The following is a 56,018-nucleotide window of genomic DNA, read 5'->3' on the forward strand; positions in this document are numbered from 1 at the left end:
CATTCGGCGTGCTCAGGTCGGGAAAAATATTTGATCCGGCCTTGCACGCCGCTTGACGGGGATAACAGTATCTACGTGAACATGAAAAAGCCGCACGGTGCAGAGATGCACCGCGCGGCTTTTTTTGATATGAGGAGCGAACGTAGATCGGATTAGGCGGGGCCGCCGAGGCCGAAGGCCGTAATCCGACTTTCACCCCATTACTTCATGGCTTACTTCTTGGTATAGGTATTCAACCAATCGAGTACCGTGTGATGCCACAGCAGCGAGTTTGCCGGCTTCAGCACCCAGTGGTTTTCGTCCGGGAAGACCAGCAGCTTGCTCGGGATGCCCTGGCGCTGCAGCGCCGTGAAGGTGCCCAGGCCTTGCGCGGTCGGGATGCGGAAGTCCAGGTCGCCCTGGACCACCAGCATCGGCGTCTTCCAGTTTTTCACGAAGTTGACGGGATTGAACTGCTCGTGCTTGGCCGGTGCGTCGTAGTACGGGCCGCCGTTTTCCCATTCCGTGAACCACAGTTCTTCCGTCGCGTAAGCCATGCCGCGGTTGTCGAACACGCCGTCGTGGTTGACCAGGCACTTGAAGCCGTCCGGCCAGTTACCGGCGATCCAGTTCATCATGTAGCCGCCGTACGAGGCGCCCAGCGCGCAGCTGCGCTCGCGGTCCAGCCATGGGAACTTCTTGGTGGCCGCTTCCAGGCCCATCTGCAAGTCGACCAGCGGCTTGCCGCCCCAGTCGCCGCTGATGGAGTCCGTGAACTTCTGGCCATAGCCGGTCGAACCGTGGAAGTCGATGAAGACGGTGGCGTAGCCGGCGCCCGCATACACTTGCGGATTCCAGCGGTAGCTCCAGCTGTTGCCAAAGCTGCCTTGCGGGCCGCCGTGAACGAGGAAAGCGACTGGATACTTTTCGCCGGCCTTGGCATTCCATGGTTTCATGACGTGGCCGTAGACGGTCTCGCCATTCGCGCCGGCGAACGAGAACTGTTCATATTCGCCGAAACGCACGTCGGCCAGGGCTGCCGCGTTCTGTTTCGTCAGCTGCTGCATCGGCGCGTTTTCCGACTTGGCGTCGAGTTTGCGCGTGTACAGCTGCGCGCCCGAGGCCAGGTTGGCCTGCGCCAGCACGATGGTGTTGCCGCGCACGTCGAAGTCGCCCACGGCACCCTTGCCCGTCAGTGCATTGACCTTGCCGCTGGCCGCGTCGATGTGGAACAGACGGTGCTGGCCCACGTCATCGGCGGCGACGAGGAAAGCCTTGCTGTCCGGCGTCCAGCGGAAGTCGGCCACGGAGCGGTCCCAATCGTCGGCCACGGTGCGCTTCTTGCCCGTGGCGACATCCATCAGCACCAAATGAAAACGGTCCGCTTCGAAGCCCGGCTTGGTCATGGCGACATAGGCGAGGGTGCGGCCATCGGGAGAGTAGGTGGCCTTCGCATCCCAGGCAGGATTGTCGGCCGTGAGGTTGCGCGGCGCCTGTCCGCCGGCGGCGGGAATCGTGTAGACGTCGAAGTTGGTCGACCACGATTCCGTGCGGCCGGCCACGCGCACGGAGAAGGCCACCGTCTTGCCGTCCGGGCTGAAGTGGTATTCGCCGTTGTCGCCGAACGGTTTCGATGGCGCGTCGCCGTCGAGGGCGCCGCTCAGGCTGACGGGCGCGGCGCTGACCTTGCCGGTCGAATCGATCGGCGCCGAGTACAGTGCGTTGCGGCGGCCATCGGCCCAGGTATCCCAGTGGCGCACGAACATCTGGTCGTAGACCATGCCGCTTGCCTTGTTCTTGGCTTTTTCATCGAGGCGCTTTTTCGTGCAGGCGATGTCCGCGCAATCGAGGAAGACGCCCATGCTGAAGGCCAGGCGGTCGCCCTGCGGCGACAAGCGGTAGGTGTCCACGTCCAGCGCCAGGTCGGTGACCTTGGCCGCTTCGCCGCCGTTCAGGGGCAGCTGCCACACTTGCGAGGAGCCGGAACGGCCCGAGAGGAAGAAAATGGCGTCGCCGTTCGGCGACCATTGCGGATCGCTGGCGCTGGCATCGCCGCGCGTGAGCTGGCGTGGCGCCGCGTTCGGCGCGCGCAGGTCGATCATCCACAACTGCGTGTTGCCGCGGTTTTTGTCCAGGTTGGTGGTGCGCACCGTGTAGACGACGCGCGTGGCGTCCGGCGACAGCACGGGGCTGCCCACGCGTTCCATGGCCACCATGTCTTCCACGGTGAAACCGCGTGGCGCGGCCAATGCCGGCACGGCGGCAGTGGTGGCCATGGCGGCACTGAATGCTCCCAAGAGCAGCAGACGTAAACTCATTCAAACTCCCGTTTTATATTGCGACGTTATCGATATGGTATTGACGTGGCCGGCTGTACCGCCGGCAGCCCGACATCATAGCAATAAAGACGCGCCTGCTGCGGGAGTTGACCGCCGGTTAGCCGGCCTTTGCTGCCAGTTGGTCGAGCGCCACGTGGCCCAGGAAACCGCCCCGGCTGGTGGCCGGCAAGCCGTCTTCGATGGCGTGGGCAAAGCGGATGCCGGGGTCTTGCTCCAACGCCGCCAGTACGCGCGCCGTGTTCGGGTAATCGGCCGGGCTGGCCAGCTGCAGCGGTTCGGCCCAGCGCGCCGTGGCGGCCAGGTAGGCGTCGGCGATGGTCGGCGCGGCATCGGAGGCGAGCCATGCGCGGCCCTCGAGCAGGCGCTCGAGGTGGGCCAGGCTTTTGTTCACCTTCTCGACAGCCATCTCGCGCCAGACGGCCGCGCGCGCATCGCCGGCGGGCGCACGCGCGGCCTGGAAGGCGGGCATGAAGGCCGCGTGAAACGTCGTGTGCAAAAAGGACAGCACGCTGTTCAGGCGGTCGTAGTCTGGCGTGCCTTGTGCAAAGCCCAGGCCGCTGCTTGGCGCGCGGGCGGCGAGGTGCAGCAGGATCGCCATGCTTTCCAGCAGCGGCGTGCCCGCGTGCGTGAGCAGGGCCGGCGTCTGGCTCAGGGGATTGATGGCGAGAAAGGCCGGATGCTGCTTGCTGGCCGGGTCGCGCGCTTCCACGCGGGCCAAACGATACGGCAGGCCGCTCCATTCGAGGGCGGCGATGGCGGCAAACGAGCAGCCGAACGGCACGCTGTAGATCAGGGTGGTTTCCAAGTCAAAACTCCAAGTTGGGTGAGGGAAGGGCAGTCTAATCGCGATGGTTATTATTTGGAAGAAGGCAGAATAATGTGGTATAGGTACATTTTTTATACCAAGTGGGAAGCGAACCATGAAAGACAATGTTTCCGGCTGCGCCGTGGAAGAGGCCATGCGCTTGCTGGGCGGGCGCTGGCGAGTGGTGTTGCTCAGCTATCTGATGGCGGGGCCGAAGCGCTTCAGCGAAATCCGCCGCGCCGTGCCGAATATCTCGCAGCGCATGCTGACCCTGGACTTGCGCGCGCTGGAAGAAGCGAGATTGCTGACGCGCACGATCTACGCGGAAGTGCCCGTCAAGGTGGAATACCGGCTGACGGACGAAGGCTTGCGCTTGCGCGAATTGGTCGAAATGCTGCGGGCCATCGGCTTGCGCCTGCGCGGACAGGCGGACGCGGGCGGCGCCTTTCTCGCGCCCGATGTCGTGGATAATTCCCTATAGAAACAGCTGTTTTTATGCAAAGTGCTAGACTGCCGGCCTTTGATCACTACTTTTGATACTCATGCGCCTGACTTCCATCGCCCTGACCGCCGCCGCCCTGTTCGCCGCCCTGCCGGCCCATGCCGCCACCATGCCGACACTCGAGCAAATCCACGCCGCCGTGCAGGCAGGCGTCGCCAAGACACAAGCGAAGACGCAGTCGAGCATGCCGTTCGTCATCAAGGTCACCAGCCTGGCCGGCTGCCAGGACTCGCAGGAAGTGCCGGGCGAGGTGGTGTGCCTGGTGGGCATGAGCGCTGGCATGCGCGATGGTTTTAATGTGCTGCCCTTGCGTAACGAGGGCGATACCTGGGTCGGCGTCGAGCGCAAGAACGCCAAGTTCGCGGGGCCGTCGCCGGCCGAGGCGCAAGCGATGATACGCGCGTGGGCCAAGGAAGAAGTGGCGCGCAATCCGGAAGCGGCCAAGGACGTGCAGATGCAGGAAGCGCAAAGCACCATGCAGGTCAAGGCAGTCAACGAATGCGACGTCAAGCGCAAGACGGGCTACCTCGTGTGCGATACGGAATTGAGCGTGCCGAGCCGTCCCGAAGCCATCAAGACGGAACTGACGTTCATGCTCGAGAGCGGCAACTGGCGCTACGTGCCGCGCTAAGCTGCATTCCTCCTCCCATAGCGCCAGCCCCAGTTCGGGGTGCCCGGCGCTGATTTCCCTTCCGCACATCAAGTCTGCGGGCGGCCCATCAGGCCGCCCGCAGGCATATCGCCTCCCGCATCGCATCCTGCAGACAGTGAAGCAAAATCAATATGGATTAATCGATATATTTATTAATTCAATATGCTGCAGCAATGAAGTTGTTATAATTTGTGATTATTTTAGTTATTGTTGTGATTTTGCCATATAAAACAATATATTTGGTTTAATCGTTATTTTTTGGCGTATGATATTGATAATGCGCAAGTAAATGCTGCGATCTGAATGTCTGGAGAACCGCCGTGCTGAAAAAAATAACGAGTAGTGAACTCATGCTGGGAATGTATGTGGAGCGCCTGGGCCGTTCCTGGCTCGACACCCCTTTCTGGATCCGTTCTTTCTTGCTGGAGTCGCCGGCTGACCTGGAGCGTATCCGCACGGCACGCCTGTGCGAAGTGTGGATCGACACGTCGCGCGGGCAGGCACCGCCGCAAGCGGCGTCGTCTGCCGCGCCTGGCGCTCCCGCAGTGCCGCCTGCCGCCGCCCCGCCCGCAGGCAAAACCGGCGCCGCCGCCGATGCTGGCCCGCCCCGCTCGCGCGAGGAGGAACTGGCGCGCGCCTGGCGCCTGATCGAACGCTCGCGCCAGGCCGTGCAGACGATGTTCGACGAGGCACGCATGGGCAAGGCCTTGTCCGCGGCGCAAGCCTACGAACTGGTCGACGATATCGCCGCTTCGGTGCAGCGCGGCGGCGACGTGCTGCTGGGCCTGGCGCGCCTGAAAACCGCCGACAACTACACGTACATGCATTCGGTGGCCGTGTGCGCGCTGATGACGGCGCTGGCCAGGGAACTGGGCCTGGCGCCCGGGCAGGTGCGTTCGGCCGGACTGGCGGGCTTGCTGCACGATATCGGCAAGATGGCCGTGCCGTCCGCCATCCTCAACAAGCCGGGCAGCCTGAGTGAAGCGGAGTTTTCCTCCGTGCGCGCCCATCCGGCCGCCGGCCACCGCATGTTGCAGGAAGTGGGCGAGATCGATCCGGTGGCGCTCGACGTATGCCTGCACCACCATGAAAAACTCGATGGCAGCGGCTATCCGAAGGGCTTGCGGGGCGAGGAAATCAGCCTGTACGCACGCATGGGCGCCATTTGCGACGTGTACGACGCGATCACCTCGAACCGGCCGTACAAGCAGGGCTGGTGCCCGGCCGATTCGCTGCGCCGCATGGCCGCCTGGCGCGGCGGCCACCTGGACGCGCAACTGTTCGCCGCCTTCGTCAAATGCCTGGGCATCTATCCGATGGGCACCCTGGTACGGCTGCAGTCGGAGCGCCTGGCCGTGGTGGTGGGGCAGGCGCCGGGCAAGCCGCTGACCATGCCCACCGTGCGCGTATTTTTTTCCATCCGTTCCGGCACCTGCATCGTCCCGAGCGTCGTCGATCTGGCGGCGCCCGGTTGCCAGGAGCGCATTGTGTCGACGGAAAGCGCGGCCCAGTGGCGCTTGCAGGACATCGACCGTTACTGGGCCGGCGAGCCTGCCGTGGCATGACGAATGACAAGGCCGGAATAAAGTATATTTTATTAACAATAAAATATTAGAATAACAGTGCCAGTGCCGTGTCCGCTTTCCTGCCTGGCGGCCGTTCCTTGTCCGCATACCCGTCACCGTACGGGCTACCCAGAGGATGTGACCATGCGACTCAATCTTCCCGTCAGCGATACCGAAATCAACCTGAGCGATAGCGAGACCATCGTCTCGACTACCGACTTGCAAGGCAATATCACCTATGCCAACCCGTATTTCATCGCCGTCAGCGGTTACAGCGCGGAAGAATTGATCGGTGCGCCGCAAAACATCCTCCGGCATCCGGACATGCCGGTCGAAGCGTTCGCCGATTTCTGGGCCACCATCCGCTCGGGCCGTTCGTGGAGCGGCATGGTGAAAAACCGCTGCAAGAATGGCGATTACTACTGGGTGCTGGCGAACGTCACGCCCGTGGTGGAAGACGGCGTGGCCGTCGGCTACATGTCCGTGCGCACCAAGCCGACGCGTCAGCAGGTGGCGCAGGCGTCCGCCCTGTATGCGCGCATCAGGGCGGGGCAGGCCGATGGCATCGTCATCAGCCAGGGCGCGGCCGTGCGCACGGGCTGGCTGGCCAGGCTGGCGAGCTTGCGCGACCTGCCGCTGGGCAAGCGCATCGGCTGGAATCTGGGCTTGCTGAGCCTGGTATTGCTGCTGCAGCTGGCGTGGAATGCGGGCGTGCTGCCGGCCGGCGCTGGCGGCTGGCTGACGGGCCTGTCCGTGCTGGCCTTGGGCGCGGCCCTGTATTTCTGGCACAGCTTGCACCGCGCCGTGCTGCAGCCGTTGCGGCAGGCGCGCCAGGCCTGCGACGTGATGGCGGGCGGCGACTTGACGGGCGAACTCGACACCACGCGGCGCGATGAGATGGGGCAACTGTTGCGTTCGCTGCGCCAGTTGCGCGTGAACCTGCATTCCATCGTCGGCGACGTGCGCGGCAATTTCCTGCGCATCAGCATGGCCAGCCAGGAAATCGCCGCCGGCAATATGGATTTGTCGGGCCGCACGGAAGCGCAGGCGTCGGCCCTGCAGCAGACGGCGTCGAGCATGGAGCAGCTGGCGGCCACGGTGCAGCAGAACAGCGGCAACGCCGTGCACGCGAGCGACATGGCGGGCAAAGTCCACGGCCTGGCCGGGCGCGGTGGCGAGCTCGTCGGCCAGATGGTGAGCATGATGGCGGACATTAACGCTTCATCGAAGAAGATCGGCGACATTACGGGCATTATCGAAGGCATCGCCTTCCAGACGAATATCCTCGCCCTGAACGCGGCCGTCGAGGCGGCGCGCGCGGGCGACCAGGGACGCGGCTTTGCCGTCGTGGCGGGCGAGGTGCGCACCCTGGCCCAGCGCAGCGCGGCGGCCGCCACGGAAATCAAGCAATTGATCACGGCATCGCTGGCGCAGGTGCAGGCGGGCGCGAAGCTGGCGCAGCAGGCGGGTGCCAGCAGCGCCGAAATGCTGGGCGCCGTGCAGGGCGTGCACGGCATCATGGAAGAGATCGCCTCGGCCTCGCGCGAGCAAAGCCACGGCATCGGCCAGGTCAACATGGCCGTCACGCAGATGGATGAAGTGACGCAGCAGAACGCCGCGCTGGTCGAGGAATCGGCGGCCGCCTCGGCTTCGCTGCAAGACCAGACCTTGCAGCTGGAGCAGGCGATGGCTCTGTTCAAGCTGGAGCGGCGGCGCGGCGGCCAGGCCGCGCCTGTACGCCCACCCGAGCGCCGTCGCGCTACAGCAGGCGCTCTGACAGCGCCTTGAAGGCAACCTCGGGCACGAGAAAGGCAAACGGTGTGGACAGGGGCGGCAACTGCCCCAGCAAGCCGCAGTCGGCGCGCAAGGCCGTCAGCGCTTGCACTTGACCCACATCAACGGGCAAGTCGATTTCACCAAAGACGAGCTTGCCGTTGCGCGGCACGTGCGCGATGGCCGCATCCTGGCAGGCGAGAAAGGCGACGGCGTCGCGCCAGTTGCCGAACAGCGCTTGCCAGTCGGTATCGAGGCCATGCTCCGCCATGATGTCCGCCTGTAAGTCCAGCAGCGGGGCGCTGCCGGCGCCGCTGGCAATGCCGCAGCGGGCCTGCGTGGCCGTCACGTCATGCGTCATGCCGGCGGCCAGGTGCGTCGGCAGGATGTCGCTGAACAGCCGCGTGCCCAGCGCATGGGGCAAGCTGTCCATGATATTTTTCAAGAAATACACGCAGGGCACGGCGGGCGCCCCTGGCGGCGTGTGGTCCAGGTACAAGCGCCAGTTGCTTTGCAGCGGAGACGGCAGCAGACGGCGCAGCGGGCCGAGCAGGGCCGGGCCGAAATGCCCGTGGCGGTAGGTCAGCACGGTAAATGGCGTCTTGCCGCCGCGTTGCCACAGGGTCACGCCAGCGGGCAGCAGTTGCTGCGCGGCGGCGGCGTCGACCAGCCAGCTCACGTAGACCACGTCGCGCACGTCGCTGTGCAGTGTCAGGAAGGGCAGGCGCGACATGACGGCCTGGCGCACCTTGGCAAAGCGCGTGCAATTGGCGAGCGCGGCAAAGAGCCGCCCCGGCCAGCCCGCGCGCGGGTGGCGGTAAGTGTTGTCTTGCAATTGGGAACTTTCGGGGAAAAACGGAGGGGTCACACTCACGCAACAGCGCCCGTCCACATCATCGCGAGCGGCAGCAATGTGTGGCCGAGACGCGCAGCTGTGCTGGAGCACAGCGAGCATCGCAGGCCGCACAGGGCGCCGCGCAGCCGATGTGGGCGGGCGTCACCATTACTGCATGTGCCAGCCGTGACTTACTACTATAGATTGTCCGCTCAGGGCGTTCGACGGGAATGCCGCCAGGAAAACGGCCGTTTGCGCCACGTCTTGCGTGGTGGTGAATTCGCCGTCGATGGTGTCTTTCAGCATCACTTTCTTGATCACGTCTTCTTCGCTGATATTCAGCTGGGCCGCCTGTTCGGGGATTTGCTTGTCGACCAGCGGCGTGCGCACGAAGCCAGGGCAGATGACGTTGGCGCGGATGCCGTCTTTCGCGCCTTCCTTGGCCACGACCTTGGCCAGGCCCAGCAAGCCGTGCTTGGCGGCCACGTAGGCGCTCTTGAACGGCGAGCCTTCGTGCGAGTGCACGGAACCCATGTAGATGATGGCGCCGCCGCGGCCCGCCTTGATCATTTCGCGCATGCAGGCGCGCGTGGTGAGGAAGGCGCCGTCCATGTGAATGGCCAGCATCTTTTTCCATTGCTCGAACGGGTAGTCGACGACGGGGCTGATGATCTGGATGCCCGCATTGCTGATCAGGATATCGATGCCGCCGAAGTGGGCCACGGCATCGGCCACGCCCTGGTCGACCTGCGCTTCGCTCGAGACATCCATGGCGACGGCAAACGCCTGGCCGCCCGACTGCTTGATTTCCTCGGCCGTCTTGCTGGCCGCTTCCAGGACCAGGTCGGCGATGACGACCTTGGCGCCCTGTCTTGCGTATTCGATGGCCATTTCCTTGCCGATGCCACTGGCGGCGCCGGTAATCAGTGCGACTTTGTCTTTGAGTTGCATATTAATCCTTTGCATTGCGGGTTGGAGTGATCGTGGAAAATCTGACTTTGCCAGTATAGCGAGAAAACGGGCTGTGCATGCCCCGCGCACGTCTATGGGGCTTGCTGCCTGTCAAGGATTTCCTGTAGCCGCCAGGCGCCGGGATTGGTGCCCGCCCAGGTGCGAAACGCGTGGTTGAACGCGCTTTGTTCCTGGTAGCCGAGCAGGAAGGCGATGTCGACCAGCGATAAATGGGGCTCGCGCAGATAGTCGCGTGCCAGGCCGTACCGGGCCTGGTCCAGCAGGGCCTGGAAGCTGGTGCCCGCGTCGGCCAGCTTGCGCTGCAAGGTGCGCGGCGTCACGGCGAGGGCGGCGGCAACGGTGGCCAGCCGCGCCGAGCCCTGGCGCAAGCCCGCCACGATGGCCGCCTGCACTTGCGCGTCGATGGCGCCGCCGGTGTCCGTTTCAGCCTCGCGCTGCGCCAGCAATTGTTCCGCATGCCGGCACAGCACGGGGTAGAGGCTGACGTCGGCGTTCGGTACGGGCCAGTCCAGCAATTGCGCGTCGAAAGTGGCCGTGTTGGCACCCGCGCCAAAGGCGGGCAGGCTGCCCAGCACGCGCACGTATTCGTCACGGTGGGCCGCGTGGCGCAGCAGGTCGCCGCCGCCATCGTGGGTGAACGCCAGCCGGGCCGGCGGCAGCGGCATGCCGGCCAGCCAGTCGCCGCTGACACGGATGCCGGCAAAGACGCTGTCGACCAGGTGCCGGCTGGCGCCCGGGTAGTTGCTGGTCCAGCGGTAATGCGCGACGGCGCCATCGCGCAGCAGGGCCGACTGGCCCAGGTCGTGCGCCAGCCGTTCATAGCGGGCCGTCTGTTCCAGCACCTGGCCCACGTTGCTGCAGCTGAGTAAAATCAAGCCGTAGGCGCTGTACGTGCCCATGCGCACCCGCTGGCCCACGTGCAGGCCGAAATGCGCATCGCCCGCCAGCAGCGCGCCCGCATCGAGCAGGCGCACGTAGTCGCGCGCGGCAAGGTTGGGTGCGGACGCTTCCAGGCTGTGCGGCGCCACGCCGGCCGCCTGCGCCAGCGTGGGCGCGGCGATGCCGTGCGCGCCGGCCGTTTCCAGCAGCGGCTGCAGATAGGCGCCGGCGACCCGGCCTTCAGTGCTTGTCATGATGGAACAATGCGATTGTCATGAAAAACCAATACCCTTCGTCTGTGGCGGCATATGCTATTGATCTAGCAAGAAAATCAGGCAAGAACAGTATAGCAAGCCGCCGTGGCGCGCAACTGGCCGAACACAGGGGATGTCGATGCAACGCTGGAATGGCTGGGGAGATGAAAGCATCGTGTATGCGCTGAGCGGGGACGCGCTGGCGTTTCTGCGCGAGCGCCTGGGGCCGGGCAGCGGCATCGTCGATGCCACCTTCGACGACGCCTGCGCGCAAGTACCGGCTTCGCGCCTGGCGCCGCATCCGCTGATCGACACCCAGCCTGCCACGCGCGTGCGCCACGCGCTCGGCCAAAGCCTGCCCGACTGGTTCAAATTGCGCCATGGCCGCATCGGCGCGGTGCCCGATGGCGTGGCCTTTCCCGACAGCGCGCTGCAGGTGCGCCAGCTGCTCGCGTATGCGCGCCAGGCGTGCGTGGCCATCATTCCCCATGGCGGCGGCACCAGCGTGGCCGGGCATCTGACGGTGGCGGCGGGGCCGCGTCCCGTGCTGTCGATCAGCCTGACTCGCCTGTGCGCGCTGGGCCACCTGGACCGCGAGGCGCAGCTGGCCACGTTCGGCGCCGGCGTGTACGGTCCCGACCTGGAAGCGCAGCTGCGCGCGCACGGCTATACCTTGGGACACTATCCGCAGTCGTTCGAGTATTCCACGTTGGGCGGCTGGATCGCCACCCGCTCGTCGGGCCAGCAATCGCTGCGCTATGGCCGCATCGAGCAGCTGTTCGCGGGCGGCGAGGTGGAAACGCCGGCCGGCACCTTGAGCATCCCCACGTTTCCCGCTTCGGCGGCCGGCATCGACCTGCGCGAAATGGTGCTCGGCTCCGAAGGGCGGCTGGGTATCCTGACGCAGGCCACCGTGCGCGTCTCGCCGTTGCCGCCGTATGAAGCGTTCCATGCCGTGTTCTTTGCGCACTGGGGGCAGGCGCAGGCGGCCGTGCGGGCACTGGCCCAGTCGCGCCTGCCCCTGTGCATGCTGCGCCTGTCGAACGCCCTGGAAACGCAAACCATGCTGACCCTGGCCGGGCACAAGAAACTGGTGGGATTATTGGAACGTTATCTGTCGCTGCGCGGCTGCGCGGAAGGCAAGTGCATGCTGATGCTGGGCGTCAGCGGAGAGGAAAAACCGGCGCGCGCGGCCCTGCGCGGCGCCCTGGCGCTGGCGCGGCGGCACGGCGGCGTGCACGTGGGGCGGCACATGGGCGACAAGTGGAAGCAGGGGCGTTTTCGCAACGTCTACCTGCGCAATGGCGCGTGGGAGCACGGCTATGTGATCGACACGGTGGAAACGGCCGTCGACTGGCCCCGCGTGGCCCCGATGATGGCGGCGCTGGAGCAGGCGGGCGCCAATGCGCTGGCCGCGCATGGCGAGCAGGTGCACGCGTACACGCATCTGTCGCACGTGTATGCACAGGGCGCCAGCGTCTACACCACCTATGTGTATCGCTTGGCGTCCACGTATGAAGACAACATGGCGCGCTGGCGCAGCCTGAAAGACGCGGCCGGCGCCGCCATCGTCGCCAACGGCGGCACCATCAGCCACCAGCACGGCGTGGGCACGGACCACGCGCCTTGGCTGGCGGCGGAAAAGGGCGAGCTGGGCATCGCCGCCATGCGCGCGCTGCTGCGCCAGTTCGACCCGCAGGGCATGATGAACCCGGGCAAACTGCTGCCTGACGCGGGAGGCGGATTGTGAACAGGGAGGATTTGCCCGGGCTCTTGGCGCGCGAATGGGACGTGCTGATCGTTGGCGGCGGCATCACGGGCGCCGGCATCTTGCTCGAAGCGGCGCGGCGCGGCTTGACGGCGCTGCTGGTGGAGCAGCGCGATTTCGCCTGGGGAACGTCGAGCCGCTCCTCGAAGCTCGTGCATGGAGGCTTGCGCTACCTGAAACAGGGCCAGTTCGCGCTGACGCGCGAGTCGGTGCACGAGCGGTTAGCCTTGCTGACGGATGCGGCGGGGCTGGTCGAGCCGCAAGGCTTTGCCTTTGGCGATTACACGGGCAGGAAGCCGGGCCGGCGCCAGTTCATGCTGGGCCTGGCCATCTACGACGTGATGGCGGGGCGGCGCGCGCGCCGCTATGTCGACGCGGCGGATTTTGCCATGCTGGCGCCGCATGTCAACCGCGAGGGGCTGCGGGGCGGCATGCTGTACCAGGACGCGAAGACGGACGATGCGCGCCTGGTGTTGCGCGTGCTGCAGGAAGCGCGCCGCCATGGCGGCGTGGCCGTCAATTACCTGGGCGTGGCGTCCTTGCTGCGCGACGGTGGCAAGGTCGCCGGCGCCACCTTGCACGATGCGCTCGATGGCAGGGTAGTCACCGTGCGTGCGCGCCTGGTGATCAGCGCCACGGGCGCCTGGGCCGACGCCTTGCGCGGGCAGGTCGGAGAAACGCCGAAACTGCGGCCCCTGCGCGGCAGCCATTTGCTGCTGCCCGCCTGGCGTTTGCCGCTGGCGCAAGCCGTCAGCCTGATGCACCCGCGCGACGGTCGCCCCGTGTTTGCGTATCCGTGGGAGGGCGTGACCCTGGTGGGCACCACCGATGTCGACCACGGCGCCAGCCTGGACGTGGAGCCGGCTATCACGCGCGGCGAACTCGATTATCTGCTGGCCGCCTTGCAGTGGCAGTTCCCGCAGCTGGCGCTGGGCGAGGGCGATGTGCTGGCCACGTTTGCCGGCGTGCGTCCCGTGATCGGCAGCGGCCAGCTTGACCCGTCGAAGGAAGCGCGCGAACATGCGCTATGGCTGGAAAACGGCTTGCTGACGGTGGCGGGCGGCAAGCTGACGACGTTCCGCGTGATCGCCCTCGATGCATTGCGCCGTGCCGCGCCGCTGCTGCCGGGCTGGCAGGCGGATCTGCGGCCCTTGCCGATTTTCGACACGACGCCGCCCTTGTCGGGCAAGGCCCTGGCGCTCGATGGCGAGCAGCGCGAACGGCTGCTGGGCCGTCATGGCGCGGCCGCGCAAGCGCTGTGCGATGCGGCGCAGGACGGCGAACTGGCGCCGATTCCCGGCACGCAGACCCTGTGGGCGCAGCTGCGCTGGGGCGCGCGCAACGAGGACGTGCAGCACCTGGACGACTTGCTGCTGCGGCGCACGCGCCTCGGTTTGCAGCTGGCCGGCGGCGCGCTTGCTATCATGCCGCGCCTGCGCGCCATCTGCCAGCGTGAACTGGGCTGGGACGACGCGCGCTGGGCAGAAGAGCAGCAGCGCTACCTGGCCCTGTGGCGCCGCCATTACAGCGTGCCGCAGGGCGAATGAAACAACCATAAAAATAAGGAGAGCATTATCGAGACCATCCTGTTTGGCCAGTCCCTGGAACTGGGCGACGCGCGCATCACCTACGACAGCCTGTCGCCGCTGGACTTGCGCCAGAGCGTGGACGTCCTCGTCGACGACCTGGGCGAAGACCTGCTGCAAATCACGTGCGCGAATGGCGACATCGTCGACGTGGGCTGGTATCCGGCGTGGAGCGAACAGGGGCGCTTGCGCGTGGTGGCAGTGCGCGGCCAGGTTTGGGAAGCGCCTGTCTTCAGCGCGCTGCCTGACAAGGATCCGCAAGCGCTGCTGCAGGCGCTGCGCGCCGCGCTGGCCAGCCTGGACTGAGGCCATGGCGACCGAGTCCGGACCCGGGCCGTACATTCTCGCCATCGACAATGGCACGCAAAGCGTGCGCGCGCTGCTGTTCGACCGGGATGGCAATCTGGCGGCGAAGGCGCAAGTGTTCCTCGAAGCGTATTACTCCGATCACCCCGGCTGGGCCGAGCATGACGCCGACGGCTATTGGCAAGCCGTGTGCGCAGCGTGCCAGCAGCTGTGGCGCGGCACGGACATCAGTAAATCCTCGGTGGCCGGCGTGGCCGTGACGACGCAGCGCGGCACGGTCGTCAACGTGGATGAAGAGGGCCAGCCCTTGCGGCCCGCCATCACCTGGCTGGACCAGCGCAGCACGCGCGAGATCCCCCAGTTGGCGCCATGGTGGCGCGCCGCCTTCCGCGCCACGCGCCTCGATGGCACGATCGCCTATTTTCGCCGCGAGGCCGAGATCAACTGGATCAGCGCGCACCAGCCCGACATCTGGCGCCGCACGCACAAATTCCTGCTGCTGTCGGGCTTTTTGAACCACCGCCTTTGCGGGCGCTACGTCGATTCGACGGGCTCGCAAGTGGCGTACATCCCGTTCGACTACAAGCGCCACGCCTGGGCCGGGCGCTTCGACTGGAAGTGGCAGGCGCTGGCGATTCAACGCTCGATGCTGCCGGAACTGGTGGCGCCGGGCACGCGCATGGGCGCCATCACGGGATCGGCGGCCGCGGCGACGGGTATTCCCGAGGGTACCCCTCTGCTGGCGGCGGCGGCCGACAAGGCTTGCGAAGTGCTGGGCGCCGGCTGCGTCGAACCGCACGTGGCCTGTCTGAGCTACGGCACCACGGCCACCATCAACACGACCAACCGCAAATACGTGGAAGTGACGCGCTTCATTCCGCCGTATCCGGCCGCCATGCCGGGCGCCTACAGCACGGAAGTGCAGATCTTCCGCGGCTACTGGATGGTCAACTGGTTCAAGGAGCAGTTCGGCGACCGCGAACGGGCGGCGGCGGCCGAAGATGGCACGGGCTTGTCCGCCGAGGCGCTGTTCGACCGCCTGGTCGACGCCGTGCCGCCCGGCTCCATGGGCCTGATGCTGCAGCCGTACTGGAGTCCCGGCATCAAGGTGCCGGGGCCGGAAGCGAAGGGCGCCATGATCGGCTTTGGCGACGTGCACACGCGCGCGCACATCTACCGCGCCATTCTCGAAGGCCTCGCGTATGCGCTGCGCGAAGGCAAGGAGCGCATCGAGCGGCGCAGCGGCATTGCGATCACGGAGCTGCGCATCGCGGGCGGCGGTTCGCAAAGCGACGCCGCCATGCAGCTGACGGCCGACATCTTCGGCTTGCCGGCCGCGCGCGCCCACGTGTATGAAAGTTCGGGCCTGGGCGCGGCCATCGCCGCCGGCGTGGGCCTGGGCTGGCACGCGGATTTCCCCGCCGCCGTGCTGGCGATGACGCGCAGGGGCAAGGTCTTCCAGCCCCATCCCGAGCACCGCAAGATCTATGAGCAGCTGTACCGGCGCGTGTACCAGAAAATGTATGCGCGGCTGCAACCGCTGTACCGCGAGATCGCCGACATCACCGGCTATCCGGAATAGCTGGTCATTAAATCGTATTGCGAATCATTCGCATCTAGTATATGATGTGTTCCGCATTTCACTTAGACAACTTATCCCGGTGACTGCAGTGCGCCGCCGGCCATGCGCCGGCGGCGTGTCCGCGCGGGCAGAGTTCCGCCGCAACGCTTCCTTCAACGCCGCCGCTTGATCGTGCACCGCTGTCCTCTGCCCCTGCATTTTTTCATTCCACAAGCATCGAGCAGCAAGCAAACCCAGGCAAGGATAGCGATGAAGAGCAGCAGCAAACAACGATTGACCCCGCTGGCCGCCGCGCTGGCGCTGGCATTGGGTGGCGCGCACGGCCATGCGTGGGCGGCGGCGATGGCCGACAAGGCCGAGAAGGCCGATGCCGTGCAGATGCCGGCCATCAGCGTGTTCGGCGACGCCATCAGCGCTGGCACGGCCGGACGTTCGTATATCAACAGCGCCGACATCGAACGCCAGCAGGCCGACAATGTCGCGTCCCTGCTCGACACCTTGCCCGGCGTGGACCTGGCCGGCACGGCCCGTCCCAGCGGCCAGAGCCTCAATATCTGGGGCTTCAATAAAGTGCAGGACGTGAAAGTCATCCTTGATGGCGTGCCCAAGGGTTTCGAGAAATACCGCCAGGGTTCCATCTTCATCGAGCCGGAATTGATCAAGCAGATCGAAGTGAACAAGGGCGCGCATACGAGCTTGTATGGCAATGGCGGCTTCGGCGGCGTCATCACGGTCGAGACCAAGGATGCGCAGGACTTGCTGGAAGGCGGCGAAAAAGCGGGCGCCATGCTCAAGTACTCGCGCCATTCGAACAATGGAGAAAACGACGCCACCGTGGCCGTTTACGGCCGCACGGAAGACGGCCGTTTCGATGCGATGGCCTTTACGACGCAGCGCAAGTCCGACGATTTGCGCAAACCCGATGGCAAGCCATTCCGCTTTTCCGCCATCGACGCGCCATCGAGCCTGGCCAAGCTGAATATCCGGCTGACGCCGGAGCAGCTCTTGACCCTGACGGCGATGAAGAGCGGCAGCTCGGGCTGGGGCCCGTTCGCCGCCATGGGCGAGGACGTGCCCACGCCGACCGAGGCGGAAATCAAAAAATACGGACTGGAAGAGGCGTGGCAGCGCAAGGCCGTGTACCGCGACCAGGACGACGATACCTATTCCGTGAAGTGGCAGTACGCGCCGCAGAACAACCGATGGATCAAGCTGACGGCCAGCGCCGGCTATTCGCACACGGACCAGCATGACAAGCGCCTGCCCTCCGCTTCGCTCGGTTCCTACCTGGGGTCCCTGGGCAACGAGAGCTGGGCCTCGTACGTGGACCGCATCGCCGAGGTGCGCAACGAAAGCGTATTTAGCACGGGTGCCGTGTCGCACGTGCTGCTGACGGGTCTGCAATGGCACAAGAACGTGCGCGACACTCTGATGTACTACCCGTCGTCGACGGCGCTGAAGGACCCCAGCTACAACTATGGCTATTTCCAGCCCTATTACATGCCGGCCGGGCGCCAGGAAACCACGGGCCTGTATCTGCAGGATGCGATGACGTATGGCGACGTGACGGTGACGGCGGCCCTGCGCCACGACAGAGTCGTTTCCGAGGGCGTGCCGAACAAGGCGTCGCGCTACAACAGCCCGCTGGCGGCGGCTGGCCACGACTTCAGCGAAAAGGCGCACGAAGACTGGTCGCCCCGCCTGGGTCTGTTCTGGAAGGCGTCCGCCAGCGTGGCGCTGTTCGGCGACTTGAGCCGCACCTGGCGCGCGCCAACGATCGACGAGATGTATTCGAATGAATACTATGTATCGGCCAGGCAGGGCTCATCGACGCCGGGCACCAGCCGCGACCTGGCCGTCGAGCGCGTGACGGCCGTGCGCACGGGCGTCATGCTGCACCGGCAAAACGTGTTCATGGAACGCGACGACGTGCAGCTGCGCCTGACGGCGTACCGGAACCGCGTCAGCGACAATATCGGCCCGCGCCTGGGCATCCTGATCGAAGGCTATGTGCCGGGATCGGGCAAGGTGCCGCCGGCCCTGTCGTCCTACCGCAACCTGGCCGGTTTCCGCACGCAGGGCGTGGAGGTCGAGTCCTATTACAATTCGCCGCGCCTGTTTGCCAGCGCCTCGCTGTCGAAGCAGCGCGGCACGCGCACCGGTTCACAGCGCGACCCGTGGGGCCAGGACGAAGCCGTGTCGACCATCGCGCCCGATAAATTGATGGCGGGCCTGGGCTGGCGCATGTCCGACCTGGGCGCCAGCATCGGCTGGCAGGGCCGCTTCGTGGCGAAGCAGGAGCGCGTCCTGCCGGTGGGGAATGTGTACCGCTTGCCGCCATCGAAAGGCTATGCGCTGCATACCGTGTTTGCGTCGTGGAATGGCAGGCAAGGCATGTGGCGCGGCACGGAAGTGCGGCTGACGGTTGATAATGTCTTCAACCGCAATTACATGCCGTACCTGAGCGAAGCGGTCACCGGCGTGGGGCGCAATGCGAAATTGAGCGTGTCGAGAAAATTCTGATTACTTCTGAAAATGGCGGGCCTGAGACGCGGGCCTGAGAAAATGCCGATGGCGGCGTCGCAGCTTCCTTGCCGTACATGCGTACTGTCTGCGTCGCTGCGCCTTGCCCTCGACATTTTTCAGGCCCGCTTGGCCCGGAGTGCCTTTTTTTGTGACTTGGGCCTACTCCCGGTCCATTGCATGTTCCGTTGAACTTCCAACTTCAAACGTCAACGTAAAACGATCGCCTTGACCGTTTCCCAGGCCGTGCTGCCCGAGTGCGTGGCGCGGACCTGGTTGCGGCCCGCTTCCTTGGCCACGTACAGGGCGCGGTCGGCGGCGACGAACAGGGCTTCGCGGTCGTCCAGCTGGTGCGGGCGGATGGTGGCCACGCCGATGCTGACGGTGATCCATGGCGACGTGCTTGAGCGCGGGTGCGGCAGTTGCAGCGCTTCGATGCCGGCGCGGATGGCTTCGGCCAGGTGCAGGGCGCTGTCGGCATCCGTGTCGGCGAACAGCAGCACGAATTCCTCGCCGCCGTAGCGGGCCGCCAGGTCGCCGGAGCGGCTGGCGTGGGCGGCGATCGCTTGCGCCACCTGCTGCAGGCAGATGTCGCCGGCCGGGTGGCCCAGGCTGTCGTTGTACAGCTTGAAGTGGTCGACGTCGAGCACCACCAGCGACAGGGCGCCGCCTCCGCGCACGGCGCGCTGCCATTCTTTTTCAAGGAAGCTGTCGAAATGCCGGCGGTTGGCGATTTGCGTCAGAGGGTCGAGATAGGCGGCGCGCTGCAGCGCGTCTTCCGACTGCTTGTGGTGCGTGATGTCGTGCAGCAGGCCGATATACAGGGGCTGGCGCAGATACATGGGCGTCAGGGTCAGGTCCATGCTCAGCGCCGCGCCGTTGCGGTGGCGGATCGCCACTTCGCGCGTGCCGTGGTTGTGCGCCTTTTCCGGATTGGCCGCGTGCATGGCGAAGTAATCGAGGTATTCCTGCGTCACGAGGGGGCTGAGCAGCTCGCCGATGAAGCGCCCGGCCAGTTCGTTTTCGCGGTAGCCCAGGTACTGGTCGCAGGCCGGGTTGGTGTACTGGATGCGGCCATCGGCCTCGATGATCAGCAAGCCCTCGGCCATGTTGTTGACGATGGTGCGCAGGCGCTCGGCCTGCTCCTGCTGGGTTTCATTGTTGCTGCGGATTTTCAGCTGGGCGCGCACGCGCGCGCACACTTCGGCCATGCGCAGCGGCTTGCTGATGTAATCGACGGCGCCGCAGTCGAGACCGGCCACCACGTCTTCCGTTTCCGTCTTGGCGCTCATGAAAATGACGGGGATGCGCTGCGTCAGCGGATGCTGCTTGAGGCGGCGGCACGTTTCGATGCCGTCCATGTCCGGCATCAGCACGTCGAGCAGGATCAGGTCGGGCTGGGCGCGCTGGGCGATCGCCAGCGCCCGCTGGCCGGACGTGGCGACATAGGTTTGATAACCCTGTTCGCTCATCAGCTTGCGCAGCAGCTCAAGGTTGGCCGGCGCATCGTCGACAATCAAAATGGCGGCTTCATGCCGCTGGGAATGCTCCACACTGCCTGGACTCATTGCTTCCGGCCTTCTCGATGTACTCTGCGCTGCCTGCGTTTGCTGCATATTCGGTGATGTTGACCGGGTTCAAATCTGATACAGCGGTCAAATCATACCGCCTCGCCATTTTTTTGGGTGAAAAAATCGATGTTGCGCGAGCAATGAAAGTATTATTTTTATGATATTTTTAAAAATAAATACACGCAATTGCTATCATGAAAGCGGTTTTTAGGCGGAAAAGACGCGTGCCCCTGGTGCAGGGGCAGCGGGGGACACGCCCCGCGTCAGGCGGGGCGTGGAGAGTGCAATTACATTTTTGCGGCGATCAGTTTGCCCAGGATGGCGATGCCCTCGCGGATGCGTTCCGGCGGCACCGTCACGAACGACAGGCGCAGGGTGTGCGTGTCCGGCGTGTTGGCGTAAAACGGCGCGCCCGGCACGAATGCCACTTTATTGGCGATGGCTTCGTCGAGCAGTTTCATCGCGTCGATGTGTTTCGGCAGGGTGACCCAGATGAACATGCCGCCTTCCGGCTTCGTCCACGTGACGCCGGCCGGGAAGTGTTCTTCCAGCGCCGACAGCATGGCCTGGCACTGGTTGCCATACAGGCTGCGGATGCTGGGAATATGCCGGTCCAGGAAGCCATCCTTGATCACTTCATGCACGACCATCTGCGTCAGCTGCGAGGTGTGCAGGTCGGCCGCCTGCTTGGCCAGTTCCAGACGGCGCACGAGCGGCATCGGCGCCACCACGTAGCCGAGGCGGATGCCGGGCGTGAGCACTTTCGAGAACGAGCCCATGTAGATGACGCCGTCCGGATTCATGTTGATCATCTTCGGATACGGCTCGCCGCTGTAGCTGAGGGCGCCGTACGGATCATCCTCGATCAGCGGCAGGCCGTGGCGGGCGCAGGTTTCCACCAGTTCCACGCGGCGCGCCACGGACAGGCTGCGGCCCGTCGGGTTCTGGAAGTTCGGCAGCGCGTACAGCAGGCGCGCGCCATCGGCGACGGGGTTGATCGACGACGGCACCAGGCCTTCGTCATCGGTATCGACGGAAACGAATTCGGGACGGTAGACGGAAAACGCCTGCAGGGCGCCCAGGTAGCTGGGGGTTTCCACCAATACCTTGCTGCCTTCGTCGATCAGGACCTTGCCCAGCAAGTCCAGCGCCTGCTGCGAGCCGGACGTCATCAGCACTTGCTCGGGCAGGATGGTGCTGCCATTGCTGGACAGCGAGTCGGCGATCCACTGGCGCAGCGGCAGGTAGCCGTCGGTGGGGCCGTATTGCAGGGCCACCTTGCCATTGTTCGACAGGACCTTGTCGAAGGCGGTCTTCATTTCGTCCACGGGGAAGGTGGCGGGCGAGGGCAGGCCGCCGGCAAACGAGATGATCTCGGGACGCTGCGTGATCTTCAGGATTTCGCGGATGAACGAGCTTTGCAGCTGTTCCGCGCGTTCGGCAAAGCGCCATTGGATCGGATTCGGATTTTCAATTTTCATACGAGTCTCACGGAAGATGCCGAGCTGCGCCGGCTGGATTTGTTGGCCCGCTTGTGGCGGTGCGTTCGCAAGCGGCGCCGGATAGGCGTCGCCATGGTGCTGCGGTATTGTACGGCTTGCACGCCGCCGTGCCCATCCGCACGCGCAACGGCGTTGCAAATGGGCGTCAAGGAACCTTACTTCAGCTTGCGTCCGATGGCCACCACGGCGATCACGGCGCCGGCAAACAGCAGGCTTTCGCCCGTCAAGGGCTCGTGCAACAGCACGGCCGCGCCCACCAGAGTCAGGAAGGGCTGCAGCAGCTGCGTCTGTCCCACGCGCGCCACGCCCCCCAGCGCCATGCCCCGGTACCAGAAAAAGAAGGCGATAAACATGGAAAACACGGAGATGTAGGCAAAACCCAGCCAGGCCGCGCCGCTGGCCTGCGCCATCAGCGCGCGCTGGGGCCACGCGTTCCACAGGACCACGGGCAAGACAAAAGGCACGGCCAGCAGCAGCGCCCAGCAAATCACATGCTGGCCCGGCATGGCTTGCGCCAGGCGCCCGCCTTCCGCATAGCCGAGTGCAGCGAGCAGCACGGCGGCAAAGATCAGCCAGTCGGCCAGGTGGAAGCTGCCGCCGCCCTGGCGCAATGCGAAAGCCACCACCAGCGCGGTGCCGAGCAGGGCCATCAGCCAGAATCCCGGGGAAGGGCGTTCCTTGCCGCGCAGTACGGCAAATACGGCGGTGGCCAGCGGCAAAATGCCCACCAGCACGGCGCCGTGCGAGGCGGGCAGGCTGCGCATGGCGACCGACGTCAGCCACGGGAAGCCCACCACGCAGCCCAGCGACACCAGGGCCAGCGGCAGCCATTGTTCACGGCGCGGCAGCGGTGCACGCTGCTGCCACAGCCACAGGCCGGCCAGGCAGGCGGCAACCAAGGCCCGGCCCAGGGCGACAAAGGTGGGATCGAGTTCGGCGACGGCCATGCGCGTAAAAGGCAGGGTCAGGCTGAAGAGGGCGACGGCGATGAGGCCCAGCAGCAGGCCTTTGCGGTCGGCGCCGAGGCGGGGAGGATGGCTGACGGGGGCGGTACTGGTGGTCGATGGCATGTTTTTCCTGATACTGGCTGATAGGTGTGCGGGGTGCGCGGCAGGCGTGGATTAATTTCTGCCGTACTGCTATCCTAGGGCGCAATAGCAATACAGTACAAATACACTTTTACACATAATTCCACATACTGTCATGGTCATATGAGCAATACACCCGCCTCTCCGTCCCTGCCCTTGCTGTCGCGCGCCTCGGGCGAAACCCTGATCGACCAGATCGCGCGTTCGCTGGCGGCGCGCATCGATGACAAGCTGCTGCGCGGCGGCGCCCGCATGCCTTCGATCCGCCAGTGCGCCGCCAGCCTGGACGTGTCGTGCGCCACGGTGGTGGCCAGCTACGACAAGCTGGTGGCGCGCGGCTACCTGGAATCGCGGCGCGGCGCCGGCTTTTTCGTGCGCGAGCGCTCGCCCCTGAACACGCCGGCGCCGCCCCCCGGCGCGCAGGACGCGGCGGCGCAGCCGATGGATATCGTTTGGCTGATCCGAAACATGTTCCGCCAGACGCCGGTCATCCCCGCGCCCGGCACCGGCATGCTGCCCGCCGAGTGGCTCGATGGCGACCTGGTGGCGCGCGCCTTGCGCGACGTCAGCCGCCAGCCGGGCAGCCTGCTGCTCGGTTACGGATCGCCGCAGGGTTTTTTGCCGCTGCGCCAGCAGTTGCAGTTGAAGCTGGCGGGGCTGGAAATCGCCTGTCCGCCCGAGCAGATCGTCACCACGGTGGGCGTGATGCAGGCGCTGGACCTGGTGGCGCGCGAGTTTGCCCGCCCCGGCGACACCATTTTCGTCGACGATCCCGCGTACTGGCTGATGTTCGGCGCCTTTGCGGCCATGGGCATGCAGGTCATCGGCATCCCGCGCCTGGGTGACGGCCCCGATATCGCCGTGCTGGCGGAACTGGCGGCCCTGCACCGTCCCAAGCTGTACGTGATCAATTCGGTGCTGCACAACCCCAGTTCCACGTCGCTGTCGGCGGCCAAGGCGTTCCAGGTGCTGCGCCTGGCCGAACAACACGATTTCCTCGTCGTCGAAGACGATATCTATTGCGACATGCATCCCGGCGGCGAGGTGCAGCCGGCCACCCGCCTGGCCGCGCTGGACCAGCTGCGCCGCGTGATTTACCTGGGCGGCTTTTCCAAGAGCCTGTCGGCCAACCTGCGCGTGGGCTTCATCGCCACCTCGCCTGAATGGGCGCAGCGCCTGGCCGACCGCAAGATGCTGGCCACCCTGACCACCAGCGACATCGGCGAGCGCGTGGTGTATAAAATCCTCTCGCAAGGCTTGTACCGCAAGCATGCGGAACGGCTGCGCGCGCGGCTCGACAAGGTGCGCGAGGGCACGTACCGCCGCGCCGAGCGGGCCGGCCTGCGTTTCGATCCCGCGCCGGCCGGCATGTTCATCTGGGCCGATGCGGGCTGCGACACGAATGTGCTGGCCGAAAAGGCGCTGGCCGAGGGGCTGGTGCTGGCGCCGGGCAGCCTGTTCTCGCCGCGCCAGCTGCCGTCGACCCGCATGCGCCTGAATCTGGCCACGGTGCAGGACGACCGCGTCTGGGATTTTTTCGCCCGCGCACTGGGCTAACACGGCACATTTGCCGGGTGCTCTTGAAATCGCTAGTACCATCCCCAACTCCGTAGAATCCGTCCCATCCACAAGACTATGAGGTAAAAATGGCTGTCTCCGAAAAGCAAACCCTGGGTTTTCAGACCGAAGTGAAGCAAATGCTGCACCTGATGATCCATTCCCTGTACTCGAACAAGGAAATCTTCCTGCGCGAATTGATCTCGAACGCGTCCGACGCGGCCGACAAATTGCGCTTTGAAGCGATCGATAACGACGCCCTGTACGGCAACGATCACGAATTGAAGATCAAGGTCAGCTTCGACAAGGATGCGCGCACCATCACCATTTCCGACAACGGCATCGGCATGACCCGCGACGAGGCGATCTCGCACCTGGGCACCATCGCCAAGTCGGGCACCAAGGAATTCTTCGGCAAGCTGTCGGGCGACCAGCAGCAGGACGCGGCCCTGATCGGCCAGTTCGGCGTGGGCTTCTATTCCGGCTTCATCGTCGCCGACAAGATCACCGTCGAAACGCGCCGCGCCGGCGTGGACGCCTCCGAGGGCGTGCGCTGGGAATCGGCCGGCGAAGGCGATTACAGCATCGAGAACATCGAAAAAACGGGCCGCGGCACCGACATCATCCTGCACCTGCGCGAAGGCGAGGACGAATTGCTGTCGAGCTGGAAGATCAAGTCCATCATCCGCAAGTACTCGGACCATATCTCGCTGCCGATCGTGATGCAGAAGGAAGAGTGGGACGACGAGAAAAAAGAAACCGTCCAGAAAGACGAATTCGAAACCGTCAACCAGGCCAGCGCCCTGTGGGCCCGCAACAAGGCCGACATCACGCCGGAACAGTACGACGAATTCTACAAGCACGTGTCGCACGATTTCCAGTCGCCGCTCACGCACACGCACAACCGCGTGGAAGGCCGCAGCGAATACACGCAGCTGCTGTACATCCCGGCCAAGGCGCCGTTCGACATGTGGGACCGCAACAAGCGCGGCGGCATCAAGCTGTACGTCAAGCGCGTCTTCATCATGGACGATGCCGAGCAGCTGATGCCGACCTACCTGCGCTTCGTGCGCGGGGTGATCGACTCGGCCGACCTGCCGCTGAATGTATCGCGTGAAATCCTGCAGGAATCGCGCGACGTCAAGGTCATCCGCGAAGGCTCGACCAAGCGTGTGCTGGGCATGCTGGAAGAACTGGCGAACGCGGACGAGCAGGACAAGAAGGACAAGTACGCCGTCTTCTGGAAGGAATTCGGTCAGGTGCTGAAAGAAGGCATCGGCGAAGACGCGGCCAACAAGGAACGCCTGGCCAAGCTGCTGCGCTTTGCGTCGACCGCCAACGACAGCGATGAGCAAATCACTTCGTTCGCCGACTACGTGGCGCGCATGAAGGAAGGCCAGGACAAGATCTATTACGTCACGGCCGACAATTACGCCGCAGCGAAAAACAGCCCGCACCTGGAAATCTTCCGCAAGAAGGGCGTCGAAGTGCTGCTGCTGACGGACCGTGTCGATGAATGGATGCTGTCGTTTATCCAGGATTTCGAAGGCAAGGAACTGGTCTCCGTCGCCAAGGGTGGCCTGGACCTGGGCGCGCTGGAAGACGAAGCGGAAAAGAAAGAGCACGAAGAAACGGAAACCTCGTACGCCGACCTGGTTGGCAAGATGAAGGCCGTGCTGGCCGACAAGGCCAAGGACGTGCGCGTCACGTTCCGCCTGACCGATTCGCCAGCCTGCCTGGTGGCCGATGAAAACGAATTGTCGGGCAACCTGCTGCGCATGCTCAAAGCGGCTGGCCAGAGCGCGCCGGAATCGAAGCCGATTTTGGAAATCAACCCGAACCACCCGCTGGTGACGCGTCTGAAATACGAAGACGCGGAAGGCGGCAAGTTCGGCGACTGGGCCAATATCCTGTTCGACCAGGCCATGCTGGCCGAAGGCGGCTCGCTGGCCGACCCGGCCAGTTTCGTCAAGCGCCTCAACGAATTGCTGCTCAATTCGGCGAAGTAATCACCATCGCATGCCTAAAACGTAGGTCGGATTAGCGCAGCGTAATCCGACACGGCGGCGGTGACCGATGTACTGAAGCCGGCCCTTTCCTCGTGGAAGGGCCGGCTTTTTTCATGCGCATGCCTCAAGCCCTGGCCGCGGCGACTTCAGGCATAATTGCCCCTTGTTGAATTTAATCCGTCAATGGCCGGCATGGCCGTTGATGCAGGAGCCTGTCATGTCAGTGAGTACCCGCGACGCCCTTTTGAAAAGCGCAGAGATCCACCTGCGTTCGAAAGGCTACGCCGCTTTCAGTTATGCCGATTTGTCCGAAGAAATCGGCATACGCAAGGCCAGTATCCACCATCATTTCCCCACCAAGGAAAACCTCGGCGTGGCCTTGATCACGCAATATATCGACGTGTTTACGGAAAAGCTGCAGGCGATCGATGCCGCGCATGCCGATCCGGTCGAACGCCTGCGCGAGTTCGGCGGGCTGTTCCTGGCCAGCGCCAACGACCATTTGCTGCCGCTGTGCGGCGCGCTCGCGGCCGAAATGGCGGCGCTGCCCGAATCGCTGCAGGCCCTGGGCCGGCAACTGATGGCGCAGCAGCTGGACTGGATGGAAAGCAATCTCGTGCAGGCGGCGCAGCTGCACGGCTGGACTTTGCGGAAGCCGCCGCGTGACTATGCCTTCATGCTGCTCAGCGCATTGGAGGGCGCCAGTTTTATCGGCTGGGCCCTGGGGCCTTCGACCGATCCGCTGGCCGCTTTCCATTACATGCTCGACAATCTGGCGTAGCGCGGGCCAGCCCGCTCAGGCAAACAGGGCGGGTTTGGCGACCATGAGCGCGCAGATGGTCAAAAATACGGCCAGCTTGAGGCACAGCCAGATCCGCAGTCTGGCGCCCGCCTGCGCGTATCCCTGTTCCACCTTCTCTTCCACCTTGTCCGCCCAGAAATGGTCGATGGCTTGCGCGCCGATAAAAAGCGCGAGGGACAGCCGCATCCAGCCCATGTGCAGCCAGGCCCACTGTTGCTGGTACAGCAGGACCAGCCCGCCGGCAAGCACTATCCAGCCTGCGACGGCGATCTGCTGATGGAGTTTATGTAATGTATCGCGGCCGGTGGCATCGCGCATCAGGTTCAGCAGGCGCGGCGTCAGCATCATCGGGCCGATGAAGGCGATGGCGGCGGCGACGTGCAGTATCAGCAGAAATGTATAGGTGTTCATGGCGTTCTCGTATCGGCAAGGACGGTTGTTTGCGGAACGTTTAGAATAAGTTTTACTACCCACTTTCGCTACTCGCATTCATGGCAAAAACTGCAGCGCATGCGGAGCCCCGCAAGCGGCCGTCCCAGGCCAGATCGGCCGCCACCGTCGCGGCGATGGTGGAGGCGGCTGCTCGCATTATTGAGGTGCGGGGCTGGGCCGCGTTGACGACAAATCATGTTGCCGAGCTGTCCGGCGTCAGCATCGGCTCCCTGTACCAGTACTTCCCGTCGAAAGAGGCGCTGCTGGCCGAACTGGTACGCCGCGAACGCGCGATGCTGCTGCGCGACGTGGGTCTAGCCATGGCGCTGGAAGGGGAACTGCCGCTCGCGATAGAACAGGGTGTGATGGCCGGCCTGGCGCACCAGTTCAGGCGCCCCGCGCTTGCCCTCGCGCTGGAATCGGCGCCATCGTCGCCATCGTTGCAGCATGAGGACGAGGCCTTGCGGCAGGCGCTTGCCGGCCAGCTCGCGGGGCTGCTGGCGCGTCATGGCGTCGCCGATCCTGATATGGCCGCCGCCGACGTGATTGCGCTATGCCGCGGCATCATCGACGCCGCGGCGCTGCGGGGAGAAACCGATATGGCGTCGCTTGCGCGGCGCCTGGGGCGCGCGGTCCATGGCTACCTGGACACGGCGGGACCTGCCAGGGAAGCTGCCGCCAGCGCTTAAGGGAGGATGCAGCCGTCCAGGCCACACATCTCCCCGGCCGATGCGGCCAGGTTCTCCCGGGATTGCGCATGGAGGTTCTCCAGCGCCTGCAGGAATACTTCTGGCGGCTGCGCGCCGGAAATGTGCGCTCCATTGCCAAAGACGAACAGCGGCACGCCGGAAGCGATGCGCGATGCGCTGCGCTCATCGTCCCGCACCTGCTGGCGCAATTGCGGTGTCGACCACGCGCGCTGCACCGCCTCGGCAGGCACGCCCGCCTGCGCCGCGAGCAGGGCGAGGGTATCGTGGTCGAACAGCGATTTTCCGTGCGTAATACTCTGCTCATACAGCACTTCGACCAGGCGCTGTTGCAATGCCGTGTCGCCGGCGGCCTTGACGAGCATGTGCGCGTCCATGGTGTCGCCAAACAGCATGGTGTCGAAGCGGTAGTCCAGGCCTTCGGCCGCTCCATGCGACTGCACCGAATACAGCATGCCCTCGGCGGCCATCGGATCGCGAAATTTTTTCAGCAAGGCTGCCTTGATCGGTTCGGCCTGATGGTTCGGTGCGATGCGGTAGGCGCGCAGCCTGACCTGCACGGCGTCCCTGTGTTCGAAAGCGGCAAGGGCCTTCTCGAAGCGGCGCTTGGCGATCCAGCACCAGGGGCAGACGAAATCGGACCAGATGTCGACGACCAGCGCTTGTGTGTTGTTTTTCATGGTTGCTCCTTGAGTGGCCGGCCCGGCGTGCACGCATGCCAGGCCGGCTGATGCGGCGGTATCAAGCCTTGTCGAACGCGTCCAGCACGTGGGTGCTGTAGACAACGGCGGCGCCCGCATTGAGGTTGATCGCCACGCCGAGCGCCTCGGCAATTTCTTCCACGGTCACGCCCAGCTTCTTGGCGGCGGCAGCGTGGAAGGCGATGCAGCCGTCGCAGCGCGTGGTGACGGCCACTGCCAGCGAGATCAGTTCCCGCGTTTTCGCGTCGAGATGGTTGGTCTTGTCGCCGGCGCCGCCCAGTGCGGCGATGCCTTTCATGGTGTCGGGCGTCAGTGCGTTCAATTGCAACGCACGCGTGTTGATGTCTTGCCGAGCTTGTTTCCAGTCTTCCATGATTTCCTCGCTATGTAGGCGCTTGCGCGCGGGTTGGTGGCTAGATGATTCCCGGGATGGGTATCAGACCTCGATTACTTCCAGGGTGGGCAGCATGCGGATGGCCTTCGAGAAATTGGCCAGGTTGACCGACGTTTTGGTGACGGCCTGGTGCAGCGCCTCGACGCGCTCGCGCGAGGCATCCGTGCGCAGCCGCACCACGTAGCTGACTTCGTCGTAGCCGGGATTGACGTTCTCGTCCAGGCCGAGGAAGCCACGCAGGTCCAGCTTGCCGTCCGTTTCGATTTCCAGGCTGTGCACGGTGATGCCCATGGCCGCCGCATTGGCTGCGTAACCGACTGACAGGCAGGCGTTGAGGGCGGCCATCAGCAGCTCTTGCGGATTGGGCGCCGTGTTTTGGCCCAGCAATTCATGCGGTTCGTCCGAGGCGATCTCGAAATGGCGCGCATGCTTTTCACCGCCCAGCACATAGTGGCTGACGGTGGCCACGCTGCGCGTCTGGTGCTGCCAGCGTGTCTTGACGTTGAAACGCGCCTCGCCCTTGTCGGGATGCCCTGCCACGCCCTGGGCGAATTGCTGCAATGCTGCCACGTTGATGCCATTGAGCATATTGCTGGCAGGCGCCGCGCCATACGCGGGATAGTCGGTATAACCGTGGGACGGGGCGCCGCTGGCGCCGTAATAGGTCGAGCGGTCGCTGTCGGCCAGAGGCCAGTTGTTTTGCATGCGCTCCACCAGATCCGGGTTGGAGATGAATGGCATGCCGAAGGCGATCAGATCGAGGTCGCCTTTTTCCAGTTCGCTGCGCGCCAGTTCCTGCGTGAAGCCGCCCGCGCCGATCAGGGTGCCGTGATAGTCCTGGCGGAATTGCGCACCAAAGCCGGCTGGCACTTCCGCCGCCGTGATGGTCGGCTGGTAGTTCAGGTGCACATAGGCCAGCTTCCTCGTATCGAGTGCCTGCGCAACGCTGCTCCACACCTGCGCTTCATCGGCATAGGCGCGCATGTCGTACAGGCGGCCGAATGGGGAGATGCGTACGCCGACCTTGCCGCTGCCGATGGCGGCCGACAGCGCGTCTATGGTCTCGAGCAAAAAGCGCTGGCGGTTGGCGATGCCGCCGCCGTACTGGTCGGTGCGCGTATTGACGGCGCTGCTGAGGAACTGGTCGAACAGGAAGCCGTTGGCGGCCATGATCTCGATCCCGTCAAAGCCAGCGTCGATAGCGACTTTTGCCGCATGCACGAAGTCGGCGGTGACGCGGGCGATCTCGTCGACGCTCAGCGCGCGCGGCACGCTGGGCAGCACCGGTCCGGCCTTGCCCGGTTCGATCCAGGCGTAGACGGTGGTGTTTTCCGCCGCCACGTCGCTGGGGCCGACGGGCGCCGCGTTGCCCGGCTGGATAGATACATGTGACATGCGGCCCACGTGCCACAGCTGGGCGAAGATCTTGCCGCCCTTGGCATGCACGGCATCGGTGACCTGGCGCCAGCCCTGGCCCTGCGTGCTGCTGTAGATGCCGGGCGTGTACAAATAGCCGCGGCCTTCATCGGAGACGGGCAAGCCTTCGGTGACGATCAGGCCGGCCGAGGCACGCTGGGCGTAATACAGCGCGGTGAGCGCATCGGGAGTGTTTTCGAGCGTGCGCGTGCGCGTCATCGGCGCCATGACGACGCGGTTGGCCAGGGAAATGCCGGACAGGTCATAAGGGGTGAACAGTTGATGCATGTGATGCCTCGCAAATGGTCGAATGCGCCGTGGCGCGGAAGGATTGCCGGGTGAAATACCGGGTGCGAAATAAGTCTACCATCTAGTAGGTAGGCAAGTCAACCGGTCGCATTGCCGGCAAAAATCGCTATGATGCGGCTTTGCACGGGACGAGACGGATGATTGCCATGAAAAACCGCCTGATGGCGGGCCTGGGAGCGCACGCGCTGGGCTGCCTGCTGTTTATTGTGTTGAGCTGGCTGGGGTTTTACCTGTACACGCAGCTGTTCGGCAGCCTCGGCTCGCGCGGTGTGGCGGGCGGCCTGGCCCTGCTGCTCGTGTTTTACGTGTATGCGGGTACGAATCTGCTGCTGGCGCTGCTGCCGCCCGGCAGGTGGAAGCCTGCGCTGTGCGCCTTGCTGGGCGCGGCCGTGCTCGCGTATCTGCTGCCCCAGCATCCGCTGCGGGCGATCTACTTCAGCGTGCTGTCGGGCGGCTTGAGCTGGCTGGCCGTGCTGGCCAGCGCGCGTTTAAGCAGATATTTGCGCGGCTGACAGGCGCCTAATAAAAGCGGCGACGGCGCCGGCGGCCGCTTCCGGCGCCGCCTGCAACAGCATGTGCGGCGCGGCGATGTCGACCAGTTGCGCGCCCGCTGCCTGCCGCAGTATCTGCACGGCGTTCGCCGGCGGCACCAGGCGGTCGTGGCGGGCGCGCAGGTACAGCACGGGCAGGCTGCCGCGCGCGAAGCTGCGCGTGGCGTTCGTTTCCAGTACGGCGCGCAGGCGCTGGCGCAGCGTTGCCGGCGGCACTTGCGCCAGCGCCGCGGCCAGTTCCTCTTGCAGTTGCGGCGTCGCATACGGCGCCAGCAGCGCCTGGCGCAGGGCGAAGCCGGGCATCGTGCCGAAGGGCACGAGGCCGAGCAAGTGGCGCAGCGGCGCCAGCATCGGGCGCGGATTGCGCACGAACGAACAGCACAGGACCAGGGCGCGCATGCCGGGCGGCGGATCGGCGCGCAAAGCCGCCCCCAGCGGTCCCGAAAACGATTCGGCCAGCACGACGAAGGGGCGGTCCCGCGGCAAGCGATCGCGCACGAATGCTTCCAGCGCCGCATAGTCGAGTGGCGCGGCCGGGAAGGCGATGGCCAAGGTATCGATGGCGCTGTGCGCGCGCAAGGCGGCGTCGAAATGGTGGAACAGGCTGGCCGTGCCATCCATGCCGGGCAGGAGGACAAGCAGGGGCGAGGCGTGGGTTGATGTCGTCATTGCGGCCATCATAACAGCCTCGCCGGCGCACGCGCCGTCCGCCAGCCGCACGGCATGCGGGCTGGCGCCATGCTAGAATCGCCGGCGCGCCATGCGTGGCCGCAAGAGCGGCCAAATCCCCGACAGACAGAATCATGCATATCATTTTTTCGAATTACCGCACCCTGGGCGGCACCTTGCTGGCAGCGGCCTGCATCCTTTCCCAGCCCGCCCGCGCCACGGCGGCGCCCTCGGCGCCGGCCGGGAAAAGCCTGTCGTCCTTGCTGGCCGGCGGTCCCTTGCCGCGCCTGAGCGAAGACCCGCAAGTGCGCGCGGTCCTGTTTGATTTCTTCGGTTACGCGCGCGGCAGCTACACGGAAGACGATGAATTGCTGCTGGCGCAGGCGCTCGAAGCGATCAGCGAAAAGCGCGACGCCACGCGCACTGTGCTGGCCGATGGCCGCCAGTTGCTGGCGTCGATGAATGACCGCAAGCAGGGCCGCGAACGCGGTGCCATGCTGCTCGACAAGCGCGGCACCATCATCGCCTTTGGCCTGGTCAACGGGCATTGCCGCCTGGAGGGCCAGCCGCTGGTGAAGGTCTGCAATCCCGATCCGAACGCGGTGCTGACCGTGTTCCACCGCAAGGGCATGCTGGTCGGCGATGCGGCGCCCTTGCTGGCATGGGCCCGGCAATTGCCGCCCATGCTGGCGCTGATCGCGGGCGACAAGGAAGCGGGCGCCGATGGGCAGAAGATCGCCACCGTCGAATATGTGCTGGCGCAGCCGGCCCTGCCGGGCTGGAACCGCGCCCAGTTGCCGCCCGCGTATCCGCCGGCGCTGCTGCCGCTGCTGCTCGATAAGTCCACGGTGCTGACGTCGGCTGGCGCGGGCGTGTTTGCCTATCCGCTCACCTTAAAGGGCAAGAAACAGAACAATGTGCTCGACCATGCCGAAGGCCGCCCGCCGCGCGACCTGGAAGTGGCGCTGCGCAGCTATGCCAGTTTCGACACGGTGGTCGAGCGCTACCGCCAGCTGGCCAAGGGCGCCCGGCTGCAGCGCAACGAGCGCACGGCCTACCTCGACGGCAACATGGGGCAGGGCAGCTACCGCGTCTACATCCGCAACACGGGCGCCGATGGCGTCATGATCGACGTGGCCTTGTGGCAGCGCAAGCTGGCCACCAGCCGCTGATCTAGCAAGGGTCTGGCTGTTCGTAGCCCAGTTGCACCAGCTGCGCGGCGATGGCGTCGTCGCGGGTTTTTTTGCCCGTGCGCAGGCGCGCATGCGTGAGGGATGCGGGCAAGCCATGCGCCAGCAAGGCGTCGATGTCGAGCATGGTTTCCGATGCCGACAGCTGGCGCAGGGCGGGCAAGGCGGCGAGGCCGGGTAGGCTGTCGAGCGTCTTGCAGGTGTGCAGATGCAGGCGTTCAAGCACGGGATTGGGCCCCAGCGCGATCTGCCGCAGCTTGATCTGGTCTTCCACCCATAGCGCCTGCAGCAGCGGGAAACGGCCGATATCGCCGAGGGTTTCCAGGCCGCGCACGCGTACCACTTCCAGTTTCCGCAACAGGGGCGCCTCGATGTGCGCGAGCGATTCGCGTCCGCCCAGCTGCAACAGCAGCCGGTCCAGGCGGGCCATCTCCGAGATGAAATCCAATGGCACCTTGTTCTTGATGCGGTACAGCGACAGCTCGTGCAGCGCCGGCAGGCCAGCCACAGTGCCGATATGCCGGTCGTGGCCCTCGATGACCAGGCTGGCCAGCTGCGCGTAGTGGCGCAGCGGCGCCAGGTCGATATTGTTTTTGGCCGACTCGCCCAGGTTCAGGTATTCGAGGCCGCGCAAATTATCGAGCTGCAGGATGTCGGCCTGCGCCAGCTGGTACACGCCCAGGCTCAGGCGCTTCAGATGGCGCAGCTCGCCCAGGGTTTCCAGATGGATGGCTTGCCAGTGGCAGTCGATGGACAGGCTGGCCACATGCGGCAGCGCGCGCAGGATGCGGGCATCGAACACCCTCGGGTCGTAACCGTAGATGCGGATGGTCAGCGCCGTGCCGCAGGTGGCGGCCAGGGCGTCGAGGTCGGCCAGCAGCGGCTCGGGCTCGCCCAGGGTATCGAACTGCACCAGTACCTGCTGGCCGCCCGTGATGGCGGCGCGGATCGCCCTGGCGTCGATGTGCCCGGGGTTCTGGATGCGTAGCGGCTGTGTTGCTTGCGTCATGGTCATAGTCCTATCGGGTAGTCCACTTTCCTGGGAGGAGGGCAGCCTTCCGGCCCCGGAAACGTCTGCTTGCCCGTGTCGTCGTAGCGCTTGCCGCACTCGACGAGCACGCGCTTGCGGAAGGTGTAGATGCTGGCCACCTTGCCATTCGGGTGGTAGCAGATATTGTCGCCGTCGCGGTCGGCCGAAGCGTAGCTGATCATGGTCTCGCCGTTGACCGTACGCGTGCTGTGGCCGCTGCGCGGCTCCGTGCATTTGAGCTGGCCGCTTTCGTAATAGACGTTCAAGACCGAGGTGTCGGCGGCGCGGTCGACCAGCAGTTCGTCCTTGCGCTTGCCGTTCGGGTAGTTCGAATAGCCTTCCTGGCGCTGGCCGTACTGGAAGGCGTAGTAATACTGCGGCTTGCCGTCCGGGTAGTACATATGGTGGTACTCGCACACGTCGTCGCGCGTGCTGCCGTATTCCTTGAAGGTGCAACGGTGGATGTCGTTGAGCAGCTGGCCGTCTTCATAGTATTCGCGCAGGTGCGTGAGGAGCCTGCCCTGGTCGATGACGGCCAGGCGCTCCGGCTTGCCGTTCGGGTAGTAGCGCGCGTCCAGGCCCTGCTTCTTGCCGTTGTCCCACAAGGTATCGAGGCGCAGGATCTTGCCGTTGTCGTCGAACGCCTGTTCACGCCCATCGAGCTGGCCGTTGCGGTAGGTGGCCGTGTAGACCACGTATTCCTTGCCGGCCGGGCCCAGATAGCGCGTGCGGCTGCCTTCGAGCACGCCGGCCTGGTAATGGTCGCGCAGGCGCAGCGCGCCTTGCGCATCCGTGTCGATCGCTTCGCCCTGTTTTTTGCCTTGCGCGAAAGTGACGCTTTGCGTGGCCTTGTCCTTGAGCTTGAGCTTCCACGGCCCGTCGCGCAAGCCTTCGATGAAGCTGCCGTCGCCGTCTTCCGTGATCCACGCGCCATGGCGCGAGCCGTTGACGTAGTTGCCGCGCGTTTGCAGCTTGCCGCCCATGCTGCGTTGGTGCGGGCCGTTCAGCTGGCCGCCCGCGTAGGTGTCGAAGCCCGTCACTTCCTCTGCATCGGCATAGTTGACGACCGTCCAGCGGCCTTCGCGCTTGCCGGCACGGTACACGCCGCTCTCGCTCTGCCTGGGGTAATTGAAGTACCACATGCCTTCCTGCAGCCCGTCGACGAAATGGCCTTTTTCGCTGCCTTCGTGCATGCCTTCGCGCACCCACAGGCCCTGGCGCTTGCCTTTCGCGTACTGGCCCCGCTCGACCACCGAGCCGTCGTCCCAGGCCAGGCTGTAGATGACGGAAGGGCCCTCCTGGCTACCCGTGAACTGCTGTGGCGCCGTTTCCCACGTTACTTGCCACAGGCGGTAATTGCGCAGGATGCCGGCGCCCGCATCGCTGTACAGGGTGTAGCTGGCGGTGAGAAAACGGTCGCCTTTTTTCTCGAAGGTTTTCTTGTAGATGATGGCGTCCTGGCTGCCAGCCGCCACGGGCTTGCCCTCATCGCTGTAGTAGCCGACGACGGTGCCCTGCGTATGGTCGATGGCGTCGAAGTCCGCATTGCCGCTCTTGCCGCGCGCGACGCTGTAGTCCATCGGCGCCAGCTTGGCCAGCGCCGCCTTGACCTGGCCCGCGTTGGGAGTGGCGCTTTGCGCCACGACGCGGTTCAGGGCCGGCTGCAAGCCGTCGAGGCGCCGGTACTTGCCGGAACTGCGGTGGTAGCGGTAGGCGCGCAAGCCGTTCTTGCCGTCCTGGCGGAACAGCACCAGCATGGTTTGCACGCTGTCGTCCGACTCCTTGTCCAGCGAGGCGTAGAAGACGGAACGGATGACGGCGTTGCCGAACTGGTCGAGCAAAACCGGTTTCGAGCTGTCGCTCTTGCACTCGCAGTAATAGCCGTTGACGCCCTCTTTTTCCTTGAGAAAGGCGATGTCGAAGCCGCTGTCCTGCGAGGCGGTGATGGCGGGATGGGCGAGGCTCTTGCCTTCGTAGAAGGGCGCGCCGTGGGCGAAGGCGGAGCAAAGCAGCAAGGGCAGAAGAACTGGCAAAAGCGGACGTTTCATCGTGAGGCTGGCGCCGGGGCGCCGCAATGGAAAGGCCACGATTCTGCCTGCGTTCTTACTTGTGGGCAAATGGGCGCGCGTCTATCGTGTGCGCGCCCTTGTTCAGGGCTGGTGCGCGGCGCAGAAGTCCAGCAGCAGCTGTTCGCCGTCCGGCCACGGGCCGTAGCCGGCGTCGCCGTTGATATGGCCGGCGTCGCCGATCATGGTGAAATCGCTGCCCCAGGCGGCGGCAAACGCGCGTGCCCGCGCGAAGCTGACGTAGGGATCGTCGCCGCTGGCGACCACCAGGCTGGGAAACGGCAAGGCTTGCAGCGGCATCGGCGCAAAGCCCGTCGTGCCGGACGGGTAGGAGGGCGCTTCCACGTCGCTGGGGGCAACGAGGAAGGCGCCGGCGATCTTGTGCGGCGAGCCGCTGGCAGCCCAATGGGCCACCAGCGTGCAGGCCAGGCTGTGCGCGGCCAGCACAGGCGGGCGCTCGCAGGCGGCGATGGCGCGGTCGAGCTCCGCCACCCATTCGTCCTTGTCCGGCGTCTGCCATTCCCGGTGCGGCACGCGCGACCATTGCGGGTGGCGCGCTTCCCAATGGGTTTGCCAGTGCTGCGGCCCGGAATTCCACAGGCCGGCCAGGGTCAGGACCAGAGGCGACATCATTTCTCCTTTTGAAATTGAAATCAGAGCTCCGTGCGTAGGGCGAAGAGCTCAGGGAACAATACCACGTCGAGCATCTTGCGCAAATAGCTGACGCCCGCCGTGCCGCCCGTGCCCGTCTTGAAGCCGATGATGCGCTCGACCGTCGTCACGTGGCGGAAGCGCCAGAAGCGGAAGGCCGTTTCCAGGTCGACCAGCTTTTCGGCCAGCTCGTACAGGGCCCAGTGTTTCGACGGGTCGCGGTAGACTTCCAGCCACGCCGCCTTGACGGAAGCGTCGGCGCTGGTCGGCAGGGTCCAGTCGGCGTCCAGGCGCCCGGGGGCGATAGGCAGGCCGCTGCGCGCCAGCAGCTTGATCGATTCATCGTAGACGGAGGGCGTGCGCAGGGCGGCGTCGAGCACCTTGTAGGTATCGGGCGCCGTCGTGTGCACGTTGAGCAGGGCGGCGTTCTTGTTCCCCAAAATGAATTCGATCTCGCGGTACTGGAAGGACTGGAAGCCGGACGAGGCGCCCAGGTAGGGACGGATGGCCGTGTATTCGGGCGGCGTCATGGTGGCCAGGACGTCCCAGGCGTGCACCAGCTGGTCCATGATGCGCGCCACGCGGGCCAGCATTTTAAAGGCGGGCGCCAGGTCGCCGCTTTGCAGGTTGGCGCGCACGGCGTGCATTTCGTGCAGCATCAGCTTCATCCACAATTCGCTCGTCTGGTGCTGCACGATGAACAGCATTTCGTTGTGGTTCGGCGACAGCGGATGCTGGGCCGTGAGGATGCGGTCCAGCGCCAGGTAATTGCCGTAGCTCATCGATTCGCTGAAATCCATCTGCGCGCCATGCCATTGCGCATCCTGGCCGCCCGCATGCATGGGGCAGCCGCTCGTGTTTTCCTTGTTCATATTCTTGTCGTCGCTCATGGGGTGATTCAGGTGACGGCGTCGCGCTTGGCGGCGATGTCGTAGGCTAGTGTGTCGAGGATGTCGCGCAGGATTTCCACGGCATCCCACACGTCGGCAAAGCTTGTGTACAGGGGCGTGAAGCCGAAGCGCATGATGGCCGGTTCGCGGTAGTCGCCGATGACGCCGCGCGCGATCAGCGCCTGCATGACGGCATAGCCGTGCGGGTGCGTGAAGCTGACCTGGCTGCCGCGCCGCGCATGCTCGCGCGGCGTGACGAGGCCCAGCGGATGGCTGGCGCAGCGCTGTTCCACCAGCGCGATGAACACATCCGTCAGGGCCAGCGACTTGCGGCGGATGGCTTCCATGCTCGTTTGCGCAAAGATATCGAGGCCGCATTCGACGAGGGCCAGCGAGAGTATCGGCTGCGTGCCGCACAGGGCGCGGGCGATGCCGTCGGCGGGCGCGAAGCCCGGGTCCATGGCGAACGGCGTGGCGTGGCCCCACCAGCCGGACAAAGGCTGGCGGAAGCGCGCCTGGTGTTTTTCCGGCACCCAGATGAAGGCGGGCGAGCCGGGGCCGCCATTCAGGTATTTGTAGGTGCAGCCGACGGCCAGGTCGGCGCCGGCGCCGTTCAGGTCCAGCGGCACGGCGCCGGCCGAATGGGCCAGGTCCCACAGCGCCAGCGCGCCTTGCGCGTGGCAATGGCTGCTGATGGCGGCCATGTCGTGCTGGTAGCCGGTGCGGTAGTTCACGTGCGTGAGCATGGCGACGGCGCAATCGGCATCGATCGCTTGCGCCAGTTCCTCGGGACTGTCGACCAGGCGCAGCTGGTAGCCGCGGTCGAGCCAGGCGGCAAGGCCTTGCGCCATGTACAGGTCGGTGGGGAAGTTGCTGCGTTCGCTGACGATGATACGCCGCGCGGCATGCGCGGGATCGCTGGCCTGCATCTGCAGGGCGGCGGCCAGGGCCTTGAACAGGTTGACGGAGGTGGTGTCGGTGACCACCACTTCGCCCGTGCCGGCGCCCAGCAGCGGGGCCAGGCGGTCGCCCAGGCGCTTGGGCAGGTCGAACCAGCCGGCCGTATTCCAGCTGCGGATCAGGTCCGTGCCCCATTCGGCCGTGATGACGTGCTGGGTGCGGGCCAGGGCCGCTTTCGGCCGCGCGCCCAGGGAATTGCCGTCGAGGTAAATCACGCCTTGCGGCAAGTCGAACTGCTGGCGCAAGGGCGCCAGGGGATCGTCGAGGTCGCGCGCGCTGCAGTCATGTCGAGAAATCATGGTGGCTTTCATGTTGATACTTGTCTCAATGGCACGATATTGCTTGAAGCTTAAAGTATTGTGCGGAAGCAGGCAGTGTAGCAAATCCATGCCGGAAAGCGGAATTTCCGCGCTCGATGAGGCGCGCGAAGTGCCTGCCTGCGGGGCGTCAACGAAAAAAATCACGATTTTTAAAAATATTTTTCAAATAGCCCTAAAGTTTTCCCAGGCGCCGCCGTCAACGATTACATGAACGGTGTCAAACCGGCCGAAAAAGAATGCGGGTCTTTGAAATATTTTTCAAAAAAGCCCTAAAGTTCCCGTTCAGGCAGCCGTTATCTAGGTAGACAGGCTTGATTCCGATCAAGTTGTTGTAAAAAAGTGATATTTTTTACAGGCCAAAAATTGGCTAAATCCGGCATGCAGCCAACCTCCGACATCCGCGCCGCTACTGGCGTGCGACCATGATCGAGCAGTGTTTGTCAGACAAACACCTACGATCCCATCCGCCATTCCCCGACCAAAAATACAGCGCTGCGCCTCTGTTGCGTTTAATGTTGCTCCTGCAGAATGTATCTCACTGGCAACAAACAATGCCAGCTGAATTCAACGGATTGAGGAGATGGAAATGACTGCTAACGACATGATGGCTGAGATTCGCGACGCTAACCTGAGCTACCTGATGCTGGCCCAGCAAATGATTCGTGCGGACAAGGTAACGGCCATCTTCCGTTTGGGCATTGCCGCCGAAATCGCCGAACTGATCGAAGGCATGAGCAATGCGCAGATCCTGAAGCTCGCTGGCGGCAACATGATGCTGGCCCGCTTCCGCTTCGACGACAGCGCCATCCTGGGCATGTTGACGAACTACAATAAAGACCGCTCGCTGGCCCAGTCCCATGCTGCCATCTTGATGGCCGGCCAAGGTGTCGAAGAAATCGCTTAAGCTTTTAAATTAGTACTCGTCAGTTCCGGAGCAAGCAGCATGGCCAAGAAAAGTGTCGTATCGGAAGCGCAGGAAATCCAGCTGGCCATCGAATTGATACAGCTGGGTGCCCGTTTGCAACTGCTGGAGACGGAAGTCTCGCTGTCGCGCGAACGCCTGCTGAATCTGTACAAGGAATTGAAGGGCGTCTCGCCGCCCAAGGGCATGTTGCCGTTTTCCACCGACTGGTTCATCACCTGGCAACCGAATATCCATTCCTCGCTGTTCATCAATATCCACAAATTCCTCGTCGATCACGCCGGCGCCACGGGCATCGAAGCCGTGATGAAGGCCTATAAGCTGTATCTGGAACAGATGCCGCCCGAAGCGGGCGAAGAGCCGCTGCTGTCGCTGACGCGGGCCTGGACCCTCGTGCGCTTTTTCAGCAGCAAAATGCTGGACATGGCGCCCTGCGGCAAGTGCGGCGGCAAGTTCGTCGTCAACTGCCTCGACCTGAACGCCGATTATGTGTGCGGCCTGTGCCACATGCCTTCGCGGGCCGGCAAGACCAAGAAGGCGCGCGATGAAGCGGCCGCTGTCGCGCCGGGCGCGCTTGCCTGAGTCGTGCATCTGAGTCGCACATATATATAAGGCAGAGAGCAAGCCGGAGCCGGTCGCCTGACCGCACTCCGGCTTTTTCATGCCGGCATCGCTTACACTGGCGTTTTCCTCTTCGGCTATCCCATGCTGCAACAAATCCTGCGCGCGCCCGCGCTCAAGGCCATCCTGATCCAGGTGCTGGCCTTTCCCTTGATGTTGCTATTGGTGTATGGCCTGGCGCGCGCCGGCGTCGCCATGTCGCTGCCGGTTGTGGCGCTGGTGCAGGGCGTGCTGGCGGCGCTCATCACGTGGCGCGCGGGACTGGCGCGCTGGTGGTGCGCCATCGGCCTGCTGTTTGCGCCCGCCTTGCTGGCCGCCAGCCTGCTCGATTTGCCCCCGGCCGTGTTCCTGGCGGCCTTTGTTTTCCTGCTGAGCTTGTACTGGTCCACATTCCGCACGCAAGTGCCGTTTTATCCGTCGGGGCCGAAGGTGTGGCAGGCGGTAGCCGAGCTGATCGCGGACCGTCCCGGCGTGCGCCTGATCGATATCGGCAGCGGCCTGGGCGGCCTGGTGCTGGACCTGGCGCGGTGCCGCTCCGACGGGCAGTTTTCCGGCATCGAACTGGCGCCGCTGCCGTGGCTGGCAAGCCGCCTGCGCGCGAAGCTGGCGGGCAGCCGCGCGCGCTTCCTGCGCGGCGACTACGAAGCGCTCGATTTCGGCCGCTACGACGTCGTGTTTGCCTACTTGTCGCCGGCGGCGATGGCCGCCCTGTGGAGCAAGGCGGAAAGGGAAATGTTGCCCGGTAGCATGCTTCTTAGTTACGAATTCCAGATTGCGGCACGCAAGCCCGATAAGACCATCGCCGCCACAGAGGGTGGTCCTTTGCTTTACATATGGTGCTTTTAAGCAATTGTCTGCGTTATTTGCTTGCCCGTGGGGCAATCTCACGTTATTGTAGTTCCACACGGCATTTTCTCGGAATTGCGTTGAAAAGCGGAGCATTTCAATTAACTTCCAGTTACTTTTTTGCCACTGTCCTTGCCGGCGGCGCAGCCGCCAAAAGACAGGAACAGGTTTGAACATGCCGGGCACACAGCCCCGGCCATTATTGGGAGTCAGGGCACTTGTTAGTCATAATCGGATACATCATCGTTTGCGCCTCGGTCTTTGGCGGCTTCGCAATGGCCGGCGGCCATCTGGCGGCGCTGTTCCAGCCGCTGGAGTTGCTGATGATCGGCGGCGCCGCCCTGGGCGCCTTCCTTGTTGGTAACAATAACAAGGCCATCAAGGCAACGATCGCCGCCTTGCCCAGCCTGTTCAAGGGTTCGCGCTATACCAAAGAGCTGTACATGGAACTGATGTCCTTGCTGTTCGAAGTGCTCAGCAAGGTGCGCAAGGAAGGCTTGATGTCGATCGAAGGCGATATCGACAAGCCCGAGGAAAGCCCGCTGTTTTCCAAGTACCCGGCAGTGCTGGCCGACCACCACATCGTCGAATTCATGACCGATTACCTGCGCCTGATGGTGTCGGGCAATATGGACGCGTTCCAGATCGAAAACCTGATGGACAACGAAATCGAGACGCACCATCACGAAGGCGCCGTGCCGGCCCACGTGATCGCCAAGGTGGGCGACGGCTTGCCCGCGTTCGGTATCGTCGCCGCCGTGATGGGCGTGGTGCACACGATGGAATCGGTGGGCCTCCCGCCGGCAGAACTGGGCATGCTGATCGCGCACGCGCTGGTCGGCACCTTCCTCGGCATCTTGCTGGCATATGGTTTCGTCGGCCCGCTGGCCAGTTTGCTCGAGCAGAAGCTGGAAGAGTCGAGCAAGATGTTCCAGTGCGTGAAAGTAACCTTGCTGGCCAGCCTGAACGGCTATGCGCCGGCGCTGGCCGTGGAGTTCGGCCGCAAGGTGCTGTTCTCGACCGAGCGCCCGACGTTCAACGAGCTCGAAGACCATATCAAGAAATCGAAAACGAAGTAAGCAGTGAATATACGCCTGGATATCATGAGTCATTTGCAGCACACGGAAGGGGGACGCCATGGCCGATGAAGGCATGCGCCCGATTATCGTCAAGCGTATCAAGAAGACGGCTGGCGGTCACCATGGCGGGGCGTGGAAAATCGCCTACGCCGACTTTGTCACGGCCATGATGGCCTTCTTCCTGCTGATGTGGCTGCTGGGCTCCACCTCGAAGGGCGACTTGAACGGCATTTCCGAATTTTTCAAGACCCCGCTGAAAGTGGCGATGGCGGGCGGCTCAGGCAGCGGCGAGAGCAATTCCGTGATCCAGGGCGGCGGCCAGGACTTGTCGCGCCAGGATGGTCAGGTGCGCAAGGCGCAGGAAGAGCAGCAGCGCAAATCGTTCGACCTCAATTCCGCCAAGGCCGCGCTTGAACGCGAAGAGGGCAAGCGCCTGCAGGCGCTCAAGGCGCGCATCGAAGCGACCATCGACGCCAATCCCCTGCTGAAAAAATACAAGAACCAGTTGCTGCTCGATATCACCAGCGAAGGCTTGCGCATCCAGATCGTCGACGAGCAGAACCGTCCGATGTTTGCGCTCGCCAATGCGAACCTGCAACCGTACACCAAGGAAATCCTGCACGCGATCGGCTTCGTGCTCAATGAAGTGCCGAACCGCATCGGCCTGTCCGGCCATACGGATTCGACGCCCTACATGAGCGATGCCGGCTACAGCAACTGGGAATTGTCGGCCGACCGCGCGAATGCGTCGCGGCGCGAACTGGTGATCGGCGGCATGAAGGAAGAAAAAGTCTTGCGCGTGGTGGGCCTGGGCTCGGCCGCCCACCTGGACAAGCTCGACCCCTTCAATCCGATCAACCGGCGCATCAGCATCATCGTCATGAACAAGCGCACGGAAGAAAATGTCCTGCGCGATGGTTCGGCGATCGAGCTGCCGGTGACCGATGCCGCTTCCGCCGCTGTCGCGTCAGGGCTGGCGGCCGGTGCGCCGCCCGCTCCCGCCCCGGCAGCGGCGAAAAAATAACACGCAAGGCTATCGACGCGTGGTGTATTGAAACAATGAGACCTTTATGACAAGAAAGAAAATACTTGGCTCGCATGTAAAGCGCCTGCTGTCTGGCGTGTCGGACCATGGCCGCAAGCACTTGACGGAGGTGGAAACCGACCTGGTGCAGACCGGCATCTTGCTGGAAGAGGCGATCGAGAAGCTGTCCTTCAATTTCATGGCGATACACGCAGCCGTTGCTGCGCAGCAAGACACCATCGCCTTGCTGCTCGACGGCGGTATTCCGGCCGAGCAGCAGCGCGAAAAACTGCTGGCGTTGCAGGATGAGGTGGGGGGGTATGTGAATGCCGCCATCACCAGCCTGCAGTTCCAGGACATGACCAGCCAGCTGATCGAGCGCACCTTGAAGCGCGTGACGGGCTTGCGCGAGTTCCTCGGGACCCTGGGCGAGCATGGCGCGGAGATGTTGCCGGAGAGCGACAATGAAGAAATTGTCGCCTTGCTGGGACGGGTCAGCATGGCGCTGGCGATTCAAAGCCTGGAGTTGCGCAGCGTGCTGCGCAAGGCTGTCAGTCAACAGCATTTGGAAAGTGGCGACATCGAGCTGTTCTAGCATGCCAGTGCGGAGCGCTTGTGGTTGCATGGATTGATTAATCAAATACTCGGGCAGGATGCCCGGAATAAGTGGGAGCAAAGATGGCCAAAACGATACTTGCAGTGGACGATTCCAGCTCATTGCGCCAGATGGTGGCGTTCAGCCTGAAAGCCGCCGGTTACCAGGTGGTGGAGGCCGTCGACGGCCAGGACGGACTGGAAAAAGCCAAGCTGCAAACCGTGGACCTGGTATTGACGGACCAGAACATGCCGCGCATGGATGGCCTGGAACTGATCAAGCTGTTGCGTGAACTGCCGACCTACCAGAAGGTACCCATCCTGATGCTGACGACGGAGTCGTCGGACGAGATGAAATCGAAAGGCCGTGCCGCCGGCGCCAATGGCTGGCTGGTCAAGCCGTTCGATCCGCAACGCCTGATCGAAGTGGTCAAGAAGGTGATCGGCTGATGCCAGCCGCGCAGTGCAATGATGCAATTGACGGAGTCACCCTATGACCATCGATATTAGCCAGTTTTTTCAGGTCTTTTTCGATGAGGCCGAAGAACTGCTGGCTGAAAAGGAACGGCTGCTGCTGGCCGTTGATATTGCGGCGCCCGACGCCGAAGACCTGAATGCCATTTTCCGCACCGCCCATTCGATCAAGGGCGGCGCGTCGACGTTCGGCCTCTCCGACATGAGCGAGGTGACGCACATCCTCGAGTCGCTGCTCGACCGCATCCGCCAGGGCCAGATGGCGCTGACGGCGGAACACGTCGACGCCTTCTTGGCGGCCAAGGATATCCTCAAGATGCAGCTCGACGGCCATCGCCTGGGCAGCGCCGTCGACCAGGATGCCGTGGCCAATGTGCGCATGATGCTGCAGTCGTTCTCGCAGGACGTGCCCGTGGCTGCGCTCACGCCCGTCGCACCGGCCTTCCATACGGCGGAAAAGGCCGCCGTCAGCCATGCCGGCGGCCATCGCATCCGCCTGGAACTGCCAGCCATGGAGCCGCGCGAAGTCGATGCGCTGGCGGCCGAACTGGGCTTGCTGGGCGATGTCGCCGTGTCCGCCTTGCCCGACGCGCGCAAGGTGCTGGAAGTGACGACGCATGAAAGCCTAGACGATATCCTGGCCATCTGCTCGTTCGTGCTCAATCCCGACGACATGGTGATCACGCAGGCGCCGCCACTGGCGCCGGGCGAAGCCGATGCGGCCCGCGCGGCGCAGGAAAAGGCCCAGGGTTACGGCTTCTTCGACCCGCTGCCAGGCGCGCCTGCCGCACAGGGCGCGACGGACCCCGGTTATGGCTTCTTCCAGCCGCTCGAGGACATCCGCGCCGCCGCCGGCGTGCAGAGCGAGGCCGAACAGGGCTACGGTTTCTTCCAGCCGCTCGAACAGATACGCGCCGACGCGGCCAAGGCGGGCAACGCCAGCGCCGCCGCCGCGCCGGCTGTGGCCAGCGCCGTGGCCGAAGCGGAGCAGGAAAAGAAACCGGCCAAGAAAGAAGGCGACAAGGCCGGCGCCGAATCGTCGTCGATCCGCGTCTCGATCGAGAAAGTCGACCAGCTGATCAACCTGGTGGGTGAACTGGTGATCACGCAGGCGATGATCGAGCAGCGCGCCAGCGCGCTCGACCCGATGTTGCATGAAAAGCTGCTCGACAGCGTCAGCCACCTGACGCGCAACACGCGCGACTTGCAGGAAGCGGTGATGTCGATCCGCATGATGCCGATGGATTTCGTCTTCTCGCGCTTCCCGCGCATGGTGCGCGACCTGGCGACGAAACTGGGCAAGAAGGTCGACTTCATTACCAATGGTGCCGCCACGGAACTGGACAAGGGCCTCATCGAGCGCATCGTCGATCCGCTCACGCACCTGGTGCGCAACAGCATCGACCATGGCGTGGAAATGCCGGCCGCCCGCGTGGCCGCCGGCAAGACCGAGGCGGGCCGCTTGTTCCTCTCGGCCAGCCATCAGGGCGGCAACATCATCATCGAAGTGTCCGATGACGGCGCGGGATTGAACCGCGAGCGCATCCTGGCCAAGGCCGCGCAGCAGGGCCTGGACGTGTCCGAGTCGATGAGCGACGCCGACGTGTGGCAGCTGATCTTCGCGCCCGGCTTTTCCACCGCCGAAGCCGTCACCGACGTGTCGGGCCGCGGCGTGGGCATGGATGTCGTCAAGCGCAATATCAGCGCCATGGGCGGCGTCGTCGACATTCGTTCGGCAAAAGGCTTCGGCACGACGATTTCCATCTCGCTGCCGCTGACCCTGGCCATCCTGGACGGCATGTCGATCCGTGTCGGCGACGAGGTGTATATTTTACCGCTGGGCTTTGTCATCGAATCGCTGCAGCCAGCCGTTGAAGACATCAAGGACATCAGCGGCAAGGGGCAGGTGGTGAAAGTGCGCGGCGAATACCTGCCATTGATCCCGCTGTACCAGATGTTCGACATCGCGCCGCGCTTTACCAGCCCTTCGGAAGGCATCTGCGTGATCCTCGAGACGGAAGGACGCAAGGCGGCCCTGTTTGTCGACGACCTGGTGGGACAGCAGCAAGTCGTGGTGAAAAACCTCGAATCGAATTACCGCAAGGTGGTGGGCATTTCCGGCGCCACCATCCTGGGCGATGGCGGCGTGTCGCTGATTCTCGATGTCGCCGCCCTGATCCGTTCCTCGCGCCAGCTGGCTGACGAGTCCATTTTTTCGTAATACCGATAGATAAAGATAGGAAAACGCACCATGTCAGATACTCAACAAACATCCGGAAGCAATGCGGGCGACGGCAAGGACATCGCCGGCCGTGAATTCCTGGCCTTCACCCTGGGCTCCGAAGAGTACGGCATCGATATCCTGAAGGTCCAGGAAATCCGCGGTTACGAAGCGGTCACCCGCATCGCCAACGCGCCTGAATTCATCAAGGGCGTGATCAACCTGCGCGGCATCATCATTCCCGTGGTCGACATGCGCATCAAGTTCAACCTGGGCACGCCCGTGTACGACCAGTTCACGGTGGTGATCATCCTGAACATCGGCGGCCGTATCGTCGGCATGGTGGTCGACAGCGTTTCCGACGTCACCACCCTGACGCCGGAACAGGTGAAACCGGCGCCGGAAATGGGCACCGCCTTCTCGACCGACTATATGATCGGCCTGGGCACCATCGACGAGCGCATGCTGATCCTGGTCGACATCGACAAGCTGATGTCGAGCAGCGAGATGGGCCTGATCGACAAGCTGGCGGCGTAAGCCTCCGCATGGCAGCAAGGCGGCGCCCGGTGCGCCGCCGTTTTACCACGCAAAGAATCACTACAGATATGCATGTACCGGCGCGAGCAGTCGCTAGAGGCGCGCCGGCAGGCTGCAAGGTCCGACAGAGACCAGGCCACAACACGGCGCCGTCCGGTTGAACGGGCGCCGTTCACATAAATATTGGAGACTGTAATGAGTTTGCGCGATTTCAAGATAGGCACCCGGCTGGGGATAGGTTTTGGCAGCATCCTCGCCATCCTGGTGGTGGTGATCGTTTCGGCGAATGCACTGAATTACCGTAACAAGGCCCAGCTGCTCACGGGCCTGGAGCTGGCAAGCGAAAAGAATACGCAGGCGTCGCTGATGAAAAGCGCGATGCTGGAAACGGGTATCGCCATGCGCAATATCGGCTTGCAGGGCGATGTGGCCTTGATGCAGGCGGAAGAGGGCAAGGTGCGCGAGCAGCGCAAGCTGTACGACGGCGCGCGCGGCAAGCTGGCCACCCTGGGCCTGTCCGATGGCGAGAAGGCGCTGCTGGCCAATATCGCCAAGGTCGACGGCGAAGTCGATGCCGCCTTCAAGGAAGCGATGGGGCAGGTGCTGGCGTTTAACAGCGAGGGCGCGGCGAAAGTGATCGCCACCCGCATCGATCCCTTGAACAAGACGACCCTGGCCGATATCAACAAGCTGCTCGACTTGCAGCACGTGGCGCAGCAAAGCTTCATGGACGACTCGCTGGCGGCCGATGCGCGCCTGATGACGGTGCTGTTCATCCTGGGCGGCGCGGCGGTGGCGCTCGGCGCCTGGTGCGCCATCTTCATCACGCGCTCGATCACGGTGCCATTGTCCGGCGCGGTTGCCGTGGCGCAGAAGGTGGCTGCCGGCGAACTGACGTCGCGCGTGGTGGTCGAAGGCAAGGATGAAACGAGCGCGCTGCAGCAGGCGCTCAAGGACATGAACGAGAGCCTGGTGCAGACGGTCAGCGACGTGCGCAAGGGAACGGAAACCATCACCGTGGCCTCGCGCGAGATCGCCAGCGGCAATGCGGACCTGTCGGCGCGCACGGAAACGCAGGCCAGTTCGCTCGAAGAGACGGCCTCGTCGATGGAAGAGCTGACGTCGACCGTGAAGCAGAACGCGGACAACGCGCGCCAGGCCAACCAGCTGGCCGTGTCGGCATCGTCGGTGGCGGAGCAGGGCGGCAAGGTGGTGGCGCAAGTGGTCGATACCATGGGTTCCATCAAGGACAGCTCGCGCAAGATCGTCGACATCATCGGCGTCATCGACGGCATTGCGTTCCAGACGAATATCCTGGCGTTGAACGCGGCCGTCGAAGCGGCGCGCGCAGGCGAGCAGGGACGCGGTTTTGCGGTGGTGGCGTCGGAAGTGCGCAATCTGGCCCAGCGATCGGCCGGCGCAGCGAAGGAAATCAAGGGCCTGATCGGCGACTCGGTCGACAAGGTCGATGCCGGCAGCCGCCTGGTGGACGAGGCGGGGCAGACCATGGGCCTGATCGTCACGTCGATCCGGCAGGTGGCCGACATCATGGGCGAGATCACGGCGGCGACGCAGGAACAGAGCCACGGTATCGAGGAAGTGAACCAGGCCATCGCGCAGATGGACCAGATGACGCAGCAAAATGCGGCGCTGGTCGAGGAAGCGGCGGCGGCCGCCGAAAGCATGCAGGAGCAGGCGCAGAATCTGGGCGCCGCCGTCAGCATCTTCAAGCTCGACGGCGAGAGCGCGGCGCAGGCGGCCATGCCCGCACCCGCGCCAGCACCGGTGGTAAAAGCGGCGATACGGCCGGCACCGGGTGTGGCGGCAAATACACGGCGGTTGGCACAGACGGCGCAAGCCGGCTCGCCACCGCCCGCGAAAAAGCTGGCGGCGGCCGGCGGCGACGATTGGGAAGAGTTCTAACGCCAACCCGGTCCCGCTAGTTATACTTGCAAAGGCATTGGTCAGAGTAGTCATAGAGAGGTAAAAACAAATGCCGCAAACTAAAACGGATTCGGTCAAGGAATTTGATTTCACTGGCAAGGACTTCGAACGGGTCCGCGCCATGATTTACAAGCGGGCCGGCATCGCGCTGGCCGACAGCAAGCAGGAAATGGTCTACAGCCGCCTGGCCAGGCGATTGCGTGCGACCGGCATCTCCTCGTTCGTCCGCTACCTGGACGACCTGGAAGCGGGCCGCATGGGCGACGAGTGGGAAGCGTTCACGAATGCGCTGACGACCAACCTGACGTCGTTCTTCCGCGAGGCGCATCATTTCCCGCTGCTGGCCGAGCACGTGAAAAAATTGAGCGGGCCGATCACCATCTGGTGTTCGGCCAGTTCCACCGGCGAGGAGCCGTATTCGATCGCCATGACGGTGTGCGAGGCGTTCAATACGCTCACGCCGCCCGTCACCATCATCGCCACGGACATCGACACGAACGTGCTGGCCACGGCCGCCAATGGCGTCTACAACCTGGACCGGCTCGACAAGATGCCGGCCGACCGTGCGCGGCGCTTTTTCTTGCGCGGCAAGGGCGACCGCGAAGGCCAGGTGCGGGTGCGCCCTGAACTGCGCCAGATGATCACCTTCAAGCCGCTCAACCTGCTGGCCGACAGCTGGCCGGTGACGGGGCAGTTCGACGTCATCTTTTGCCGTAACGTGATGATTTATTTTGACAAGGCGACGCAGCGCAAGATCCTGTCGCGCTTTGTGCCGTTGATGAAACCCGATGCCCTGCTGTTCGCGGGCCATTCGGAGAATTTTCTGTACGTGTCGGATTCACTGAAGCTGCGCGGTAAAACAGTCTATGAGCTCGACCAGCCCCGGGGCGCCGCGCCCAAGGCACCGTCGCATCGTACATGAGAGTGAAATATGAGCCTGGAATCCAAAGAGCAATTCGCCACTAACGTCTATTACGACAGGACGTTCAACTGTGACGCCGCCAAGATCTTGCCTGGTGAGTATTACTTTACCAACAAGGACATGCTGATCGTCACCGTGCTCGGCTCCTGCGTCTCGGCCTGCATCCGCGACCGTGTCACGGGCCTGGGCGGCATGAACCATTTCATGCTGCCCGATGGCGGCAGCGATCCGAACAGCCCGATTTCCGCGTCGATGCGCTATGGCACCTATGCCATGGAAATCCTGATCAACGATTTGCTGAAGGCGGGCGCGCGGCGCGAGAACATGGAAGCGAAAGTGTTCGGCGGCGGCGCCGTGCTGCGCGGCTTCACGGCGATCAACGTCGGCGAACGCAATGCGGCCTTCGTCATCAATTATCTGAAAGCGGAAAAGATGCGCGTGGTGGCCGAAGACCTCAACGACATCCACCCGCGCAAGGTCTACTTCTTCCCCCGCAGCGGCAAGGTGCTGGTGAAAAAGCTGATGCAGACGCATAACGATACCCTGGTACGCCGCGAACTCGATTACGCCAGCCGCCTCAAGGTCGCGCCGGTCGGCGGCGAAGTCGAGTTGTTTTAATAGTGTGAGATATAGATAACAACACCTGGTCACACCGTAGCGAGCGGATGGGAGTTGTGGCCGAGACGCGCAGCTGTGCTTTGGCACAGTGAGCATCGGAGGCCGCAAATCGCGACGCGCAGCAGGCGGGATCAGGTGCTTTAATGGGCCGGTAGGCCCAAAGGAAAATATATGAAGATCAAAGTATTGATCGTGGATGATTCGGCGTTGATCCGCAGCGTGATGACGGAAATCGTAAACAGCCAGCCCGACATGGAAGTGGTGGGTGCGGCGCCCGATCCGCTGGTGGCGCGCGAGATGATCAAGCAGACCAACCCCGACGTGCTGACCCTCGACGTCGAGATGCCGAAGATGGATGGCCTCGATTTCCTGGAAAAACTGATGCGCTTGCGCCCGATGCCGGTATTGATGGTGTCGTCGCTGACCGAGCGCGGTTCGGAAATCACCATGCGCGCGCTGGAACTGGGCGCCGTCGATTTCGTCACCAAGCCGAAGATATCGATCCAGAGCGGCATGCGCGAATATACGGACATGATCGCCGACAAGATCCGCGCCGCCTCGAAGGCGCGCATCCGCGCGCGCACCCTGCCGTCTGCCGGCGACAAGGTGGCAGCGCCGCTGCCGGCACTGCGCAGCCCATTGACGTCGAGCGAAAAGCTGATCATCGTGGGCGCATCCACGGGCGGCACGGAAGCGATCCGCGAATTCCTCATGCAGATGCCGTCCGATTGCCCCGGCATCCTGATCACGCAGCACATGCCGGAAGGCTTTACGCGCTCGTTCGCGCGCCGCCTCGATTCGCTGTGCAAGATTTCGGTGCAGGAAGCGGCGGGCGGCGAACGCGTGTTGCCCGGCCACGCCTACATCGCGCCCGGCCATTCGCACCTGACCCTGACGCGCAGCGGCGCCAACTACATGACCAAGATCGACCAGGGCGAACCGGTGAACCGCCACCGCCCGTCCGTCGATGTGCTGTTCCGTTCAGCCGCGCAATCGGCCGGTAAAAATGCCGTCGGCGTCATCCTCACCGGCATGGGCAAGGATGGCGCACAAGGCATGTTGGAGATGAAGGCCGCAGGAGCGTATAATTTTGCACAGGATGAAGCCAGTTGCGTGGTGTTCGGCATGCCGCGCGAGGCGATCGCTGTCGGTGCTACGCATGAGGTCGGCGCTCTGACGGCGCTGCCTGGCATGGTGCTGGGACACCTGGCGGCGCATGGTATGCGTGCTTTGCGCGTGTAAGCCACGTTTTATATGATCTGAGGCAAGTTTGTTCGCCTAAAAGCAACGAAAATGCTATCCTACAACTTGCTGCCGTAGTGTCGACCATAATGTCGGCATTCATGTCGATATTATTAACAAACCGCTACAGAAACAACGGAGTTATTCATGGCTGATCCAAAGATGAAATTTTTAGTCGTTGACGATTTTTCGACGATGCGCCGCATTGTCCGGAATCTGTTGAAGGAACTGGGTTATGCCAACGTCGATGAGGCGGAAGACGGCGTGATGGGCCTGGCCAAGCTGCGCGCGGAATCGTTCGATTTCGTCGTGTCGGACTGGAACATGCCAAACATGGATGGCCTGACGATGCTGCAGCATATCCGCGCCGATCCCGCACTGGCCAAGCTGCCTGTGCTGATGGTCACCGCCGAAGCGAAAAAAGAAAACATTATCGCCGCCGCGCAAGCTGGCGCCAGCGGTTATGTCGTCAAGCCGTTCACGGCCGCGACCCTCGATGAAAAGCTGAACAAGATTTTCGAGAAGCTGGAAAAAGCCGGCGCCTGATCCAGGCTTGACCGTTATCAAGAAAACGCTGCCCGTGCAAACCGGCAGCGTTTTTTTCGTCCGCTTGTGCTGATCACATGAGATTGCGCAAAAGAATGAAATATTTCCTAAAGTTAACTTTACACGTCAAATAATTTGGCCCATGATCGCTGCAGTATTTCCCCTTTGTCCCCGACCCCGACAAGAAGGAGCGCGCGATGCGCCGAGCACCCGTATTATTTTTCGCCCTGAGCACGGCCCTGTTGGCCGCCTGTGGCGTAAGCCTTGAACAAACCGCCGTTGCGCCTGTCGCGTCTGTCGAGATGCAGGAGCCGGCCGCGCCGTTGCCTGCCGAAGCTGATGGCCGGCATGCTTATCTGCACCGCGTGGGGGACCGCGACTATGTCAGCCTGAGCCAGCATGGCCCCGAGGGCGGCTTGCCGATACGCACGGGCACGCAGCGCCACGCGCGCGCCATCCGCCTGCTGGCGGCCGATCCGGCCCAGGTAAGGGCCATCCTGCGCAGCCTGAGGCTGCCTGCGAACCAGCGCAAACTGTGGGCAGGAGAGGAAATCGTGCTCGACGCGGCCAGCTATGACATGTTGCAAGCGGCCCGCGGCAGCAACAAGCCGCTGTTTGCCGAACTCAAACTGGTAGGGATGGAGAAGTAGAGAAAGAAACGGGGCCGAATGGCCCCGTTGTGATTGCGCTTAGATTTCCAGGTTGTCGATCAATCTGGTTTGTCCCAGTTTGGCGGCGGCCAGCACCACCAGCGGTTCGCCGGCGGCCAGTTCGGCGGCGCTCGGTGCTTGCAGGTTGGCGCGCTTGCGCACGGCGATGTAGTCCGATTTCCAGCCGCGGCTGTTCAACAGCTGCATGCTGGCCTGTTCCAGTTCGCCCACGGCCAGATTGCCCTTGCGCACTTCCTCGGCCACGAAATTAAGTCCCTTGAACAGTTCCGGCGCTTCCGCGCGTTCGCTTTCCGACAAGTACATATTGCGCGAGGACAAGGCCAGGCCATCGTCGGCCCGGTAGGTTTCCGCAGCGATGATTTCCGTCGGCAGCGCGAACTGGCGCGCCATGTTGCGGATGATCATCAGTTGCTGGTAATCCTTCTTGCCGAACACGGCCACGCGCGGACCCACGCACGAGAACAGCTTGGTGACGACCGTGCACACGCCTTCAAAGAAGCCGGGGCGGAATTCGCCTTCCAGGGTATTGCCCAGGTCATCGGGCGGGCGCACGCGGTATTCCTGCGGTTCCGGGTACAGTTCCTTTTCCGTCGGCGCGAACAGCACGTACACGCCTTCCTTTTCCAGCTTGGCGATGTCGGCCGCCATGGTGCGCGGATATTTTTCGAAGTCTTCGTTCGGGCCGAATTGCAGGCGGTTCACGAAGATCGAGGCGACGACGGGGTCGCCATGCTTGCGCGCCAAACGCATCAGCGACAGATGGCCTTCGTGCAGGTTGCCCATGGTGGGGACGAACGCCGTGCGCAGCTGTCCGCTGAGCTGGTCGCGCAATTCTTCGATGTCGGAAATAATTTTCATGGATTGCTTTCGCTAAAACCCCGTTGTACGGTGGTCAGTGACAAAGGGAAGGGGTCAGGCGGGCGAATAGGCCAGCCGGACGTAGATGGGGGCAAACGGTTCTGCCTGCGTGATTTCGATCAGGGTTTCCTTGGCCAGTTCCAGCAGGGCCACGAAGTTGACCACCACCACGGGCACGCCGCCGGCAATGTCGAACAGCTCGCTGAACTCGACGAAACGCGACGATTGCAAGTGGCGCAGGATGCTCGACATGTGCTCGCGCACGGACAGTTCCTGGCGGCTGATGCGGTGATGCTGAGTCAGCTTGGCGCGTTTCAGCACGTCGAGCCACGCCTGCTGCAAGTCCACCGGTTCCACGTCGGGCCAGGTGGGCGTCAGGCTTTGCTCGATGAAAATCTGCGTGCGCACGAAATCGCGCTCGAACTGGGGAATGGCGTTCAGGTCGTAGGCGGCCAGCTTGATCTGCTCGTACTCGAGCAGGCGGCGCACCAGTTCGGCACGGGGGTCGCCGCCATCTTCCTCGACGTCGCTCTTGCGCGAAGGCAGGAGCATGCGCGACTTGATCTCGATCAGCATGGCCGCCATCAACAGATACTCGGCGGCCAGTTCCAGGTTGCGCACGCGGATCTGGTCGACATATTTCAGATATTGCAGGGTCACCTGCGCCATCGGGATATCGAGAATGTTGAAGTTCTGCTTGCGGATCAGGTAGAGCAGCAAGTCGAGCGGGCCTTCGAAGGCTTCGAGGAAGATTTCCAGCGCGTCCGGCGGAATGTACAGATCCGTCGGCATGCGCATCATCGGCTCGCCATACAGGCGGGCGATGCCCAGCGGGTCGGCGGTGGGCGCCGCGTCCGTTACTGCCGTGGCCGATGCTGCAGGGGCGCCGCTGCCGTCGCCTTCAGCGACAGGTGGGGGCGACTCGATGACTGCGCCGGCACCGGAAGCGTCGGCTTCCGGCGTGACTGCAGACTCTTCAGGCAACATCGTGCCGGTTCCAGATCTTAGTTCTTGTTCTGGTAAACGTAAGCCTGTTGCTTGACGGCCGATGCCAGCTGGCGCTCCTGCTCATCGATGCTGACGGCCGGCTTGTCCCACAGCAGGGCGCGGCCCGCTTGCTGGCCTGCTTCCATGCCAGGATTCTTGGCCTTCAGTTCGGCGATGAACAAGGTGTGGTCGGATACGTAGTTGGTGTGTTTTGCAGGCAGTTTCATATTCTCTTCTGGGTCTTATGGGTAAGGTCAGCCGGCCGTATTTTACCGCGCCGTGCGGCTTGGCGGGTTGTTGTATCGGCAAGTCCGGCGCGAAATTGCTAAAAATCAATAACGCAGCAAACGCCGCATCACCATCGGCGCCGGTTCTGCGGGGTTGGCGTGCGAATATTCCAGTTCTTCGGCCAGGTCGAATTCGAAGGCCGCATAAAAATCGATCAACTTGCGCTGGTCGCGCCGCACGGCCAGGCGCAATTCCTCGGCCTGGCATGACAGGCCGTGATGAATGATGGCTTCGAGCAAGTGCTGCGAGACGTGGCTGCCCCGGTAAGCGGGCAGCACGCCCATGCGTGAAATCTTCCAGATGGCGGGGTCGCTATCGAGCGGCATCCAGCGCAGCGAACCGGCTGGAATGTCGTCGATCAGCAACAGAAAACCGCCGCCGTGGCGCAATTGCTCCGCCACTTGCTCGGCCGTCTCGTGGTGTCCACTGGACGAGGCGGCCACCTTGCCGGCCCACGCGGCGCGGGTCAGCTCGGCCATCAGCTGTGCA

General features: G+C 63.7%; 52 protein-coding genes and 1 pseudogene (1 of these 53 running past the window's edge). 30 read left to right on the forward strand and 23 right to left on the reverse strand.

Annotation, left to right across the window (positions count from 1 at the left end; all coding sequences use genetic code 11):
• Positions 1 to 212: 212 nt before the first annotated feature.
• Positions 213 to 2,297 carry a prolyl oligopeptidase family serine peptidase gene (locus IGS55_RS26380; protein ID WP_442908217.1) on the reverse strand — a complete coding sequence of 695 codons (2,085 nt, stop codon included), beginning with the start codon at positions 2,295 to 2,297 and terminating at the stop codon, positions 213 to 215.
• Positions 2,298 to 2,415: 118 nt separating this feature from the next.
• A complete protein-coding gene (locus IGS55_RS26385; protein ID WP_230519199.1) occupies positions 2,416 to 3,123 on the reverse strand; it encodes a glutathione S-transferase family protein in 708 nt (235 codons plus the stop codon).
• Positions 3,124 to 3,238: 115 nt separating this feature from the next.
• Here IGS55_RS26385 and IGS55_RS26390 point away from each other — a divergent pair, with 115 nt between their 5' ends.
• The 4 genes from IGS55_RS26390 to IGS55_RS26405 all read left to right on the forward strand — a co-directional run bounded on the left by IGS55_RS26390 (position 3,239) and on the right by IGS55_RS26405 (position 7,630).
• Positions 3,239 to 3,604 carry a winged helix-turn-helix transcriptional regulator gene (locus IGS55_RS26390; RefSeq protein WP_230519200.1) on the forward strand — a complete coding sequence of 122 codons (366 nt, stop codon included), beginning with the start codon at positions 3,239 to 3,241 and terminating at the stop codon, positions 3,602 to 3,604.
• 61 nt (positions 3,605 to 3,665) lie between these two features.
• Positions 3,666 to 4,256 carry a hypothetical protein gene (locus IGS55_RS26395; protein WP_230519201.1) on the forward strand — a complete coding sequence of 197 codons (591 nt, stop codon included), beginning with the start codon at positions 3,666 to 3,668 and terminating at the stop codon, positions 4,254 to 4,256.
• Positions 4,257 to 4,597: 341 nt separating this feature from the next.
• Entirely contained in the window at positions 4,598 to 5,842 is a 1,245-nt protein-coding gene (locus tag IGS55_RS26400; protein WP_230519202.1) for an HD-GYP domain-containing protein, read from the forward strand.
• A gap of 144 nt (positions 5,843 to 5,986) precedes the next feature.
• Complete coding sequence (locus IGS55_RS26405; protein ID WP_230519203.1) at positions 5,987 to 7,630, forward strand: methyl-accepting chemotaxis protein; 1,644 nt, start codon at positions 5,987 to 5,989, stop codon at positions 7,628 to 7,630.
• On the opposite strand, the gene IGS55_RS26410 is transcribed toward IGS55_RS26405, so the two are convergent.
• The 3 genes from IGS55_RS26410 to IGS55_RS26420 form a co-directional block, all read right to left on the reverse strand.
• Positions 7,602 to 8,489 (reverse strand): DUF2071 domain-containing protein, encoded by an 888-nt coding sequence (locus IGS55_RS26410; RefSeq protein WP_230519204.1) that lies wholly within the window; start codon positions 8,487 to 8,489, stop codon positions 7,602 to 7,604. The two genes, IGS55_RS26405 and IGS55_RS26410, sit on opposite strands and share 29 nt — an antisense overlap.
• A gap of 129 nt (positions 8,490 to 8,618) precedes the next feature.
• On the reverse strand, positions 8,619 to 9,401 hold the full coding sequence (locus tag IGS55_RS26415; RefSeq protein ID WP_230519205.1) for a 3-hydroxybutyrate dehydrogenase: 783 nt from the start codon (positions 9,399 to 9,401) through the stop codon (positions 8,619 to 8,621).
• Between the two features lie 92 nt (positions 9,402 to 9,493).
• Positions 9,494 to 10,555: an AraC family transcriptional regulator gene (locus tag IGS55_RS26420; protein WP_230519206.1), complete on the reverse strand. Its 1,062-nt coding sequence runs from the start codon at positions 10,553 to 10,555 to the stop codon at positions 9,494 to 9,496.
• 139 nt (positions 10,556 to 10,694) lie between these two features.
• On the opposite strand from IGS55_RS26420, the gene IGS55_RS26425 reads away from it, so the two are divergent.
• The 5 genes from IGS55_RS26425 to IGS55_RS26445 all read left to right on the forward strand — a co-directional run bounded on the left by IGS55_RS26425 (position 10,695) and on the right by IGS55_RS26445 (position 18,320).
• Positions 10,695 to 12,305, forward strand: a complete 1,611-nt coding sequence (locus tag IGS55_RS26425; RefSeq protein WP_230519207.1) for an FAD-binding oxidoreductase — start codon at positions 10,695 to 10,697, stop codon at positions 12,303 to 12,305.
• An 11-nt stretch (positions 12,306 to 12,316) separates the two neighbouring features.
• Positions 12,317 to 13,870 carry a glycerol-3-phosphate dehydrogenase/oxidase gene (locus IGS55_RS26430; protein WP_230519208.1) on the forward strand — a complete coding sequence of 518 codons (1,554 nt, stop codon included), beginning with the start codon at positions 12,317 to 12,319 and terminating at the stop codon, positions 13,868 to 13,870.
• Between the two features lie 117 nt (positions 13,871 to 13,987).
• Positions 13,988 to 14,215 (forward strand): hypothetical protein, encoded by a 228-nt coding sequence (locus tag IGS55_RS26435; RefSeq protein ID WP_230519209.1) that lies wholly within the window; start codon positions 13,988 to 13,990, stop codon positions 14,213 to 14,215.
• Positions 14,216 to 14,219: 4 nt separating this feature from the next.
• Entirely contained in the window at positions 14,220 to 15,797 is a 1,578-nt protein-coding gene (locus IGS55_RS26440; RefSeq protein WP_230519210.1) for an FGGY-family carbohydrate kinase, read from the forward strand.
• Between the two features lie 249 nt (positions 15,798 to 16,046).
• On the forward strand, positions 16,047 to 18,320 hold the full coding sequence (locus IGS55_RS26445; protein ID WP_230519211.1) for a TonB-dependent hemoglobin/transferrin/lactoferrin family receptor: 2,274 nt from the start codon (positions 16,047 to 16,049) through the stop codon (positions 18,318 to 18,320).
• 209 nt (positions 18,321 to 18,529) lie between these two features.
• Here IGS55_RS26445 and IGS55_RS26450 read toward each other — a convergent pair whose 3' ends face one another.
• The 3 genes from IGS55_RS26450 to IGS55_RS26460 all read right to left on the reverse strand — a co-directional run bounded on the left by IGS55_RS26450 (position 18,530) and on the right by IGS55_RS26460 (position 22,463).
• On the reverse strand, positions 18,530 to 19,888 hold the full coding sequence (locus IGS55_RS26450) for a diguanylate cyclase (RefSeq protein WP_230519212.1): 1,359 nt from the start codon (positions 19,886 to 19,888) through the stop codon (positions 18,530 to 18,532).
• A 290-nt stretch (positions 19,889 to 20,178) separates the two neighbouring features.
• Complete coding sequence (locus IGS55_RS26455) at positions 20,179 to 21,372, reverse strand: aminotransferase-like domain-containing protein (RefSeq protein ID WP_230519213.1); 1,194 nt, start codon at positions 21,370 to 21,372, stop codon at positions 20,179 to 20,181.
• Positions 21,373 to 21,548: 176 nt separating this feature from the next.
• On the reverse strand, positions 21,549 to 22,463 hold the full coding sequence (locus IGS55_RS26460; RefSeq protein WP_230519214.1) for a DMT family transporter: 915 nt from the start codon (positions 22,461 to 22,463) through the stop codon (positions 21,549 to 21,551).
• A 141-nt stretch (positions 22,464 to 22,604) separates the two neighbouring features.
• On the opposite strand from IGS55_RS26460, the gene IGS55_RS26465 reads away from it, so the two are divergent.
• From IGS55_RS26465 to IGS55_RS26475, 3 genes are all read left to right on the forward strand, one after another.
• Complete coding sequence (locus tag IGS55_RS26465) at positions 22,605 to 24,038, forward strand: aminotransferase-like domain-containing protein (RefSeq protein WP_230519215.1); 1,434 nt, start codon at positions 22,605 to 22,607, stop codon at positions 24,036 to 24,038.
• An 89-nt stretch (positions 24,039 to 24,127) separates the two neighbouring features.
• Positions 24,128 to 26,047, forward strand: a complete 1,920-nt coding sequence (gene htpG, locus IGS55_RS26470) for a molecular chaperone HtpG (RefSeq protein ID WP_230519216.1) — start codon at positions 24,128 to 24,130, stop codon at positions 26,045 to 26,047.
• A 217-nt stretch (positions 26,048 to 26,264) separates the two neighbouring features.
• A complete protein-coding gene (locus tag IGS55_RS26475; protein WP_121668991.1) occupies positions 26,265 to 26,828 on the forward strand; it encodes a TetR/AcrR family transcriptional regulator in 564 nt (187 codons plus the stop codon).
• A gap of 15 nt (positions 26,829 to 26,843) precedes the next feature.
• On the opposite strand, the gene IGS55_RS26480 is transcribed toward IGS55_RS26475, so the two are convergent.
• Positions 26,844 to 27,260: a hypothetical protein gene (locus tag IGS55_RS26480; RefSeq protein ID WP_230519217.1), complete on the reverse strand. Its 417-nt coding sequence runs from the start codon at positions 27,258 to 27,260 to the stop codon at positions 26,844 to 26,846.
• Positions 27,261 to 27,415: 155 nt separating this feature from the next.
• Between IGS55_RS26480 and IGS55_RS26485 the strand changes: the two genes are divergently transcribed.
• Positions 27,416 to 27,970 (forward strand): TetR/AcrR family transcriptional regulator, encoded by a 555-nt coding sequence (locus IGS55_RS26485; protein ID WP_268992066.1) that lies wholly within the window; start codon positions 27,416 to 27,418, stop codon positions 27,968 to 27,970.
• Here IGS55_RS26485 and IGS55_RS26490 read toward each other — a convergent pair.
• From IGS55_RS26490 to IGS55_RS26505, 4 genes and pseudogenes are all read right to left on the reverse strand, one after another.
• Positions 27,967 to 28,668 (reverse strand): DsbA family oxidoreductase, encoded by a 702-nt coding sequence (locus IGS55_RS26490; RefSeq protein WP_230519219.1) that lies wholly within the window; start codon positions 28,666 to 28,668, stop codon positions 27,967 to 27,969. The genes IGS55_RS26485 and IGS55_RS26490 overlap by 4 nt on opposite strands.
• Before the next feature lie 61 nt (positions 28,669 to 28,729).
• Positions 28,730 to 29,062: a carboxymuconolactone decarboxylase family protein gene (locus IGS55_RS26495; protein ID WP_230519220.1), complete on the reverse strand. Its 333-nt coding sequence runs from the start codon at positions 29,060 to 29,062 to the stop codon at positions 28,730 to 28,732.
• A gap of 63 nt (positions 29,063 to 29,125) precedes the next feature.
• Positions 29,126 to 29,671 carry an OsmC family protein gene (locus IGS55_RS27925; protein ID WP_268992067.1) on the reverse strand — a complete coding sequence of 182 codons (546 nt, stop codon included), beginning with the start codon at positions 29,669 to 29,671 and terminating at the stop codon, positions 29,126 to 29,128.
• Between the two features lie 21 nt (positions 29,672 to 29,692).
• A pseudogene (locus IGS55_RS26505) lies at positions 29,693 to 30,787 on the reverse strand (alkene reductase); the annotation flags it as partial.
• 167 nt (positions 30,788 to 30,954) lie between these two features.
• On the opposite strand from IGS55_RS26505, the gene IGS55_RS26510 reads away from it, so the two are divergent.
• Positions 30,955 to 31,320: a hypothetical protein gene (locus tag IGS55_RS26510; RefSeq protein ID WP_230506177.1), complete on the forward strand. Its 366-nt coding sequence runs from the start codon at positions 30,955 to 30,957 to the stop codon at positions 31,318 to 31,320.
• Here the strand turns inward: IGS55_RS26510 and IGS55_RS26515 are convergent.
• On the reverse strand, positions 31,297 to 32,028 hold the full coding sequence (locus IGS55_RS26515) for an alpha/beta fold hydrolase (protein ID WP_230519221.1): 732 nt from the start codon (positions 32,026 to 32,028) through the stop codon (positions 31,297 to 31,299). The two genes, IGS55_RS26510 and IGS55_RS26515, sit on opposite strands and share 24 nt — an antisense overlap.
• 134 nt (positions 32,029 to 32,162) lie before the next feature.
• On the opposite strand from IGS55_RS26515, the gene IGS55_RS26520 reads away from it, so the two are divergent.
• The gene (locus IGS55_RS26520; RefSeq protein WP_230519222.1) at positions 32,163 to 33,200 is read left to right on the forward strand and encodes a hypothetical protein; all 1,038 of its coding nucleotides are present in this window, start codon (positions 32,163 to 32,165) and stop codon (positions 33,198 to 33,200) included.
• A gap of 1 nt (position 33,201) precedes the next feature.
• Here the strand turns inward: IGS55_RS26520 and IGS55_RS26525 are convergent, their stop codons facing one another.
• From IGS55_RS26525 to kynU, 5 genes are all read right to left on the reverse strand, one after another.
• Positions 33,202 to 34,227 carry a hypothetical protein gene (locus IGS55_RS26525; RefSeq protein ID WP_230519223.1) on the reverse strand — a complete coding sequence of 342 codons (1,026 nt, stop codon included), beginning with the start codon at positions 34,225 to 34,227 and terminating at the stop codon, positions 33,202 to 33,204.
• Between the two features lie 2 nt (positions 34,228 to 34,229).
• The gene (locus tag IGS55_RS26530; RefSeq protein WP_230519224.1) at positions 34,230 to 36,281 is read right to left on the reverse strand and encodes a hypothetical protein; all 2,052 of its coding nucleotides are present in this window, start codon (positions 36,279 to 36,281) and stop codon (positions 34,230 to 34,232) included.
• A gap of 117 nt (positions 36,282 to 36,398) precedes the next feature.
• Positions 36,399 to 36,944 (reverse strand): RBBP9/YdeN family alpha/beta hydrolase, encoded by a 546-nt coding sequence (locus tag IGS55_RS26535; RefSeq protein ID WP_034778004.1) that lies wholly within the window; start codon positions 36,942 to 36,944, stop codon positions 36,399 to 36,401.
• Between the two features lie 23 nt (positions 36,945 to 36,967).
• Positions 36,968 to 37,855: a tryptophan 2,3-dioxygenase gene (kynA, locus tag IGS55_RS26540; RefSeq protein WP_230519225.1), complete on the reverse strand. Its 888-nt coding sequence runs from the start codon at positions 37,853 to 37,855 to the stop codon at positions 36,968 to 36,970.
• An 8-nt stretch (positions 37,856 to 37,863) separates the two neighbouring features.
• Positions 37,864 to 39,114, reverse strand: coding sequence for a kynureninase (gene kynU / locus IGS55_RS26545; protein ID WP_230519226.1), 1,251 nt, complete (start codon positions 39,112 to 39,114; stop codon positions 37,864 to 37,866).
• Positions 39,115 to 39,721: 607 nt separating this feature from the next.
• Here kynU and flhD point away from each other — a divergent pair.
• The 15 genes from flhD (at position 39,722) to IGS55_RS26620 (ending at position 53,375) form a co-directional block, all read left to right on the forward strand.
• A complete protein-coding gene (gene flhD, locus IGS55_RS26550; RefSeq protein WP_034758381.1) occupies positions 39,722 to 40,039 on the forward strand; it encodes a flagellar transcriptional regulator FlhD in 318 nt (105 codons plus the stop codon).
• Between the two features lie 39 nt (positions 40,040 to 40,078).
• The gene (gene flhC / locus IGS55_RS26555) at positions 40,079 to 40,639 is read left to right on the forward strand and encodes a flagellar transcriptional regulator FlhC (protein ID WP_128139896.1); all 561 of its coding nucleotides are present in this window, start codon (positions 40,079 to 40,081) and stop codon (positions 40,637 to 40,639) included.
• A gap of 123 nt (positions 40,640 to 40,762) precedes the next feature.
• On the forward strand, positions 40,763 to 41,524 hold the full coding sequence (locus IGS55_RS26560; RefSeq protein WP_230519227.1) for a class I SAM-dependent methyltransferase: 762 nt from the start codon (positions 40,763 to 40,765) through the stop codon (positions 41,522 to 41,524).
• Positions 41,525 to 41,742: 218 nt separating this feature from the next.
• Positions 41,743 to 42,603 (forward strand): flagellar motor stator protein MotA, encoded by an 861-nt coding sequence (gene motA, locus IGS55_RS26565; RefSeq protein ID WP_128139895.1) that lies wholly within the window; start codon positions 41,743 to 41,745, stop codon positions 42,601 to 42,603.
• Positions 42,604 to 42,661: 58 nt separating this feature from the next.
• Entirely contained in the window at positions 42,662 to 43,627 is a 966-nt protein-coding gene (motB, locus tag IGS55_RS26570; protein WP_128139894.1) for a flagellar motor protein MotB, read from the forward strand.
• 46 nt (positions 43,628 to 43,673) lie between these two features.
• On the forward strand, positions 43,674 to 44,222 hold the full coding sequence (locus IGS55_RS26575) for a hypothetical protein (protein WP_034758366.1): 549 nt from the start codon (positions 43,674 to 43,676) through the stop codon (positions 44,220 to 44,222).
• Between the two features lie 83 nt (positions 44,223 to 44,305).
• Entirely contained in the window at positions 44,306 to 44,671 is a 366-nt protein-coding gene (locus IGS55_RS26580) for a response regulator (RefSeq protein WP_034758362.1), read from the forward strand.
• A gap of 43 nt (positions 44,672 to 44,714) precedes the next feature.
• The gene (gene cheA / locus IGS55_RS26585; RefSeq protein WP_230519228.1) at positions 44,715 to 46,916 is read left to right on the forward strand and encodes a chemotaxis protein CheA; all 2,202 of its coding nucleotides are present in this window, start codon (positions 44,715 to 44,717) and stop codon (positions 46,914 to 46,916) included.
• A 30-nt stretch (positions 46,917 to 46,946) separates the two neighbouring features.
• Positions 46,947 to 47,453 (forward strand): chemotaxis protein CheW, encoded by a 507-nt coding sequence (locus IGS55_RS26590; RefSeq protein WP_034758356.1) that lies wholly within the window; start codon positions 46,947 to 46,949, stop codon positions 47,451 to 47,453.
• Between the two features lie 195 nt (positions 47,454 to 47,648).
• On the forward strand, positions 47,649 to 49,376 hold the full coding sequence (locus tag IGS55_RS26595) for a methyl-accepting chemotaxis protein (protein ID WP_230519229.1): 1,728 nt from the start codon (positions 47,649 to 47,651) through the stop codon (positions 49,374 to 49,376).
• Between the two features lie 70 nt (positions 49,377 to 49,446).
• Positions 49,447 to 50,319, forward strand: a complete 873-nt coding sequence (locus IGS55_RS26600) for a CheR family methyltransferase (protein WP_230519230.1) — start codon at positions 49,447 to 49,449, stop codon at positions 50,317 to 50,319.
• Between the two features lie 9 nt (positions 50,320 to 50,328).
• The gene (cheD, locus tag IGS55_RS26605; protein ID WP_034758343.1) at positions 50,329 to 50,937 is read left to right on the forward strand and encodes a chemoreceptor glutamine deamidase CheD; all 609 of its coding nucleotides are present in this window, start codon (positions 50,329 to 50,331) and stop codon (positions 50,935 to 50,937) included.
• A gap of 171 nt (positions 50,938 to 51,108) precedes the next feature.
• On the forward strand, positions 51,109 to 52,179 hold the full coding sequence (locus IGS55_RS26610) for a protein-glutamate methylesterase/protein-glutamine glutaminase (protein WP_035826603.1): 1,071 nt from the start codon (positions 51,109 to 51,111) through the stop codon (positions 52,177 to 52,179).
• A gap of 147 nt (positions 52,180 to 52,326) precedes the next feature.
• Entirely contained in the window at positions 52,327 to 52,725 is a 399-nt protein-coding gene (gene cheY / locus IGS55_RS26615) for a chemotaxis response regulator CheY (protein ID WP_026132837.1), read from the forward strand.
• A 197-nt stretch (positions 52,726 to 52,922) separates the two neighbouring features.
• Positions 52,923 to 53,375, forward strand: coding sequence for a hypothetical protein (locus tag IGS55_RS26620; protein ID WP_230519231.1), 453 nt, complete (start codon positions 52,923 to 52,925; stop codon positions 53,373 to 53,375).
• A 39-nt stretch (positions 53,376 to 53,414) separates the two neighbouring features.
• Here IGS55_RS26620 and panC read toward each other — a convergent pair whose 3' ends face one another.
• From panC to IGS55_RS26640, 4 genes are all read right to left on the reverse strand, one after another.
• Positions 53,415 to 54,254 carry a pantoate--beta-alanine ligase gene (panC, locus tag IGS55_RS26625; protein ID WP_070219724.1) on the reverse strand — a complete coding sequence of 280 codons (840 nt, stop codon included), beginning with the start codon at positions 54,252 to 54,254 and terminating at the stop codon, positions 53,415 to 53,417.
• Positions 54,255 to 54,308: 54 nt separating this feature from the next.
• On the reverse strand, positions 54,309 to 55,241 hold the full coding sequence (locus tag IGS55_RS26630) for a segregation and condensation protein A (protein ID WP_230519232.1): 933 nt from the start codon (positions 55,239 to 55,241) through the stop codon (positions 54,309 to 54,311).
• 17 nt (positions 55,242 to 55,258) lie between these two features.
• A complete protein-coding gene (locus tag IGS55_RS26635) occupies positions 55,259 to 55,468 on the reverse strand; it encodes a DUF3460 family protein (protein WP_035826611.1) in 210 nt (69 codons plus the stop codon).
• Positions 55,469 to 55,573: 105 nt separating this feature from the next.
• A protein-coding gene (locus IGS55_RS26640) for a GNAT family N-acetyltransferase (protein ID WP_034758490.1) crosses the window boundary here: on the reverse strand, positions 55,574 to 56,018 show its 3' portion. It continues 35 nt past the right edge of the window; only the last 445 of its 480 coding nucleotides appear in the window; the start codon falls outside the window, past its right edge; its stop codon occupies positions 55,574 to 55,576.

It is taken from the genome of Janthinobacterium sp. EB271-G4-3-2 (assembly GCF_020858035.1).
Taxonomy (GTDB): Bacteria; Pseudomonadota; Gammaproteobacteria; order Burkholderiales; family Burkholderiaceae_D; genus Janthinobacterium; species Janthinobacterium aestuarii.

What these genes read in the sequence shown, in the direction of transcription:
- IGS55_RS26420 (WP_230519206.1), bottom strand. Translation starts at nt 10,555, where the DNA reads ATGACAAGCACTGAAGGCCGGGTCGCCGGCGCCTATCTGCAGCCGCTG.
- IGS55_RS26600 (WP_230519230.1), top strand. Translation starts at nt 49,447, where the DNA reads ATGCCGCAAACTAAAACGGATTCGGTCAAGGAATTTGATTTCACTGGC.
- IGS55_RS27925 (WP_268992067.1), bottom strand. Translation starts at nt 29,671, where the DNA reads ATGCTCAATGGCATCAACGTGGCAGCATTGCAGCAATTCGCCCAGGGC.
- IGS55_RS26515 (WP_230519221.1), bottom strand. Translation starts at nt 32,028, where the DNA reads ATGACGACATCAACCCACGCCTCGCCCCTGCTTGTCCTCCTGCCCGGC.
- IGS55_RS26475 (WP_121668991.1), top strand. Translation starts at nt 26,265, where the DNA reads ATGTCAGTGAGTACCCGCGACGCCCTTTTGAAAAGCGCAGAGATCCAC.
- IGS55_RS26525 (WP_230519223.1), bottom strand. Translation starts at nt 34,227, where the DNA reads ATGACGCAAGCAACACAGCCGCTACGCATCCAGAACCCCGGGCACATC.
- IGS55_RS26620 (WP_230519231.1), top strand. Translation starts at nt 52,923, where the DNA reads ATGCGCCGAGCACCCGTATTATTTTTCGCCCTGAGCACGGCCCTGTTG.
- flhC (WP_128139896.1), top strand. Translation starts at nt 40,079, where the DNA reads ATGGCCAAGAAAAGTGTCGTATCGGAAGCGCAGGAAATCCAGCTGGCC.
- IGS55_RS26390 (WP_230519200.1), top strand. Translation starts at nt 3,239, where the DNA reads ATGAAAGACAATGTTTCCGGCTGCGCCGTGGAAGAGGCCATGCGCTTG.
- kynA (WP_230519225.1), bottom strand. Translation starts at nt 37,855, where the DNA reads ATGAGCGACGACAAGAATATGAACAAGGAAAACACGAGCGGCTGCCCC.
- IGS55_RS26575 (WP_034758366.1), top strand. Translation starts at nt 43,674, where the DNA reads ATGACAAGAAAGAAAATACTTGGCTCGCATGTAAAGCGCCTGCTGTCT.
- IGS55_RS26630 (WP_230519232.1), bottom strand. Translation starts at nt 55,241, where the DNA reads ATGTTGCCTGAAGAGTCTGCAGTCACGCCGGAAGCCGACGCTTCCGGT.
- IGS55_RS26460 (WP_230519214.1), bottom strand. Translation starts at nt 22,463, where the DNA reads ATGCCATCGACCACCAGTACCGCCCCCGTCAGCCATCCTCCCCGCCTC.
- cheA (WP_230519228.1), top strand. Translation starts at nt 44,715, where the DNA reads ATGACCATCGATATTAGCCAGTTTTTTCAGGTCTTTTTCGATGAGGCC.
- IGS55_RS26485 (WP_268992066.1), top strand. Translation starts at nt 27,416, where the DNA reads ATGGTGGAGGCGGCTGCTCGCATTATTGAGGTGCGGGGCTGGGCCGCG.
- flhD (WP_034758381.1), top strand. Translation starts at nt 39,722, where the DNA reads ATGACTGCTAACGACATGATGGCTGAGATTCGCGACGCTAACCTGAGC.
- IGS55_RS26380 (WP_442908217.1), bottom strand. Translation starts at nt 2,297, where the DNA reads ATGAGTTTACGTCTGCTGCTCTTGGGAGCATTCAGTGCCGCCATGGCC.
- IGS55_RS26395 (WP_230519201.1), top strand. Translation starts at nt 3,666, where the DNA reads ATGCGCCTGACTTCCATCGCCCTGACCGCCGCCGCCCTGTTCGCCGCC.
- IGS55_RS26595 (WP_230519229.1), top strand. Translation starts at nt 47,649, where the DNA reads ATGAGTTTGCGCGATTTCAAGATAGGCACCCGGCTGGGGATAGGTTTT.
- IGS55_RS26445 (WP_230519211.1), top strand. Translation starts at nt 16,047, where the DNA reads ATGAAGAGCAGCAGCAAACAACGATTGACCCCGCTGGCCGCCGCGCTG.
- IGS55_RS26580 (WP_034758362.1), top strand. Translation starts at nt 44,306, where the DNA reads ATGGCCAAAACGATACTTGCAGTGGACGATTCCAGCTCATTGCGCCAG.
- IGS55_RS26560 (WP_230519227.1), top strand. Translation starts at nt 40,763, where the DNA reads ATGCTGCAACAAATCCTGCGCGCGCCCGCGCTCAAGGCCATCCTGATC.
- IGS55_RS26495 (WP_230519220.1), bottom strand. Translation starts at nt 29,062, where the DNA reads ATGGAAGACTGGAAACAAGCTCGGCAAGACATCAACACGCGTGCGTTG.
- panC (WP_070219724.1), bottom strand. Translation starts at nt 54,254, where the DNA reads ATGAAAATTATTTCCGACATCGAAGAATTGCGCGACCAGCTCAGCGGA.
- htpG (WP_230519216.1), top strand. Translation starts at nt 24,128, where the DNA reads ATGGCTGTCTCCGAAAAGCAAACCCTGGGTTTTCAGACCGAAGTGAAG.
- IGS55_RS26440 (WP_230519210.1), top strand. Translation starts at nt 14,220, where the DNA reads ATGGCGACCGAGTCCGGACCCGGGCCGTACATTCTCGCCATCGACAAT.
- IGS55_RS26450 (WP_230519212.1), bottom strand. Translation starts at nt 19,888, where the DNA reads ATGAGTCCAGGCAGTGTGGAGCATTCCCAGCGGCATGAAGCCGCCATT.
- motB (WP_128139894.1), top strand. Translation starts at nt 42,662, where the DNA reads ATGGCCGATGAAGGCATGCGCCCGATTATCGTCAAGCGTATCAAGAAG.
- IGS55_RS26415 (WP_230519205.1), bottom strand. Translation starts at nt 9,401, where the DNA reads ATGCAACTCAAAGACAAAGTCGCACTGATTACCGGCGCCGCCAGTGGC.
- IGS55_RS26520 (WP_230519222.1), top strand. Translation starts at nt 32,163, where the DNA reads ATGCATATCATTTTTTCGAATTACCGCACCCTGGGCGGCACCTTGCTG.
- IGS55_RS26455 (WP_230519213.1), bottom strand. Translation starts at nt 21,372, where the DNA reads ATGAAAATTGAAAATCCGAATCCGATCCAATGGCGCTTTGCCGAACGC.
- cheD (WP_034758343.1), top strand. Translation starts at nt 50,329, where the DNA reads ATGAGCCTGGAATCCAAAGAGCAATTCGCCACTAACGTCTATTACGAC.
- IGS55_RS26490 (WP_230519219.1), bottom strand. Translation starts at nt 28,668, where the DNA reads ATGAAAAACAACACACAAGCGCTGGTCGTCGACATCTGGTCCGATTTC.
- IGS55_RS26610 (WP_035826603.1), top strand. Translation starts at nt 51,109, where the DNA reads ATGAAGATCAAAGTATTGATCGTGGATGATTCGGCGTTGATCCGCAGC.
- IGS55_RS26590 (WP_034758356.1), top strand. Translation starts at nt 46,947, where the DNA reads ATGTCAGATACTCAACAAACATCCGGAAGCAATGCGGGCGACGGCAAG.
- IGS55_RS26510 (WP_230506177.1), top strand. Translation starts at nt 30,955, where the DNA reads ATGAAAAACCGCCTGATGGCGGGCCTGGGAGCGCACGCGCTGGGCTGC.
- IGS55_RS26465 (WP_230519215.1), top strand. Translation starts at nt 22,605, where the DNA reads ATGAGCAATACACCCGCCTCTCCGTCCCTGCCCTTGCTGTCGCGCGCC.
- kynU (WP_230519226.1), bottom strand. Translation starts at nt 39,114, where the DNA reads ATGATTTCTCGACATGACTGCAGCGCGCGCGACCTCGACGATCCCCTG.
- IGS55_RS26405 (WP_230519203.1), top strand. Translation starts at nt 5,987, where the DNA reads ATGCGACTCAATCTTCCCGTCAGCGATACCGAAATCAACCTGAGCGAT.
- IGS55_RS26480 (WP_230519217.1), bottom strand. Translation starts at nt 27,260, where the DNA reads ATGAACACCTATACATTTCTGCTGATACTGCACGTCGCCGCCGCCATC.
- IGS55_RS26635 (WP_035826611.1), bottom strand. Translation starts at nt 55,468, where the DNA reads ATGAAACTGCCTGCAAAACACACCAACTACGTATCCGACCACACCTTG.
- IGS55_RS26535 (WP_034778004.1), bottom strand. Translation starts at nt 36,944, where the DNA reads ATGTCGCCTCTGGTCCTGACCCTGGCCGGCCTGTGGAATTCCGGGCCG.
- IGS55_RS26425 (WP_230519207.1), top strand. Translation starts at nt 10,695, where the DNA reads ATGCAACGCTGGAATGGCTGGGGAGATGAAAGCATCGTGTATGCGCTG.
- cheY (WP_026132837.1), top strand. Translation starts at nt 52,327, where the DNA reads ATGGCTGATCCAAAGATGAAATTTTTAGTCGTTGACGATTTTTCGACG.